Origin of the sequence: uncultured Roseobacter sp. (assembly GCF_947499265.1) — a bacterium.
GTDB lineage: Bacteria > Pseudomonadota > Alphaproteobacteria > Rhodobacterales > Rhodobacteraceae > Roseobacter.
The window spans coordinates 56,803-111,595 of record NZ_CANMNK010000002.1; the positions used below are offsets into that span (position 1 = coordinate 56,803).

Sequence of the window (54,793 nt, forward strand, 5' to 3'; positions counted from 1 at the left end):
CAGATCGATCACATCGATGGCGTGACGGTCGAAGAAGCCGAGCACATGATGGCCACGCGGCTGTGGCAGAACACCGCCAAGGTACATTTTGACACCACGGCCCGCCCGGACGGGTCGCGCCTGATCTATGGGGGTCATGTGATTTCAATGGCGCGCAGCCTGAGCTTTAACGGGTTGGCCAATGCCCAGATGGTGGTGGGTCTGAACGGCGGTGCCCATGCCAACCCCTGCCTTTCGGGCGACACGATCCGCGCGTGGTCCGAAGTGCTGGACAAGGCAGAGACATCAGCCCCCGGGGTAGGGGCGTTGCGGTTGCGATTGGTGGCCACCAAGGGGGGCGAACCCTTTACCTTGAAGGGGGCAGATGGCAAGTATTTGCCGCATGTGTTGCTTGATCTGGATTACTGGGCACTGGTCCCGTTGTAATCCCCGCGCTTGGAGGAGAGCACATGATAAGAGCATGGATGGCAGGTCTTTGTGCCGCTGCACTTTTGGCTGTTGGCCCCGGGGCTGCACAGACGCGCACGGATGATTTCGTCGCGGCCAATCTCCTGGCAATCACCTATCACGAGTTTGGTCATGCGTTGATCGACATCCTGCAACTGCCTGTTTTCGGGCAGGAAGAGGATGCGGCGGATGTGCTGAGCGTGCTGTTGATCGATGCCTTCTACGAAGAAGAAGCTGCAGCGAGCATCATCTATGACGCCGCCTTCGGGTTCCTGAACGATGCAGAGACCCACGATCAGGTTTTGTGGGACGTGCACGGCCCGGATTTGCAGCGCTACTATACGATGATCTGCCTGTTCTATGGTGCCAATCCGGACGCGCGTGTGGATCTGGCGCAGGAGCTTGAGCTGCCCGAGGAACGCGCCGAGAGCTGTGAAGAGGAATTCCTGCTGGCGGATGACAGCTGGGGGCCGGTGCTGGATGACATATCGCAGGACGCACCGGGCAAGAGCATCGTGTTCAAGGCCGGCACCAACCCGTTCATCGATGCGATAATGGCCGAGGAGGTCGCAGCGCTCAATGAGGATTTCGTCTTGCCTGAGACGCTGACCGTCAGCAGCGAAGATTGCGAGGAGGTGAACGCCTTCTACGATCTCGAGACGCGCGAGATCATCATTTGTACCGAACTGGACGGCTATTTGCGCGACGTCCCAGATTTTTGAAGCTGTGATCGCAGTTTCTGATGGGAATGTGCCGAAGGTTGCGTAGTCTTGGGCCATGATGCGGATGATTGCGATATGTCTGACCGTGATGTTGGGCGCGCGGGCGGGCTATGCCTGCCAATTGGCGCTTGTTCTGGCCGTGGATGTCTCGGGGTCCGTTGACGAACGCGAATACCAGATCCAGATGCAGGGGCTCGCCACCGCATTGCGCGACGGCACCGTGATTGATGCGCTGATCGAACAGGAGGCACAGGTCACGTTGATCCAATGGACCGGGTCTTCCCGACAACGCCAGACCATTCCCTGGCGCGCCATCGGCTCGGCGGCGGATGTGACGGGTCTGGCCGATGAGATCGCTGCGAACCGCCGCGTCTGGCGCAACTATTCCACGGCGATTGGCGAGGCGTTGCTTGCGGCAGAACATGCTCTTGTCGCGGTAACCCATTGCAAAAGAAAGGTTATTGACGTCTCGGGGGATGGTATTTCCAACGAAGGCGTGCTGCCACGCGAGCGTCATGCGTCACTGGCGGAGATGGATGTGACCGTCAACGCGCTGGCCATCGAAACGGATGACGACGATCTGACGGGCTGGTTTTACGAGAACCTGATCCGGGGAGAGGGGGCGTTTGTCATCACCGCAAACGGGTTCGAGGATTACCCCGCTCAGATCCGGCGCAAACTGCAACGCGAGACGACCCGGCAATTGAGCCATCTGCCATAACGTGATCACACCTCGGATTACTGTGATCACAAAATCGGTGAAATTGGCTATTTTGCTCAAATCGCGCCAATTTACCGCGCCGAATGCGGGCCGAGGTGCGTGACAAGGCCGTAATAAGCAGTAAAAAGAACAGCAGGGAACAAAAGGAATCTTTTATGGCTGATGTAAATCGGGGCAACCGCCCTTTGTCGCCACACTTGTCGATTTATCGCCCCCAATTGACGTCGATGACATCGATCCTGACGCGGATCACCGGCAATGCGCTGCTGATTTCGTCCTTGCTGGTGGTGTGGTGGTTTTTGTCCGCGGCAACATCGCCTGAATATTTCGCCTATGCCGACGGCGTCCTGACCAGCTGGTTCGGCGATCTGGTCATGACCTTGTCGCTCTGGGGGCTGTGGTATCATACCCTGGCAGGGCTGCGGCATCTGATCTGGGATCAGGGCATCGGGCTTGATCTGGATACCGCCTACAAGCTGGGCTACGCGGTCATCGTCGGCTCCGTCGTTCTGACGCTGCTGACCATTGCAATCGTTTAGGAGGCGGGTATGAGCTATCTGACAGACCGCAAGCGCGCCATTGGCATGGGATCGGCCAAAACCGGCACCGAACACCACTGGTCCATGACCGTCAGTTCCGGCGCGCTGCTGATCCTGATCCCGCTGTTCGTCTTTACCTTCGGCCCGATGCTGGGCGCGTCCTATGAGGAGGTCACTGCCACCTTTAACCGCCCGTTCCCGGCGGTGATTGCAGGGCTGACCATCATCGTGACGTTCAAACATTTCGCGGGCGGTGTTCAAGCGCTGATCGAAGACTATGTGCATGGGTTGGCCCAGAAAATCGCCATCGTGGCGATGACCTGTGTATCTTACGCGGCCATGGCCGTGGGCCTCTATGCAATCGTGCGCCTTGCGCTCTAAACCCAATGACGTGCGGGCCCGGGCCTGCGCAGACCCAGGAGAATGACCCATGGCTGCTTATGAATATGAAACACATGAATATGACGTGGTGGTCGTGGGGGCCGGTGGTGCTGGCCTGCGCGCGACCCTCGGTATGGCGGAGCAGGGGCTGCGCACGGCCTGTGTGACCAAGGTTTTCCCGACCCGTTCCCACACCGTGGCGGCTCAGGGGGGCATCGCCGCCTCGCTGTCCAACATGGGGCCCGACAACTGGCAGTGGCACATGTATGACACGGTCAAGGGGTCGGACTGGCTGGGGGACACGGATGCGATGGAATACCTCGCCCGCGAAGCTCCGAAGGCGGTTTACGAGCTGGAGCATTACGGGGTGCCGTTTTCGCGCACGGAAGAGGGCAAGATCTATCAGCGCCCCTTTGGCGGGCATACCACCGAGTTTGGCGAAGGCCCTGCGGTGCAGCGGACCTGTGCCGCCGCCGACCGCACCGGCCACGCGATCCTGCACACGCTTTATGGTCAGAGCCTCAAGAACAATGCAGAATTCTACATCGAATACTTCGCCATCGACCTGATCATGTCCGAGGATGGTGTCTGCCAGGGCGTGCTCTGCTGGAAACTGGATGACGGCACGCTGCACCTCTTTAGCTCCAAGATGGTGGTTCTGGCGACCGGCGGCTATGGCCGGGCGTATTTCTCGGCAACCTCGGCGCATACCTGCACCGGTGACGGCGGCGGCATGACGGCCCGTGCGGGCCTGCCGCTGCAGGATATGGAATTCGTGCAGTTTCACCCCACTGGCATCTACGGTGCGGGCTGCCTGATCACCGAAGGCGCGCGTGGCGAAGGCGGATATCTCACCAACGCTGAAGGCGAGCGCTTCATGGAACGTTACGCGCCGCAGTACAAAGACCTCGCACCGCGCGACTATGTCAGCCGCTGCATGACCATGGAAATTCGCGAAGGCCGGGGGGTCGGCAAGAACGGTGATCATATCCACCTCAACCTCAACCACCTGCCACCCGAGACGCTGAAACTGCGCCTGCCGGGCATCTCGGAAAGCGCGCGTATCTTCGCGGGTGTGAACCTGAACAAGGAGCCGATCCCGGTGCTGCCGACCGTACATTATAATATGGGCGGTATCCCGACCAACTATTGGGGGGAGGTGCTGGCACCGACATCTGATGACCCTGACCGCGTGTCGCCGGGCTTGATGGCCGTGGGCGAGGCGGGCTGTGCCTCCGTGCACGGGGCCAACCGTCTAGGCTCCAATTCGCTGATCGATCTGGTGGTCTTCGGTCGTGCGGCTGCGATCCGGGCTGGCAAAATTGTTGATCCGGAAACGGCTGTACCTACACCCAATGCCGCTTCGGTGCAGGCCGCGCTCGACCGTTTCGACAACACCCGCTACGCGAAGGGGCACACGCCGACGGCGGAACTGCGGCTGGAAATGCAGCAATGCATGCAGAAAGACGCCGCTGTCTTCCGCGCCAATGATACGCTGGCCGAGGGCAAGAAGGCCATGGACGAGGTCGCGGGCAAATGGGCCGATGTGGGTGTGACCGACCGCAGCCTTGTCTGGAATTCCGATCTCATGGAAACACTGGAACTGGCCAACCTCATTCCGAATGCGGTGGCCACGATCACCGGGGCCGAAGCGCGCAAGGAAAGTCGCGGAGCGCATGCCCATGAGGATCACCCGGAGCGCGACGACAAGAACTGGCGCAAGCACTCACTCATCTGGTTCAAGGGCAACAAGGCGTCGCTGGGGTATCGGGGGGTGCATGAGCAGCCTCTGACTAGCCACAACGACGGCGGCATCGACCCCAAGAAGATCGCGCCGAAGAAAAGGACCTTTTGATGCGCATTTGTGGCGGACAGGCCCCTGCAGATGCGCCCGCGGCGTGGCTTTTGTCGACGGTACCGCGCGCCGTCGCCTCCCGCAAACCGGCCAGCCTGGGCTGAGCGGGACAGACACGGAATGCTCCAGGACCTGCGCCGCACGCTGAGATCTGAAGGGATGGTCGCCCATCCCATCAAAACGCGTGCGCCTTACCTGCGCAGCTACCAGTTTGCGCCTGATGTGGTGTTTGATGTGGGCGTCGATAAAGGCACCGCTTGGCTCTACCGCAGCTTTCCGGATGCGCAATTCGTGCTGGTCGACCCGCAAAAACAAAGTGCCGAAAAGGTGCGTGAACGGGATGTGCTGGACAGCTTCCATTTTCATGCCACGGCGCTGGGCGCGCATGAAGGCAGGGCGACGCTGATGGTGCCGCATTCCGATAAGGGCGAGGAAAAGGGCATGGCCAGCCTGCTGCGCCGCACCGATCCTGCCGCGGCGACATTCACCAAGACCGAAAAGCATTACGTGCCGGTCAAACGGCTCGATGACATCGCCCTGGCCTATTCGGGGCGTGTGGGGTTGAAAATCGACACAGAGGGGTCCGAGCTTGACGTGCTGAAAGGCGCGCAGGACACTCTGAAACGCTGCGATTTTGTGATACTGAAGCTGTCAAACACGCAACGCTTCGCCGGTGTCGGGCTGCCGTCACAATCGGTGGCGCTGCTTGCAGAGGCCGGGTTGGAGTGGCGCGATGTGCTGCACACCGGGTCCGGCCCCGGCAAGAAAGCGCATCCGCGCTTTATGAATGTCTTATTTACAAGGTGGACCACATGATCCGTTTCCTTCTTCCCGCCGCTTTGCTCCTGTCAGCTTGCGCTGATGTGCAACAGGCAACCGACACAGCCGGGCGTAACGCCGCCAAAACAGCGCTGCCCGAAGCGCTGGCAATCTACTTTCCGCAGGTGCCCAAGCAACTGTTCCAGCCCTTTACGAATTGCGTGGTCGACAATGCGGATGCCAGCGAAGTGCAATCTCTGGCCGCGGACGCGGTGACCGGCGCGGATGAAAACACCGCCGACACGATCAGATCGGTGCTTGCGCGCGTTGAAACTCAAAATTGCCTGCGCGCGGCCGCCCCTGCCGCCCTGGCGACCCTATAGTTCACACAGGAGACCCGACATGGTTCAACTGACACTGCCGAAGAATTCCCGGATGACCAAGGGCAAGACCTGGCCCAAACCGGAAGGCGCGAACAACCTCAAGAAGTTCACCATCTACCGCTGGAACCCGGATGACGGGGAGAACCCGCGCACCGACACCTATTTCGTCGATCTGGATGCTTGCGGCCCGATGATCCTGGACGCGCTGATCAAGATCAAGAACGAGATCGACCCGACTCTGACCTTCCGCCGCTCTTGCCGCGAGGGTATTTGTGGATCCTGTGCGATGAACATCGACGGGATCAACACGCTCGCCTGTATCTACGGCATGGATGAGGTGAAGGGTGACGTGAAAATCTACCCGCTGCCGCATATGCCCGTGGTTAAGGATCTGATCCCGGACCTCACGCATTTCTACGCCCAGCACGCCTCGATCATGCCGTGGCTGGAGACCAAGACAAACCGCCCGGCGAAAGAATGGAAGCAGTCCATCGAAGACCGCAAGAAGCTCGACGGGCTCTATGAATGCGTGATGTGTGCTTCCTGCTCCACCTCCTGCCCAAGCTACTGGTGGAACGGCGATCGCTATCTCGGCCCAGCGGCGCTATTGCACGCCTATCGTTGGATCATCGACAGCCGCGACGAGGCTACGGGCGAGCGTCTGGACGATCTGGAAGATCCGTTCAAGCTCTACCGCTGTCACACCATCATGAACTGCGCCAAGACCTGCCCCAAGGGTCTGAACCCCGCAGAGGCGATCGCGAACATCAAGAAAATGATGGTCGAACGCCGGGTCTGACCTTTGGAGATTGCGCCGCATTGGGCCGCCCTGGGGCTTGCAACGCTGGCAGGGCTGTCGATCCCGCTGGGCGCCAGCCTGGCGGTCGTGCGGTTCAACGTCTTCCCGGAGTGGCTCGGGAGTGAACTTCGCCACGGTGTTGTCGCCTTTGGCGCCGGTGCGCTGCTGGCCGCTGTTGCACTCGTTTTGCTGCCCGAAGGCAGCGCGCGCCTGTCTGCTTTGCCGGCCCTTGGCTGGTTCCTGGCGGGTGGCATTGGATTTGCGCTGATTGACCGTGCCGTCGCCGCCAGCGGTGGCAAGCTCGCGCAGTTCCTTGCGATGATGATGGACTATCTGCCCGAAGCCATGGCGCTCGGGGCGCTGATCACCGGCAACCTCGAGACGGCGCTGCTGGTCGCATTGTTGATCGCATTGCAGAACCTGCCCGAGGGGTTCAACGCGATGCGGGAAATGTCCGAGGCGTCGGGAAAACGCCCCCCCTTGTGGCTGTTTTTCCTGATGGTGCCCCTTGGTCCCTTGGCGGCCTGCATCGGTCTGTTGCTGCCTGCGACCTATGATCCGGTGATCGGTGCGGTCATGATGCTGGCGTCAGGCGGGATCATCTATCTTATGTTTCAGGACATCGCGCCGGAAGTCCCGCTAGAGAACACGATGCTGCCGCCGTTGGGCGCGATCTTGGGGTTTAGCGTTGGACTTGCCGGGCATCTGTTGATCTGAGGGCGTTATGCACATTGTCATTGGCCTGATCGTCGCTTTCATCGTCGTCGCGCTCTATGCACGACGCAACCGGGCCACGCGAAGATGCCGCTGGCGCGAAGACCGCACCGGCGACCGCGGGAACCTTCGCAAGTATAAATGCGCAGCCTGCGGGGCCGAAGCCTACACCGCGCAGAAAGGGCCGCCGCGCGATTGCAAATCCCATTTGCCACCTGTTTGATGGTGCAAATCTTGTGAAAAGGACGTGTCCGTTTTGACCGAACCTGCCGATGCCGAGGCGCGCCGCGCCGTCAAACCCGTTATCTGCTATCCGGTAGACACCCTGCCTGCACCTGACATGGCGCTGTATCACCGCGCGCGCCGCGCAGTACAAAAGCTGGATGAAGTGCGGGTCCCGCCGCGTAAGGCTCGCTGTTTTCAGGTGCCTGCGGGGCATTTCTTTCGCATCACCAGTGTCGAAGGGCCGCAGGTCGGCGACCTGAACCTTTTCAACGCGCGTGATGTGAACGAGCGGTTCTATTCCGGCAAAACCCGCGCGCTGCACGGCACCCATATCACCACCGGACACCGCATGTGGTCTGGCTTTCCGCATTTGCGTCCGATGGCAACCGTGACGCACGACACGCTTGGCTGGTATGGGACCGATCCCTTCGGCGGGTCCGTGCACGATGTGATCGGGACACGGTGTGATCCCTATACCCACAACCTGCTATCCGGCGGACAGTATCATCATTGCTGCCATTCCAACCTGACCCGCGCCCTGGCCGATCATCTGGATGTTTCAAAGGCAGAGGCCGAGCCGCATGTGCATGACGTTCTCAACGTTTTCATGTGCACCGGCTTTATCCGGGACACAGGGCAATATTTCATGAAGGCCTCACCGGTGCGTCCGGGGGATTATCTGGAGTTTTTCGCGGAGATTGACCTGCTTGGCAATCTGAGCGCCTGCCCGGGGGGCGATTGTTCCTCCGAGCATTCAAGCGATACCGCCGCCTGCCATCCGCTGTTGGTGGAGGTCTTTGCCCCCGCTGGGGGGGCATTGTCAGGGTGGCAACCACCCGCCATCAACGGTTACGATCAATCACACGGGGTGTGACCTCAGGCAAAGGCTGCGTCGAGCGCAATCTCCACCATGTCGCCGAAGGTCTTTTCGCGATCCGCCGCCGGGAGCGCCTCGCCCGTTTGCAGGTGATCGCTTACGGTTAGAACGGCAAGCGCTCGACGCCCGTGGCGTGCAGCCAATGTGTAAAGCTCGGCCGCTTCCATTTCGACGCCGAGGATACCGTGCCGCACCATCTGTTCGTCCAGATCGGGCCGTTCCGCGTAAAACACATCCGATGAATAGATGCCGCCGACATGGGTTGTGGTGTCCTTGGCCTTGGCTGCGGCAACGGCGGCGGACAGCAGATCAAAATTGGCCGTCGGCGCGAAATTCACTTCCTTGAAAATGCCTGACGATGGCGAGGTGATGGTCGTGGCGGACATGGCAATGATCACATCGCGCACAGCTACATGTGCCTGCATCCCGCCACAGGACCCGATGCGGATCAGGGTCTGGGCATTATATTCCGATATCAACTCATTCGCGTAGATCGAGAGCGACGGCATCCCCATGCCTGAGCCCTGAATGGTTACGCGGTTCCCCTTATAGGTGCCGGTGAAGCCCAGCATGCCCCGTACCTCATTGACCAGCTTGGCATGTTGCAAAAAGGTCTCCGCCGCCCATCGCGCGCGATAGGGATCGCCGGGCATCAGAACGGTCTCGGCGATATCGCCGGGGGCGGCGCCAATATGGATCGTCATCCGGTTAGATTTCCAGGGTTTTGGGGTCAATGCCCGCCGCGACCGCGTCTTTGTACCAAGCGGGTTGACGCCCCATCCCGCTCCATGTCTGAGCCGCGTCTGCCGGATTGGCATATTTCGGCTCACGCACCTTCTTTGGAGCGGTTTTTGCTTTCTTTTTTGGCGATGACGCAACGCCGTTTGTCAGGTCCGCAAGGCTAAAGCCGAACTTTGCTGCTGCCGCTTCAGCGGCTTTTTTCGCTTCGCGACGCTCCTTATTTTCCAGCGTTTTCAACGCTTTCTGAGCATCCTTGATCACTTTTTCCAGCTGTTTGCGGTTCATTTTAGTCAGGTTCGCCACGGCCTATTCCCCTTTATAGTCGGCGGTTGATACAACTATCTCCCGACAGGATACAAGGGCTTGGCGCTCAACGCATTTTTCAGGGCAGGTTATTCGGCGGCAACAGCCTGCGGATCGGCCAGCGTCACGACGTCCATCATGATGGTGTTCAGCTCGAAATCCTTGGGCGTGTAGACCCGGGCGACGCCCATCGCGCGCAGCCGGTCCGCATCATCGTCAGGGATGATGCCGCCGACAATCACCGGGACATGACCCAGCCCTGCCGCGCGCATTTGCGCCATCAGGTCTTCGACCAGTGGAATATGCGAGCCCGACAGGATCGACAGGCCCACCACATGGGCTTCGTCTTCCTGTGCCGCGGTCACGATTTCTGCGGGCGTCAGGCGGATGCCCTCATAGGCGATGTCCATGCCGCAATCGCGCGCGCGCACGGCGATTTGTTCGGCGCCGTTGGAATGGCCGTCGAGGCCCGGCTTGCCCACGAGGAATTTCAGCCGCCGCCCCAGTTTGTCGCTGACCACGTCCACCGCATCGCGCAGATCGTCGAGCCCTTCGGTCTTGTTGGAGCGGGCGCCGGAGACACCGGTCGGCCCGCGATATTCACCATGCACGGCACGCATTTGCGCCGCCCATTCGCCGGTCGTGACACCCGCCTTGGCTGCCGCAATCGATGGCGCCATCACGTTGCGCCCCTCCGTCGCTGCAGCGCGCAGATCGGCGAGCGCCGTCTTGACGGCTTCCGCGTCACGATCTGCGCGCCAGGCGTCCAGCCGCGCGATCTGTTCCGCCTCGACCGCCGGATCGACCACCATGATGCCGCCATCGCCGGTCATCAGAGGTGAAGGCTCACCCTGCTGCCATTTGTTCACCCCGACGACGATGGTTTGACCCGCCTCGATCCGGCCCAGACGATCAGCGTTGCTATCGACCAACCGCGCTTTCATATAGTCGATCGCTTCAATGGCGCCGCCCATGTCGTCGAGGGTCGCCAACTCATGGCGCGCGCCGTCTTTCAGCGCTTCGACCTTGGCGTCAACGGCGGGGTTGCCATCAAAGAGATCGTCGAATTCCAGCAGGTCCGTTTCATAGGCCATGATCTGTTGCATCCGCATCGACCATTGCTGATCCCAGGGGCGCGGTAGACCGAGCGCCTCGTTCCACGCGGGCAGCTGCACCGCGCGGGCGCGGGCTTTTTTGCTGAGCGTTACGGCCAGCATTTCGATCAGAATGCGGTAGACATTGTTCTCAGGTTGCTGTTCGGTCAGGCCCAGCGAGTTCACCTGCACGCCATAGCGGAAGCGGCGGAACTTCGGGTCCTCGACTCCGTAGCGCTCCAGACAAATCTCGTCCCAGAGGTCCACAAAGGCGCGCATCTTGCACATCTCGGTCACGAAACGGATGCCCGCGTTCACGAAAAACGAAATCCGACCGACCAGCGCCGGAAAATCCTCTGCAGGCACGCGGGGTTTCAGCGCATCCAACACCGCCGTGGCCGTGGCCAGTGCGAAGGCCAGTTCCTGCTCCGGCGTCGCACCGGCTTCTTGCAGGTGGTAGGAGCAGACATTCATTGGGTTCCATTTCGGCACGTTGGTATAGCAATACTCGGCCACATCCGCGATCATCTTGAGGCTGGGGGCGGGCGGACAGATATAGGTACCGCGGCTGAGGTATTCCTTGATCAGATCGTTCTGCACCGTGCCTTGCAGCTTGGAGACATCGGCGCCCTGTTCTTCGGCCACCGCAATATAAAGCGCTAGCAGCCAGGGGGCCGTGGCGTTGATCGTCATCGAGGTGTTCATCTGCTCCAGCGGGATCTGGTCGAAGAGGGTGCGCATGTCGCCCAGATGGCCGACGGGGACGCCGACCTTTCCCACTTCACCTCTGCTAAGCACATTATCGCTGTCATATCCGGTCTGCGTTGGCAGATCGAAGGCGACGGAAAGGCCGGTTTGCCCCTTGGCAAGATTGGAGCGATAGAGCGCGTTGGAAGCTTGCGCGGTTGAATGCCCCGCGTAGGTGCGGATCAACCAGGGACGGTCTTTGCGGGCGTCTGACATGCGGACCTCGTGAATCAACTTGGTAATTTTATTTCGTCACAAGACTGATACTTGGAATATTATGCCCATGTCAATTCGCTGCGTTGCGGCGAAGGCGGTTATTCTCAGGTATCGCGCCAAAGCATCTGTGTGGCAGCATCAAACCGAAACAAATACCGAAACGGACCCGTCGTTTCGGTCTTCTGCGGCTCGAACCCCCGTCTGATGTAGAGCGCACGCGCGCGCGGGTTGCTGTCAATGACATCCAGCCTCACGCCGGATTTCCCCAAGGCGCAGGCTTCCGTCTTGATCGCCTCCAACAAGGCTGTGCCCAGACCGAGACCACGGGTGTTTTCTGCAACGCAGATGCCGTCCATCAAAAGGATACCCGGATCAAGGTCACGTTCGAGGATCGACAGGACCGTCCCACGCCACAATCCACCCCACGCACCATAAATTGCCCTCATGTCTTCGTAGGTGCCGCCGACCAAGGCCCCTTGCCGCGTCTTGAACCCGGCAACGCCCAGAATGCTACCCGCCTCATCGCGGGCGACAAGGGCGAAGTCGGGGTCGAGAACGCGGCACAGGAACCGTTTTGCCCTGACATCCGGTCCCAGGACACGTCCAAGCTTGAACCCGAAAGCCTGCCAGTAAAGTGTTGCAACGGTGCTGCGTTCATGCGGCGCAAAGCCCCGAGAGATCGCGTATTCCATCCTTTTAATATTGTCCTTGCCCTCCGGTCCTGCAAGGGTCGGCCCATGACGCAGGTCGTTGAACTTCCCCTTTGGCTCTTTGTGCTGATTGTGCTCTTTGCGGCCGTCACCTTTGCATCCCACTTTCTGTTTCCGTCTGTGCGGTGGTTTTTCCGGCGTCGCCTGGAGCGCGCGGTGGCACGGTTGAACGAACGTCTGACCCGCCCGATCGAGCCGTTCAAGCTGGCCCGGCGCTACGACATGATCCAGCGCCTGATCTATGACCCTGAGGTGACCCGCGAGATTGTCAATCACGCCAAGGCCAATAACGTGCCGGAAAACGTGGCCTTTGAGCGGGCGCGGGTCTACGCGCGCGAGATCGTGCCGAGCTTCAGCGCCTTTACCTATTTTGGATTTGGCACGCGTCTGGCGCGCCTGCTGGTCCGGTCGATCTATGCCGTCTGGACCGGGCCAAAAAACGACGAGGTGATCCAGTCCATCCCCAAGGACGCGACCGTTGTCTTCATCATGAACCATCGCTCCAATATGGATTACGTGCTGGTGACCTATCTGGCGGCGCAAACCTCCGCCTTGTCCTATGCAGTCGGTGAATGGGCGCGGGTCTGGCCGCTGAGCCGCCTGATCAAGATGATGGGCGCCTATTTCATCCGGCGCAAGTCGCGGGGCGGGCTCTATCGCAAGGTGCTGGCCCGATACGTCCAGATGGCAACCGCAGGCGGTGTGGCGCAGGCAATTTTTCCCGAAGGTGGGTTGAGCCTGAACGGGCGATTGATGCCGGCGCGGATGGGCCTGCTGACCTATGTACTGGAAGGGCATGATCCCGAGGGGCGTGATGTTGTCTTTGTCCCGGTGGCCATCAATTATGATCGCGTGCTCGAAGACCGGGTTCTGATCGCCGCCGCCGCGCGCGGGGACCGCCGCTTTGGCGCGCGTATTTCGGTGGTGGTAAAGTTCATCCTTGGCAAGTTCTGGCAGGGGCTGCGCGGGCGGATCACGCGTTTCGGGACGGCTGCCGTGGTTTTTGGCGAGCCGCTGTCGCTGCGCAGTTTTGGTGCGGATGAACCCGTTGAGACCCTGGCCACGCGCCTGATGCAGCGGATAGAGGATGCGATGCCGGTTCTTGCGGTGCCATTGGTTGCCCATGTGCTGTCACAGCAGACGGGGCCGATTTCCCAGGAGGATCTGACAGCGCAGGTGCAGGAGGCAGCGACATCTGTCGGCGATCAAATGCCAAACGACACATCGCAAAACCTGCCGCAGGCTGTCGCGCAGGCGTTGATGCAGATGAAGAAACACCAGGTGATCGAGGAAACTGCCAGCGGCTGGCAGGTGATCCCGGATCAGATGAGTGTCTTATCGTTCTACGCGAATTCGATCACGCACCGCTTTCGGGATGATGCGACCGCAGCATAAATTCTGCGACTGCTCGGTCATAAAATTACAAAAATGACGCTCAAGATGTTGCAATGTTGCGCAACAGTGCCTATTCAAACCAAGTAGCGCCGCGATTCTGCATTGCGGCATGTTTGAATGGGTACGACGATCTACGCTGGAGATTGACATGGCACTGGACACGAGCATTGCGCATTATGAGGCGCCGGAAAAGGACCTCTATGAAATGGGGGAAATGCCCCCAATGGGCCATGTGCCCAAACAGATGTACGCGTGGGCAATCCGTCGCGAACGCCACGGTGACCCCGACAAGGCAATGCTGCAGGAAGTTGTGGACGTGCCGGAACTGGACAGCCAGGACGTGCTCGTTCTGGTGATGGCCGCAGGGGTCAATTACAATGGTGTCTGGGCAGCACTTGGCGTACCGATCAGCCCGTTTGACGGTCACAAGCAGCCTTATCACATTGCCGGTTCCGATGCCTCAGGCATTGTCTGGGCGGTGGGTGACCGCGTGACACGCTGGAAGGTCGGCGACGAGGTGGTCATCCACTGCAATCAGGACGATGGCGATGACGAGGAGTGCAACGGCGGCGACCCGATGTATTCCCCGAGCCAGCGCATCTGGGGATATGAAACCCCTGACGGATCCTTTTCGCAGTTCACCCGGGTACAGAGCCAGCAGCTGATGCCACGGCCCAAGCATCTGACCTGGGAAGAAGCGGCCTGCTATACGTTGACGCTCGCAACCGCCTATCGGATGCTGTTTGGTCACGAGCCGCACGATCTGAAGCCGGGCCAGAACGTTCTGGTTTGGGGCGCATCGGGCGGATTGGGGTCTTACGCGATCCAGTTGATCAATACCGCGGGTGCCAATGCCATCGGGGTAATCTCGGACGAAAGCAAGCGGGAATTCGTGATGGAACTGGGCGCCAAAGGCGTCCTGAACCGAAAGGATTTCAACTGCTGGGGTCAATTGCCCACGGTCAACACGTCTGAATATGCTGAGTGGTTCAAAGAGGCGCGCAAGTTCGGCAAGGCGATCTGGGACATCACGGGCAAGGGCGTGAATGTGGACATGGTGTTTGAACACCCTGGAGAATCCACCTTTCCGGTGTCGACCTTTGTGGTGAAAAAGGGCGGCATGGTCGTGATCTGCGCGGGGACCACCGGCTTCAATCTGACGTTCGACGTGCGCTATATGTGGATGCATCAGAAGCGTTTGCAAGGCAGCCACTTTGCCCATCTCAAGCAGGCTTCGGCAGCGAACAAGCTGATGCTGGAGCGGCGCCTTGACCCTTGTATGTCTGAAGTCTTCACCTGGGCTGACCTGCCGCAGGCGCATATGAAAATGATGCGCAACGAGCATAAACCGGGGAATATGTCGGTTTTGGTGCAGGCGCCAACGACAGGTTTGCGCACGTTTGAAGACGCTCTTGAGGCGCGTCGTTAACATCTTTACGAGTCGCTTTTACACAGACTAACGCCCGCGAATCAGGTAATGGTTCAGCGGGCGTTTCCCGTTATGCGTGTGTCGCTCTTTAGTATCAATGGGTTACAAATCCGACACTCACTATTTCTGGGGAGTAAATAACTGCGAATTTTCAGCGCCTGTTAGTACATGTTATGGTTGTGTTAATCATTCATTAACCTTTAAGAGGCGAGTCTGCTATGCGAAGTGATTGGATTTTGGACGTTCTGACGGACTTGAAAACGTTTGCGACTGCAAACGACTTGCCGGTACTTGCCGAGCAGTTGGATGACACCGCAATTGTTGCTCTTGCCGAGATCGCCGCTCTTCACGATAGGACGCAAGGCACGGTAAATGGCAACGAACGCGACGGTGGAGGAGGTTTTGGCGGAGCTGGAGCAGGCGGACACGCTTGAGGCCATCCAGGGAGCTATACTTGAGCTTCAGAAATACTTTCAGGTCGACAACATGGTGTACCATTGGGTCGACAGCGCCGGCGAACAATATGGCTACGGCACCTACCCTCTGGAATGGGCCGCGCACTATCAGGAACAGAATTATATCCGCATCGATCCGGTCATTGCCGGATGTTACAAACGGTTCCATCCGGTCGATTGGAAAAAACTGGATTGGTCGGGCAAGGCCGTTCGCGCTTTTCAGGCAGAGGCAATCGCGCATGGTATCGGCAATCAGGGGTACTCAATTCCGATCAGGGGCCCTAATGGGCAGTTCGCCCTCTTTACCGTGAATCACACCTGCGAGGATGCAGAATGGGAGGAATTCACTGAAACGAACCGGCGCGAACTGATCCTGATCGCGCATTATTTTAACCAAAAGGCGCTCGAGTTCGAACCGAATCGAACGCCCGAACAATCGCAGCCGCTGTCACCGCGCGAGATCGACGCCATGACGTTGCTGGCGATAGGCTATAGTAGAGCGCAAGTTGCTGAAACGCTTTCGATTTCTGAGCACACGCTGCGCGTCTATATTGAAAGCGCACGCTTCAAATTGGGGGCGTCAAACACCACGCACGCAGTCGCCAGAGCGCTCAGCCGCGGGCTTATTGTCGTCTAAATTAGCGCAATTCGCGGAGCCAATCGTTACCAACACGCACGTGCGGGTTGGCTGACGTTAAACATCCTCAAGGTAATCCTTTGTTCACGCCTCGACCTGACCAAAGGAATTTCAAATGCTCCGTTACATCTACGCAGATCAGCTCAATCAATATCCGAAACTTGCAAAGACGATGTTTAAAGATCGCGCGGATCAATTCAAAACCAGATTGGGGTGGGATGTGTCCGTCGATGGCGCGGGTTTTGAGCGCGATGAATACGATGCGATGAATCCGCTCTATGTCATCTGGGAAATGCCTGACGGCACACATGGCGGCTCCATGCGCTTCTTGCCGACAACCGAACAGACGATGGTCAACGACCACTTCACGCATTTGATGGGCGGTGGCACGATCACCAGCCCGGCGATCTGGGAATGCACCCGTTTTTGCCTGAACCGTGACGCTCCAAGCCGTGTTGCCGCGGCACTGATGCTCGGCGGGGGAGAGATCATGAATGGTTTCGGGGTTCGGCACTTCGTTGGCGTCTTCGACGCCCGGATGGTCCGCATTTACCGCATGATCGGCTCTTCTCCTGAAGTGCTGGGCAGCGAAGGAAAAGGCCGCGATGCGATCAGCATTGGCTTGTGGGAATTCGCTCCGGAGGCGCAGGCCAAGGTTGCGACCCGCGCAGGGGTCTCTCTGGAACTGTCGCGCCTGTGGTTTGAGCGTGCTTTTGGCCAGGCATCTCAGCGCACTCTGGCCTGCGCGGGCTAATTCCGCGCCCATCACATCTGGTCCCTGACGCGCGGCCCCTGTAGGGTCGCGCCATGAACATCCCCGCGCTGACATTTTCGGACGATCAGGCTTCCGCCTTTGACAGCGTGACGGATGTTTTGCGCAGTGCGGGCATCGATCTGGATGACCAGCTGCTGACGCCCCCGAAAAGCGCTGCCACCTCGGTCATGGCGATCACGGGCAAGGCCGGATCCGGCAAAACGCTGTTGTTGGCGGAGCTCTACAAGGCGCTGGAGGGCGCAGGGGTCGAGGTTGTCTCCGGCGACTACGAATCCCGGAAGCGACGGGACAAACGCACGCTGGCCATCCTGGCACCGACAAACAAGGCCGCCAGTGTCCTGCGGCTGCGGGGGGTTCCCGCCACCACCATCCACCGCATCCTCTATACACCGGTTTATGATCCGGAATACGAGCGTTTGGCCGAATGGCTGACAACAGGAAGTGACGAAAGGCCCGAGATTGAAGGGCTGACAGACATCGCGCTTGATCGTGCGGTGGCCTTTTACGCGACCAATAAATCGATCCCCGGCGCGCTGGCCGCCGCAGGTTTGCGAGGCTCCGATTTCATCACCGGGTGGAAACGTCGCGAAGAGCCGTTGGATATTGGATTCGTTGACGAATCCTCGATGCTTGATGACAAGCAATTTGAAGATTTGAAAGAGATTTTTCCGACCCTTTTGCTGTTCGGGGACCCGGCGCAGCTGGCACCGGTCAATCAATCCGGGACGATGGTTTTCGAAAAGCTGCCCGAGACTCGCGTGCTGAGCTTGAGCCGCATTCACCGACAGGAAGCGGACAACCCGATCCTCGATTTGGCCCATGCGCTGGGGGATCCCGATCTTGGGTTTGAGCAATTTGAGCGGATGGTGGAACAGGCGGCGGCCGGCGATGAAAGGGTTGTCTGGGGCCAGCGGGTCGAGGTGGACCTGATGGCGCGCAGCCCGGTGCTGGTCTGGCGCAATGCCACCCGCATCCGGCTGATCAATGCGTTCCGGCAGGTGCATGGCGCGCCGGAAGACGCACTGCTCGAAGGCGAGCCGTTGATCTGTGACGGGTTGGAATTGCCTCTGAAGCATCGAAAGAAACGGCTGGATCTGGAGGCGCGTGGCCTGATCAAGGGCGCACAGGTGATCTATCTGGGCGAGGGGCGCAGACCCGGCTTCAGCCGGTTGCATGTGATGGGCGCGGAGGATCCGCAGGTCTCAGCCGCATCAATTGTGAAGATCGAAAAACCCGACGAAGAAGAACCCTTTATTCCCTTTGCTGCGCGCATGGGCGCGACCTTCCTGCATGGCGCCGCGGTCACGATACACAAGGCACAGGGCAGCCAGTGGGATACCGTTCAGGTTTTTGCGCCCGACCTTTATGCCGCGGCACGTATGGGTCGCTCAGAGGCCGGGCAGCCGTTGTGGAAGCGCCTGGCCTATGTCGCCATCACCCGCGCGCAGGAACGGCTCATCTGGGTCGTGCGCAACCGTCTGTCGATGCCAACGGGACCATTGCAGGTGGACGACCTGCGCGCGCTGCCCGCTGCGCCTCTGACGCTGGCGGAACCCCAATCGGAGGATCACACATGAAATCGATTATCATCACCGGGGCAAGCTCCGGCATTGGTCATGCCACGGCCGAGATGTTTCTGGACGCAGGCTGGCGGGTAGGCCTCGTCGCGCGTCGCGCGGACCGGTTGGAAGCGCTGGCGGATCAGTATGACACTGCCGTGCCGCTGCCTGCCGACGTGACAGATGCAGCCGGGATGCAGGCCGCTTTTGAGGCCTTTGGCCATCTGGACGTGCTGTTCAACAATGCCGGGCTCTTCGGGCCCGCGGCCACGATTGACGAGATCGACCTGGATGCCTGGGCGCAGGTGATGCAGGTCAATATCGGCGGAATGTTTATCGCCGCGCGCCTGGCCTTTACAAGGATGCGGGGGCAGGAGCCGCAAGGGGGTCGGATCATCAACAACGGATCGCTCTCGGCCTATGTACCGCGCCCGAATTCCATCTGCTATACAACCACCAAACACGCGGTGACCGGGCTGACCAAGACCTTGTCACTAGATGGGCGTCCCTTCGGTATCGCTTGCGGGCAGATTGACATCGGAAATGCGGAAACTGAGCTTTTGGCACAATTGAAGAAATCGCAACCTGGCACCGATACCATGCATGTGGAGAATGCGGCGCGGTCGGTGCTGCACATGGCGCAGATGCCACCGGAGGCCAATGTCCAATTCATGACGGTGATGGCAACGAATATGCCCTACATCGGGCGCGGGTGATCAAGGGTGGGCTTTCAGGCCACCCCGTCCTCAGGCCCGGAAGATGCGGAAGACAGCAGAGGCGGCCCAGCCCGCGGCGATGGCAATCCCAATCGACATGATCCCGTAGAGCAGAGCATTTTCGCGTGACATTTTGAAGAGCCAACGCTCCAGCCCGACTTTGCGCACATAGATGCTGGTCTGGTACTTCGAGACGACCTTGCCGCCGCGCGTGAGGAAGATGCGGGTTTCGTAGTCGCCCTCGGTCAGGGCCGCGGGCAATTCGATTGCGGTCCGGAAGAGGGTCTGCTCATCAACGCTGACCGTCCCTTCATTGAGCTGGTATTGATTGGAGCGCGACTTGATCCGGATCAGAGCATCGGTGAAACGAGTGGCGTCCGCGATCGTATCTGGCGCACCGACCGACCGGATGGCGCGGGGGATCGACACCCGGTGGCGCAGGTCCTCTGTATTGCTCAGCGAAAGACCCAGTGCCGTGCTGGTCGACACGGCGTAAAAGCTGGGGGCGCGGTCGATCTCTACCGCATCCGTGTTCACCCAGATGCCCAGGACTTTTTCCTTACGCCGTACGGTAACGGTCTCGTCGGGACCAGCCACCGTCACGATGACCTGCAGCCGCGGGTCATCCGGGATGGGGGCCTCGCGTTTGACAGCCCCGAAGACCAGGATTTCCGATCCGTCAAAGCTGGTGTTGATGGAGACGGTATCCTTACTCAGCCCCAGCACGATGTCCTCGGCGGCGGCGGGTAGCGCGACGATCAGTGCGAAAACAAGGACCAGCGCGCGCATCAGTGACCGTCCGACGCGCCGACAGAGTAGAGCTCTGACGGCATCAAAAGCAGATCCAGTGCCAGCTTGCCGCAGACGGCGAGCACCATGATCGCCAGCAGAATGCGCAGCTGTTCCGCCTTCATCTTCACACCGATGCGCGTGCCAACCTGCGCCCCGATCACGCCGCCAACGAGGAGCAGAACCGCAAGCACGATATCGACGGTGAAGTTGGTTGTGGCGTGCAGCAACGTGGTGAAGGCGGTCACAAAGATGATCTGGAAAAGCGAGGTACCGACGACCACCTTGGTGGGCATACCCAGCAGGTAGATCATCGCGGGCACCATGATAAAGCCGCCGCCGACGCCCATGATGGCCGCCAGAATGCCAACCGATACCCCGACCAGGAGGGGCGGGATGACGGAGATATAGAGGCCCGATACGCGGAACCGCATCTTGAAGGGCAGGCCGTGGATCCAGTTGTGTTTCTTGCGCGCAGGTGGTTTGCCGGATTTGGTTTTGCGGATCGCGTTCAGGCTTTCGATGAACATCAGCCCGCCGATCACGCCCAGAAACACCACATAGCAAAGCTTGACCAGCAGATCGACCTGACCCTGCGCCTTGAGGTAGTTGAAGACGACCACACCGAGGGCTGCCCCGACCAACCCGCCGATGAGCAGCACCGTGCCCATCCTGAGGTCCACCGTCTTTCGTTTCAGGTGGGCCAGCACGCCGGAGAAAGAGGAGGCCACGATCTGGTTTGCCTCGGTGGCCACCGCAACCGCAGGCGGGATGCCGATGAAGAACAGCAGCGGCGTCATCAGGAAGCCACCACCAACACCGAACATACCGGACAGAATGCCCACAATGCCGCCAAGGCCCAGCAACAAAAAGGCGTTGACCGAAACTTCGGCGATAGGGAGGTAGACTTGCATGACCCCTGTTAGAGCACAGGCGTACCTAAAATCAATGCCCCTTGCTGCCCTGCAGCAATCAGGACCGACACAATGCGCAAATCTGGCCTTATGCGCTTAACGTTCTTTCACGTATGGTTCACCGCCCGCGCGCGGCGGGATCGCTTTGCCGACGAACCCTGCCAGAATGATGACGGTCATCACATAGGGCAGCGCGCCGAGCAGAGCCCCCTGCACCTTGATGCCGAAAATCGCCTGGATCACGTCAGGGCGGGTTTCCAGCGCGCCGAAGAGACCAAAGAGAAGCGTCGCATAAAGCGCGTACCAGGGACGCCATTTTGCAAAGATCAAGGCGGCCAGCGCGATGAAACCGCGGCCCGCTGACATGTCTTTGACAAAACCCGCCTGAAGCGCGGTGGAGAGATAGGCCCCGGCGATCCCGCAGAGCAGGCCGCAGATCATCACAGCCGCATACCGCAGGCCGACGACGGAGACGCCGGCGGTATCCACGGCTGCCGGATTTTCACCCACGGCCCGCAGGCGCAGCCCGAAACGGGTGCGGAAGAGGATCCACCAGGTCAGCGGCACCATGGCAAAGGCGATGTAGACAAGGATCGAATGGCCGGAGATCAGCTCCCGGTAAATTGGTCCGATCAATGGCACGGAACCAAAAGCTTCGGCAAAGGGCAGGGTGATCGGCTCAAACCGCGCGCCGCCCATGAGCGAGGGCGTACGCCCGCCCTGGCTGAACCAGTCCTGCGCGATCAGCACCGTCAACCCGGCGGCGAGGAAGTTGATGGCCACGCCCGAGATCAGCTGATTGCCGCGGAAGGTGATCGACGCCAGCCCGTGCAACAGGCTGAAGGCCATCGAGGCGGCGATGCCTGCCATCAGGCCGATCCACACCGACCCGGTGAGGGCCGCAATGGCGGCAGAGAAAAACGCCGCCGCCAGCATCTTGCCTTCCAGCCCGATGTCAAAAATCCCGGCCCGTTCAGAGAACAACCCGGCAAGGCAGGCCAACAACAGCGGTGTGGCCAGACGGACGGTGCTGTCGAGCAATTGGATGAGGGTGAGAAAATCCATCAGGCATCTCCCCGGCGCAGCATCAGGAACAGCCGTTCCAGCGGCATGCGCACCATGTTATCGAGCGCTCCGGTGAACAGGATCACCAGCGCCTGAATGACAACGATCAGCTCGCGCGGGATCGACGTCCACAACGCAAGCTCGGCACCGCCCTGATAGAGAAACCCAAAGAGAATGGCGGCCAGAAAGACGCCGAAAGGATGGCTGCGTCCCATCAGCGCCACAGCAATCCCGATAAACCCGGCTCCTTCGACCGCGTTCAGGACCAAGCGTTCGGCTTCGCCCATGACGTTGTTGATGGCCATCATGCCCGCCAGCGCCCCGGAAATGATCATCGCGATCATGGTGATGGCCACAGGCGAAATGCCACCGTATTTGGCGGCGGGCTCCGATTTGCCATAGCTGCGGATTTCATACCCGAGCCATGTGCGCCAGAGCAGGAACCAGACCAGCACGCAGGCCAGGAGCGCAATCACAAACGTCACATTGGCCGGGGCCGCTTTGGAGAAATTGATGCCAATCGGTGCGAGCATCTCGTGCAGCGTGGGCAGGTGGACCGTTTCAGGAAAGCGCGCGGTGGCCGGGTCCATGCTGCCCGGCGGGCGCATCACGTTCACAAGGACGTAGTTCAACACGGCCGCCCCGATGAAGTTGAACATGATGGTGGTGATCACAATGTGGCTGCCGCGTTTTGCCTGCAAAAAGGCCGGGATCGCCGCCCATGCCGCACCAAAGAGGGCTGCGGCCACCGTCGCGCCCAAAAGCGCCAGCGTCCAATGCGGCCAGGGGATCAGCAGGCAGGCCAGTGCGACACCCAGACCCCCCAGCATCGCCTGACCTTCGCCGCCAATGTTGAAGAGCCCGGCGTGAAAGGCGACGGAAACCGCCAGCCCGGTAAAGAGGAAATTGGTCGCGTAATAGAGCGTGTAGCCCCAGCCATAGGTGCTGCCCAAAGCGCCGGTGACCATCAGGTTGACCGCCTCGACCGGGTCCTCGCCAATCGCAAGGATCACCAGCGCGGAGAGGATGGCGGCCAGCACCAGCGAGATCAGGGGTACAAGGATGACCTCGGCCCATTTTGGCATCACTTCCATCGCTCAGGTCTCCATACCGGCCATCAACAGGCCGAGTTCTTTCTCATCGGTCTCTGCAGGCAACCGCTCACCCATGATATGGCCGTCGAACATCACCGCGACGCGGTCGGCGAGGCCCAGGATCTCCTCCAGCTCCACCGACACCAGCAAGATGGCCTTGCCCTTGTCGCGCAGGGCGACAATCTGCTGGTGAATGAATTCAATGGCCCCGATGTCCACGCCACGCGTGGGTTGCCCCACCAGCAACAGGTCCGGGTTGCGTTCGATTTCCCGCGCCAGCACGATCTTTTGCTGATTGCCGCCAGAGAAGTTCTTCGCCGCCAGTGCCGGGTTCGGCGGGCGCACATCAAACCGTTCCATCTTGGCCTCGGTATCGGCGCGAATGGCCGTGTTGTTCAGCAGCATACCGGACTGATAGCTGGGATCACGGTGATAGCCGAAGGCGGTGTTCTCCCAGGCGGAGAAATCCATGATCAACCCTTCGCGCTGGCGGTCTTCGGGCACATGCGCGATGCCCCGTGCCCGTCGGGTGCGCCCGTCTGACTTCGCGCCGCTCAGATCAAGCGGCTGGCCGCTGACCTGGATGCTGCCGGTGCCATCGGCGTAGCCGCCCAGCACTTCGAGCAATTCGGATTGTCCGTTGCCCGCGACCCCGGCGATACCGACGATTTCCCCGGCGCGCACCTGCAGATCGATGCCTTTGACGCGCTCGACGCCCTTTTCGTCAACGACGCGCAAGCCTTTGATATCAAGCACAACCTCGCCCGGTGCCGCCGGGGTCTTGTCGACGCGGAGCAGGACCTTGCGGCCCACCATCAATTCCGCCAGCTCTGCCGGGGAGGTGTCGGAGGTCTTGACCGTTGCCGTCATCTCGCCGCGCCGCATGACGCTGACCGTATCGGTGGCCTCCATAATCTCGCGCAGTTTATGCGTGATCAGGATGATGGTTTTGCCCTCTTCGCGCAGCCGGTCGAGAATGCGAAAGAGCTTGTCGGCCTCGGCGGGGGTCAGAACGCCAGTGGGCTCGTCCAGAATGAGAATATCCGCCTGCCGGTAGAGCGCCTTTAGGATTTCGACACGCTGCTGCATGCCCACGCCCAGATCTTCGATCACCGCGTCCGGATCGACGTTGAGCCCATATTCATGCTCCAGCTCCAGCAGCGTTTTGCGCGCCTTGGCCAGTGAGGGTTTCAGTAAACCACCATCTTCTGCCCCAAGGATAATGTTTTCGAGCACCGTGAAATTTTCCACCAGTTTGAAGTGCTGGAACACCATGCCGATGCCGGCCGCAATCGCCGCTTGACTGTCGGGGATCTCGGTCTTCTTGCCGCTGATGAAAATCTCGCCCTTATCGGCTTTGTAAAAGCCGTAGAGGATCGACATCAGGGTCGATTTACCCGCGCCGTTCTCGCCAATAATCCCGTGGATCGTGCCGGGCATGACCCGGATCGAGATATCCTTGTTGGCCTGTACGGGTCCGAAGGCCTTTGAAATGCCTTTGAGTTCAATCGCCGGTGCCTGCTCGTTCATGCACCACCCCCTTCGTCTTGCATAAGCCACGCCCACGAAGGGCGCGGCTTATGTTTTTCAATGCTTAGAATTGCAGCGCGGGGCAGCTGTCATTCGCGTAGTAGGAGACAACCTCCAATTCACCGTCGATGATTTTCTGGCGCGCGTCGTCCACGGCGGCCTTCATTTCGTCGGAGACGAGCGGTGCGTTGTTGTCGTCCAGCGCATAGCCCACGCCTTCTTCGGCGAGGCCCAGGGTGAAGACGCCGGTTTCAAGGTCGGCCCCGGCTTTCAGCGCGTCATAAACGGCGACGTCCACGCGCTTGAGCATGGAGGTAAGCACTTTGCCCGGGTGCAGGTGGTTCTGGTTGCTGTCCACACCGATGGAGAGGACGCCTTCGTCCGCAGCCGTCTGCAAAACGCCCACGCCCGTGCCGCCCGCCGCGGCATAGACCACATCAGCGCCCTGGCTGATTTGTGCCTTGGTCAGTTCGGACCCCTTTACCGGGTCATTCCACGCCGCAGGGGTCGTGCCGGTCATATTGGCGATCACTGTGGCGTCAGGTTTCACGGCCTTCACACCCTGTGCATAGCCGCAGCCGAAGTGCCGGATCAGCGGAATGTCCATGCCACCGATGAAACCGACGGTGTCGCTTTCCGACGCCATGCCGGCCATCATACCGACGAGGTAGGAGCCTTCGTGCTCGGCAAAGCCGATCTGGCGGACGTTCGGCGTGTCGAGCCAGGTCACGTCGATCGCCACGAACTTCGTGTCTGGATAGTCAGGTGCGACGGTGGCCAGCGGGTCGGCCATGGCAAAGCCCATGGTGATGACCGGGTTGGCGCCAGCGTCGGCAAAGCGGCGCAGCGCCTGCTCACGTTGGGCCTCGGATTGCAATTCAATCTCGCGGTAGGTGCCGCCGGTTTCCTCTGCCCAGCGGGAGGCACCGTTGTGCGCGGCCTCGTTGAAGGACTTATCGAACTTGCCACCAAGATCGAAGATTAGCGCAGGCTCGGCCAGTGCCGCGCCCGCCGACAAGGCCAATGCCGCAGTTGCGCCAAGAAGTTTATGCATAAGGGTCATTCAGGTGTCTCCCAGGTTGTGATTTTGGAGCGCTTGCGGAGCTTTTCACAGCCCTTCGCCGCCCAAGTGAGCAGATATTTTCTGTTCCTGCGCAATTTAGGGCCTAGCTGACGGGCAGGGTCAACCGGTTTTTCAAGGATATGGTGCGGATTCAGGGGCCTAACGGCGGGTCAATGCTTTCGTCATCAGCACGGCATCGACTGCGGGGCCATTCGGGCGCTTGTAGTATCGCTTCCGGCGGCCGGTTTCTGCGAATCCATGTTTCGTGTAGAGTTGACGGGCGGCGGTGTTGTCGGCGGCAACTTCGAGGAATGCCGTCTCGCCCATGGTCGCATCCATCCAATCCCGCATCAATTGATCTGCGACCCCTGCGCGCCGATGCGCCGGGCCCACCGCAAGCGTCAGAAGTTCGATTTCACCCGCCACGGATCGGATCAGGGCAAACCCGCCAGGCTTGGCGAAAAGCATGACATGCGGGTTGGAGAGCAGATCCTCGAATTCCTGCGCCGACCAGGGTCTTTCCAAGACAAAGGCCGCATGGTGCAGAGCGGCAAGCTGCTGGGGCGTCACGGCAGGATCACCGGCGGCGCATCGCGTGCCGGGGCTGCATCTGCTGGGCGCAGGTATAATGGCGCAGGCCGCTGCGGGGCGTCTCGGTATCTCTGCGCCGTCAGGCGCGCGATGGCTTCCGCAATGGGGTGGGCCGGCGGGTGCTCCTGCAGGCCGATCAGCGGCCCGTGAAAGGGGGGCAGGTCATCCGCAGCGGATAGAACCGGGTCATGCGCAACCTCTCCGTCGAAAACCTGCAGGTAGACCTGCGCGCGTCGCGCATCGATGGCGCTGGCGCAGGGGCCATCAATGCCAAACCGCAGGGCCTCCAGCACCGAGATCCCAACGGCCGGGATCCCCAATCCCAAGGCAAGACCACGCGCGGCAGAGACAGAGATGCGAATGCCGGTGAAATTTCCCGGACCGGTACCGACGCCGATGGCCGAGAGTTCATTATAGGCAACACCCGCCTGCGCCAGCAGCTCCTCGCAGAGGACCAGCAAGCGTTCCGCCTGTTCCTTTGCCATGGGTTCTTCGGCTTGCGCGACCACCACGTCCCCCACCAGCACGGCGGCGGCACAATGTGCAAAGGAGGTGTCAAAAGCCAGAATCGCGGGGGAGCTGTCGTTTCGGGGTTCTATGATATGGCTGCCCATCTTTACGGCTTCTTGGCCTGCAGCGATGCCCGCGCGCTGCCGGACAATTGCGCTAGATCATCGCTGATATGCAGCCAGGGTAGCTGCGATTGGGCATGGCTGTGCAGGGTCGGCGGCAGCTCTGCCGCTTGATCGATCAGACCGAGCGGGACATAGGTTTGCCCTGGCAAATAGTCGAATTGTGCGGCCAGCGGCGATCCGCACTCCTTGCAGAACCACCGTGTCACACCGGGGTGATGAGACACCGGCGGGCCGGGCGCGGGCGTGAACTGCAGGGTTTCATGATCAAAGGCGGCGAAAGCGGCCACCGGAGCCCCGGTCACCCGACGACAATCCGAGCAATGGCAATAGCTGACGATGGACGGCAGTGTTTGAGCTTCGAACCGCATCTTGCCGCAATAGCACCTGCCAGTGATTGCGGGGTGGGCCTGCGCTGTCATGGATGCCTGCCGGTCAGGTTGCGACGGGGCGGACCTCTGTCACTTCAGGGATATAGTGCCGCAACAGGTTCTCGATCCCCATTTTCAACGTCAGCGTTGACGAAGGGCAGCCCGCGCAAGCGCCCTGCATGTGCAGATAGACAACGCCGCGATCAAACCCGTGGAAGGTGATGTCACCACCATCCTGCGCCACGGCAGGCCGCACGCGACTGTCGAGCAACTCTTTGATCTGATTGACGATTGCGCCATCTTCACCACTGTGCTCGGCGTGGCCGGAGGCGGGTTCGTGATCCCCTGCCATGACCGGCTGGCCGGATTGGAAATGCTCCATGATCGCGCCCAGCAATGCAGGCTTGATATGATCCCAATCCACCGCATCCGCCTTGGTCACGGTCACAAAATCAGTGCCGAAAAACACGCCCGTCACGCCCTCGACAGCAAAGACCCGTGTCGCCAGCGGCGATTTATCCGCCGTGTCTGCCGTCGGAAAATCAGCTGTTCCCATTTCCAGCACGGTCTGCCCGGGCAGGAACTTCAGGGTCGCAGGGTTCGGTGTCGATTCTGTCTGGATGAACATGAGGTATCTCCTGAGGATGGCTCAGATATGCGGACCCGCCGACATTAAGTCAAGGTTTGGAATCATTCTAATCTACAGATCAGGCGGATTCCACGACAAAATTGATCAGGTAATCGCTTCGAGCTTTTCCTTGCTCAGGTCACCCGGCACGATGGTAATGGGTATCGGTAGGTTGCCAGCACTTTTGGTGAGCTGCGTCACCAGCGGGCCGGGCCCTTTTTTGTCGGTGCCCGCGCCCAGCACCAGGACACCGATCTCAGGGTCTTCGTGGATTTGGGCCAGGATTTCCTCGACCGGTGGGCCTTCGCGGATCACCAGTTCGGGGTCGATCCCCTGCCGGTCCCGCATCCATTTGGCAAAGACTTCGTAGTGCACTTCGATCCGCTCGCGGGCCTCTTCACGCATCACGGCGCCGACGCCGATCCAGTGATTGAATTCATCCGGCGGAATGACCGACAAGATTTCGACGCCACCGCCCGTGTGGGCAGCGCGCATGGCCGCAAACCTCATGGCATTCAGGCACTCGCGGCTGTCGTCCAAGACGACTAGAAACTTACGCATCTTTCGATGTCCCCCTTTTTGAGCAGATCATGACCGCAGATGAGAGAGGGTGCAATCTCAATCTACGCGAGCACCCTACTGGACAGAAGGGGGCGAAAGCGCGATGCTATTGAGCAAGGGGGGCAAACCAAATGCCCATGCTGCAGCTTATCTATGCGTCGCGACCTTTTGGCTACGACTTGAACATGTTGGCAAGCATTCTGGCAACATCGCGGTCCCGCAACGCCCGCGATGACATCACCGGTGCCCTGATCTGCCGCGCGGATATCTTTTTGCAATTGCTGGAAGGGCCTGCGGGGTTTGTGCTCTCCACCTTTGAGCGGATCTGTCTGGATGACCGGCATGTGGATGTCACCAAACTGGTGGAGGAACCGGTCAACGACAGGCTGTTTCCAACCTGGGCCATGAAACATGATCCGGCCGAAAGCTGGATGTGGTCGCCGCTGGAAATCCACCTGGGCGCGCTAAAGTCCGCAACGATCCGGGACGTTCGGTCTATCTTTATCAGATCGGCGGAAGCCGAAGGGTCATAACGGCTCGGACGCGGCCCAGTCCCAATACATTTCGCGCAGGCGGCGGGCCATCGGGCCAACCTGATATTGGGTGTCTTCAAAGGCCTTTACCGGCGTGATCTTGGACATGTTCCCGGTCATGAAAACCTCGTCCGCGCCGTGAAAATCGTCAAAGGTGAGCACCTTTTCGTGCACCTTGATGCCATCGGCCTTCATGTTCGAGATATGGCGCGCGCGGGTGATCCCGGCCAGAAACGTACCATTTGCAATTGGCGTAAAGGCCTCGCCATCCTTGACCATGAAGATATTGGCGGTGGCCGTTTCGGCGACGTTGCCCATGGCGTCTGCAACCAGCGCGTTGCTGAACCCACGGCTGCGTACTTCGGTCAGCATGCGGGCGTTGTTGGGGTAAAGGCACCCCGCTTTCGCGTTCACCACGCTGCTTTCCAGCACCGGGCGGCGGAACCGTGTGAGGCCAAGCGTTGCTGCCGCATCTGCAGGGGCCATCGGGACCTGCTCCAGGCTGATCGCGAAACCTGTCTCCTCCGCATCCGGCACAATTGCCGTGGCGTCCCCGTGGATCGCCCAATACATCGGGCGGATGTAGACGGCATCCTCGGGCCCGTAATGCTTGAGGCCCTCGCGGACAATCTCCACCATATCCTCAGTGCTGACCGTGGGGCGGATCATCAGCGCTTCGGCGGAGCGGTTAACCCTTGCGCAATGTGGCGCCAGATCCGGCGTGCGCCCGGCAAAAAACCGCGCGCCGTCAAAGACCGTGGTGCCAAGCCAGCTGCCATGATCCGCCGCACGCATGATCGGCACGTCGCCCCGGTGCCAGCGCCCGTCAAAATAGGTGGAGATGTTTGTGCCAATGCTCATGGATAGGGGCTCCGGGAAAGGTGGCCCATCTGCGCCACCACCATAAAGATGGCCTAGGGTGCGCGGTAGACACCTTCGGGCAGGTTTAATGCGGCTGTCAGATCACGCCACTGCTCGGGCGAGAGCGTGATGGAGACGGTGCGATCGGTTCGGGGATCGTATTGGTTTAGCAGAATGGCGCTTTCGGTCGCGTGGACGGTGACATCCTCCTGCAGCGGCGCCTTGCCATCATCCACCAGGGTCACAACGGTGGCGTCAAATTCGTGCTCGATCGTAAACATGCGGCCAGACTACGGGAAGCCACGTGTGATGCAAGGGCACAAAGCTGCGTGATCGGGGTGGTCGCTGCCGCGGAAGGTGCTAAGATGTCGTCCGTTGTGAAAGTGCGATAGAGGAATGCGCCGAATGCGATGGAAATCACTTGCAATGGTCATTGCCATGCTAGGGCTTGCAGGTTGCGAAGTGACGACCGCCTCTGGTCCGATATCCACATCCGCTCCGGCTCAGGGGGCTCAGCGTGGCGCACAATCCTTTGCGCAGGTTGTCAGAACGCTTGAACCGGTGGCGGAGCGGGAGTGCCGCGCACGCACGGCGCGGGTCAATTGTGATTTCAAGATTGTGGTGGACAGCCGTCCCAATCAGCCGCCTAATGCTTTTCAGACGCTGGATAAGTCAGGCCGTCCAATCATCGCCTTTACGCAGGCACTGATCGATGACGCCCGAAATGCGGACGAACTGGCCTTTGTCCTTGGGCATGAGGCAGCCCACCATATTTCCGGTCATATCGCGCGCCAGCAGCAAAATGCGGCGGCAGGTGCCGTGATTGCAGGCCTCGGGGTTGTGCTTTTGGGGGGCTCGGCGGAGGCCGTGGAAGCCGCGCAAAGGACGGGCGCTCAAGTTGGTGCACGCACCTATTCCAAGGATTTTGAGCTGGAAGCGGATGCTTTGGGCACGGTCATCACGGCACGCGCCGGGTACGATCCACTGCGCGGCGCGCAGTTTTTCGCGCGCATTCCAGATCCCGGAGACAAGTTCCTCGGGACGCATCCGCCTAACAATCAGCGCCTTGAGACAGTGCGCAGGACAGCGGCTGGCCTTTGATCGACCCACGCATGTCTTAGGACCGGGTGGCGTTTATCACTCCGCTGGAGCCGCAGCTTTCGTGATCCGTTTTTGGTGTCGACGGTATAGGGCTGGTGCCAGCACCCCGTCGTAAACCCAGGTGGCACATCGATAGATCCCTGGCAGGCTCACGAGTTTTGCCAGCCAGCGATATCTGGGTAGGGCTTGCCATAAGACGATGAAGGCCGGCACGCCGCTGTAAATCTGGCCATCTTTCCGCACGTGCAGGCGTTTGGCTGCGTCCTCTGCGGATACGCCCCAATACCGCAACGTCTCGGGATCGTTCAGATCATCATATTGCAGCGGCAACGCTTGGTCGGCGCTGATCCGCGCGTAGTGGTCGATCTCACGGCTGCAAACGCTGCACGCGGCGTTGTAAAGGACATCTGTTTTACTCATGATCAGTAGTTAGCGCGACGTAATTATGACCCCATGGGCCGGATTGTCGCAGATCACCGCGGTTTGTTCCCGTCGATCCATTTCGACATCATCACCTTGTCCTGAAAACACTCGCGTGGAATCTCGCGATGCTTTATCCGCGCAATCCGCTCGGCAAAGGCGACCTGTTTGGAGGAGGGGTAGTTTGCAAACCTGCCACCCGGCACCTTGGGTTTATGCGCGTCAATCCACGCAGAGAGTGCCGCGCGATTGCTTGAGGCGCTCTGAGGAATTGTGGCACCAGTTTTGAGCGCAATCGACTGCGCATAACGCACCTGCTTCTCAGTTGCGGGCTGCGGGTCCTGGATCGGCAAGGCGCCTTGTTCAGGCGTGAAGAGACCGGGAAACTTGGGTTCAAAGGACATTGCGTGTGCCTCCATCTGTTCCAATCAATATAGAACATAAAGGGAACATATTCAAGATGTCGGCGAGGGCGGCTCAGAGCTTGGAGTGCGTTCCGTCGCAAAGCGGCGCATTCGCCGTGGCCTTGCAGCCGCAGAAAAACAGCGTTTTGTCCGCTTCCGCCTCGTATTTCATCGGCGCAAATCCGGTTTCCTTGTGGGACCCATCGCAAAAGGGTTGTTTGGAAGAACGGCCGCAGGTGCACCAGAAATAGGATTTTCCCGCGGTCACTTCGACCGGGTAGGGAGATTTCTGGGCGATTTTGGGGGCGTCGGTCATTGTCTGGCTTTCCTTCAAAAGGTGGCTGGGGACATAGGTTCATTGTTCGGTCGCAACCGCCAACGGATTAAAACATAGGTCGCGGCGGGGCGCGGACCACCGCGATTGCCCCAAGGCGCGGGCCTGTTTGGCGCGTTATCCGAGCAGACGGCCCCACAGATCGTATTCACCCGCCTCATCCACCTCGACCGCAACAATCTCGCCGACGGACAGGTTTTCAAAGCCCTCGTCGATGAAGAGGTTGCCGTCAATCTCCGGGGCGTCAGCCTTGGTGCGGCAGGTCGCGGCCTCATCGTCGATCTCGTCGATGATGACCTCCATGCGCTGGCCCACCTTCGCGGCTAGCTTTGCCTCCGAAATGGCCTGCGCCTTGGCCATGAAACGTTCCCAGCGGTCCTGCTTGACTGCATCGGGGACATGATCGGGCAGGGCGTTTGATCGGGCGCCGTCGACGTTTTCGTATTGAAAGCAGCCCACGCGGTCCAATTGGGCCGCGTCCATCCAGTCCAGCAGGGTCTGGAATTCCTCCTCGGTTTCGCCCGGGTAGCCGACGATAAACGTCGACCTGATCGTCAGATCGGGACAAATGGCGCGCCAGGCAGCAATCTCATCCAGTGTCTTGGTTGCCGCCGCGGGCCGGGCCATCCGGCGTAGGACATCCGGATGCGCGTGTTGGAAGGGGATGTCCAGATAGGGCAGCACCAACCCCTCGGCCATCAGCGGGATCAGCTGACGCACATGTGGATAGGGGTAGACATAGTGCAGTCGCACCCAGGCCCCGAGGCTGCCCAGATCGCGCGCAAGATCGGTGATATGTGCCCTGTGCCCGCGATCGGTCGCGTGTTTGATGTCGACACCATAGGCGGAGGTGTCCTGGCTGATGACCAGCAGCTCCTTAACGCCGCTTTCCACCAGCTTTTCGGCCTCGCGCAACACGGCATGGGCAGGGCGGGATTGCAGCCGTCCCCGCATATCGGGGATAATGCAGAACTTGCACTTGTGGTTGCAACCCTCTGAAATCTTGAGATAACTGAAATGCCGCGGGGTGAGGCTGACGCCCGAGGCAGGCAGCAGGTCCACAAAAGGATCGGGGCTGGGCGGCACAGCGTCATGCACGGCGTCCAGCACCTGTTCGTATTGATGTGGCCCGGTCACCGCCAGAACGCTCGGGTGGGCGCCGGTGATGTAGTCGGGCTCGGCGCCCAGACAGCCGGTCACGATCACCCGCCCATTTTCCTGCAAGGCTTCGCCGATGGCGGAAAGGCTTTCGGCCTTGGCGCTGTCCAGAAATCCGCAGGTGTTCACGATCACGGCATTGGCCCCTGCATAATCGGGCGAAATACCGTAGCCTTCTGCGCGCAGGCGAGTGAGAATGCGTTCACTGTCGACCAGCGCCTTGGGACAGCCTAGGCTGACCATGCCGATGGTGGGCTGACCGGGGCGGGCCGTATCGCGCATCTTGGATTGCGCGGCGAGGCCGTCCAGCCGCGCCTTTGGCGCGAGATCGGGGCGCAGATTGGGTGGGTTTGTGCTCATGACTTGCGCTATAGTGGAAGTGAGGAGGCCCGGAAAGGGCTAGTGGGCAAAGGTATGGGTGCATCATGAAATGGATTTTGCGTCTCGTTGGGCTTGTTGTTGTGCTTTTGGTGGTTGCGGTGGTCTCGATCCTGTTTCTGCCAGCAGACCGGATTGCGCGGATCGCTGCCGAGCAATTGCGGACTGCCACCGGGCGCGATGTGTCAATCACCGGGGATGTGGCGCTGACCTTCTGGCCGGTTCTGGGCGCGCGCGTCGGTGGGCTTGAGCTGGGCAATGCGGAGTGGGCGGAGCAAGGACCGATGCTGCAGGCCGCCAACACCGCGATTGGCGTTGATGCGATGGCCCTTCTGAAGGGCGACATCAGGATCACCAATATCGAGGCTGAAAGCCCCACCGTCAGGTTGGAGCAACGCGCCGATGGTCGGGCGAGCTGGCAATTCTCTGACGCCAGTGGCGAGGTTCAGGTTCAGACCGAAACTGCGCCAGCACCCGCCGCTCCGGCGCGCACGATCAGTATTGAAAAGGTCAAGATCACCGATGCGACACTGATCTATGACGCCGAGGGCAGCGATCTGATCTCCTACGAAGGGGTCGACCTTGCCTTGGATTGGCCGGATGTTTTGGGCCCGGCCGAGATTGCCGCCTCCCTGCAACCGGCGGGATCCGAGGTGGCCGTGGAGGCGGTCATCGATGGGTTTGCGGGTTTCATCGCAGGGCAGACCCAAACATTGCGCGCAGGCGTGAGCACGGATGCAGGCGCTTTGTCTTTTGACGGCAAGGCCAGTACCGCGGGCGCGGTTGCAGGTGCATTGTCGCTCAAAACAAGCAGCACGGATGGTTTCCTGCGGGCCCTGGGCTTGAGCGGTGCTGATCTGCCCGAAAATCTCGGGCGCAGCATCGATATGACCACCGCGCTGACGCTGACGCCTGATCGCAAACTGGCGTTGCGCGACCTGTTTGTTGACCTCGGTGGCAATAAAATCAGCGGGGCGGCGGATATTGCGCTGAACGGCGTGCCGCAGATCAACGCGCAATTGAACGTGGGCGACTTTGTTCTGAGTTCTGAGAGCCCGGCAGCCAGCGGCGGTTCCGGGTCCGGCGGTGGCGGCGGCAGCGCGGGGACACCCAGCAGCGGTTGGCCGAAAACGCAGATCGATGCCAGCGGGCTGGCCGCTTTCAACGGCGAAATTGCGCTGTCGGCCAGCAGCATCGATCTTGGGCAATTCAAATTGGGCGCCACCCAGGCGCTGTTGCGCAATGATCGCTCCCGCATGGTGTTTGAGCTGCGCGATGTGCAGGCCTACGGTGGCAATGTGGCCGGTGAGTTCGTGATCAACAACCGCTCCGGCCTTTCCGTCGGCGGCGGCCTCACTGCGGCAGGCATCCAGATGCAACCGTTGCTGACCGATGCAGCCGATCTGGATCGTTTGACCGGGCAGGGCGATGCCAGGCTGACATTCCTTGGGTCCGGCACATCAGTTGACGCGATCATGCGTTCGCTTTCCGGGGACGGGTCGCTTAACATTGGCCGTGGCACGATCCTTGGCATTGACCTGGACCGGCTGATGCGCTCGGGCGATACGGGCGGCGGTACAACTGTTTTCGACAGCCTTAAAGGTACCTGGACCATCGCGTCGGGTGTTTTGTCGAACAACGACCTGCTGTTGCAGTTGAAAAACTATCAGGCCTCAGGTGCGGGCGTGGTGGGGCTGGGCACGCAAACCGTGGACTACACCGCAACCCCGGTCGCGCTGCGGGCCAACAGCGGGCAGGGGGTATCCATTCCGGTGCGCTTCACCGGGCCCTGGTCCAATATATCGATCCGCCCGGACTTCGAAGCGGTGATCGACGCGGAGGTCGATGCCAAGGTGGATGAGTTGGAAAACAAGGCCAAGGAAAAGCTGAACGAGAAACTGGGCGTGCGCAAACAGGAAGGTCAATCCACCGAAGATGCGGTCAAGGATGAGTTGAAAGACAAGCTCTTGCGCAAGCTTTTCGACTAGCGCAGCACGTCTTGCCCGTGGGTCAGAATTCAAGCGGCGTGGATTTGGCGAGCTTGTCGAAAGACATGAGCGTTTCGAGAAGCGCGGGCATCTTGTCGAGGTAGATCATGTTCGGACCATCACAGGGTGCATTGTCCGGATCCTGATGGGTTTCCATGAAGACGGCCCCCACGCCCACAGAAACGGCGGCGCGGGCCATGACCGGCGCAAATTCGCGCTGCCCTCCCGAAGAGCCGCCACGCCCGCCGGGTTGTTGCACCGAATGGGTGGCGTCCATGACAACGGGATATCCCGTCTGCGCCATTTGCGGCAGCGACCGCATATCCACCACCAATGTGTTGTAGCCGAAGGTCGTGCCACGCTCGGTCAGCAATATCCGTTTGTTCCCGGTCGACTCGATCTTGGTGACGATGTTGGCCATCTCCCAGGGCGCCAGAAACTGACCCTTCTTCACGTTGATTGCCGCTCCGGAGTTTCCTGCTGCAAGCAGCATATCGGTCTGACGACAGAGGAAGGCGGGAATCTGGATGATGTCGACAGCCTCTGCGGCAAGGGCGCATTGCGCCTCGCTATGGACGTCGGTGATGACCGGAACGCCATTGGCTTTTCCCACCGACTGCAAGACTTTCAAGCCGTCGTCGATGCCCATGCCGCGCGCGCCGTCCAGCGAGGTGCGGTTGGCTTTGTCATAAGAGGCCTTGAATACATATTGCGCCCCGACGGCATCGCAGGCTTCTTTCATCCGGCCCGCGATCATCTGCGCGTGATCTGCGCTTTCGAGCTGACAGGGGCCCGCGATGATGGTCAGGGGCAGGTCGTTACCGATCGTCAGATCGCCGACAGAGACATGCGTCATATTAGGAAGTTACCTGTTCACGAAGGATGGAGGCCGTCAAAGAGATCATCAGATAGATACCCGAAAAGATCAAGAATGCCACGATGGTATTCTCGAATTTGCGGGGATAGCTCGCTTCTTCGGAGGGTACAGGTTTCACGCTGATGGTCAGATAGCGCACCTGGCGATTGGCCTCCATGCGGGTCTGTTCCATCTGTTGCAACGCGGACTGCAGCAGCATGTCGCGGGTGGCCAGATCGGCCTGGGCCATCTGGATGCGGACGCTCAATTGCGCCAGGGAATTCTCACCCTGGCTGGCATCGGTCATGCGCGCGTTCAGTTCGGTCAGTTGCTCGTTCAGGCGGCGTACATCCCCACGTGCACCATCGACGCGCGACTGGTTGGGACGGGCATTGTCCAAAAGCGCGGCCAGTTGCAGCTCTTTTTCAAGCAGTTGCAGTTCCACCTGATTGATCTGCGCCCGTAAGCCCGCAATCACCGCTTCCGGGTCGAGGGTCGCGCCCTGAAGCTGCAAATTGACCAAGGCCTCCTGTGCCGCGCGGCGCTCTTTCTCCGCGACTTCAAAGCCCGCGCGCGCTTCGGCCATCTGGTCATCGCGTTTTTCCGCGCTCAAACCGTTGACGCTTTGCTCAGCATAGCTGACCAGCGCCCGGCTGAACTCCGCACTGACATTCGGATCCGCCGCGATGACTTCCATCCGGATCAAACCTTCAGTGGGATCATAGCCAACCTTCACGTTCTTTTTGTAGGTCTTATAGGCCTGTTCGTTCGACGCATCCGCAGGAAGACGCTGGATCGGGTCGATGCTGGGCTGGGCGTAATGCGATTTGAACCCGATCTCTTCGTCCAACCGCAGCATGGCCGGTTTGGACAACAGGAAGGCCTGCACCGCAATGCTGTCAGAAGAGGTCGCAAACTGGGTGCCTGAGAGCAGGCCGCCAATGCCGCCCCCCTGATTGTCGGCCTGCAGGATCAGGAACTCGGATTTCGTGGAATACATCGGCGTTGCCACGGCATAGAAATACCACCCGGCAATCAGCGTCGGCAACAGCACGAAAAAAGACAGCCGCGCCAACAGCATCCCAAGCTTCCGGCGGCGACGCCTGCTGATGTCCCGCTGGATTTCCGAGATCTGCCGGTTGCGCATCTCTGCGGGGCTAAGCTCTGTTGACGGCAACGTCTCGCGGTTGACCGGCATAGTCTGCGGCAGTTGTACGCGCCCTTTCTTTTTGGCCGCGTCGCTGCCTTCCTTGCCCGGGTCTGCGATCTCATCATCTGTGGGCGTTTTGGGAACGACAAGTTCGAGCATGTTGGAGCGCTGGAAGGGATCAATGCCCTTGTTGCGCAACAACCGGACAGCATCGAAATCGGAGGTGGGGGCCAGCTCGTGTTTGTGCGCGACGCGGCGCGCCATGCGCAATTGACGCCCGGTGAGGCCTTCGCGACGGATCGCATCAAGCTCGACAGCAACATTGCCTTTCTCTGCGGCCCCTTCTTTGGGGGCTTTCCGCGGCGGCTCCGCAGCTTTTCCCGTCTCTTGACCCGTCTGGGGCGCAAGCGGGCGCTCCGCAGGATTGGCCTTATCCGCACTCAGCCCGGGGGATGTCCGCTTGATGCGGAATTTTCTAGCTGTCGGTTTGGTAGTCATAAAGCTGTTTCGCTTCTTCCAGAGTGTCGAACATGTGCAGTTGCCCGCCAAGCAGTACGGCGGCGGATCTGGCAAATTTTTCAAGCGTCTTGGCCTGATGTGACACGATGATGATTGTTGTTGTGCGGAGCCGTTCCTGCAGAATTTCACCCGCTTTGCGGTTAAAGTCCACATCTGTTGTCCCGGGCATACCTTCGTCGATCAGGTACATGTCGAAATCGAGCGCCAGCATCAGCGCGAAAGAAAACCGGGATCGCATGCCCGCGGAATAGGTCCCCAGCGGCTGGTCAAAATACTCGCCCAAACCGCAAAGCCAGCGGCAAAAGCTTTCCACGTAATCGGGGTCGAGCCCGTAGAGGCGGGCAATATAACGGGAATTCTCCATCGCCGAGACCTTGGTCACCACGCCACCCATGAAGCCCAGCGGAAAGGAGATGTTGCATTCGCGCCGAATTTCTCCGTCGTCAGGTTTTTCAAGGCCTGCCATCATGTTGATCAGCGTCGTCTTGCCGGTGCCATTTGGCGCGAGGATGCCTAAAGAGTTGCCCAGTTCGACCTTGAACGAGACCTTGTCCAGGATCACCTTGTGTTGGGATCCCGTCCAAAAGGACTTCGATACATTCTCGAACGCCAGCATACCTGCTCCGGTTACGCGTTGACCCGGAAACGGGCCTGCCTGTCCTCGTTTAACAGAGGTTATTTACGGATTATCTACCGTGTTTGGCGATATTATGTCTTATTTTTAAACAAAAGTACAACGGCTACTCGGGTGTCGTGCCGTCAAATCGGGCGGAATTTGCGTTTTGTACAACCTTGGGTTTTGCGCTCTCCGCGGATAGGTTGTGTTTGCCTTCGGCCTGCAAATCTCGCGATGATGCAGAGGCGTCGCGCGTCAGGCATGATCCGGTCGATGTTGGTGGGGCGCCAACATCGGCGGATGCCATCGCCAAGGCACGGGTTCAGGCGATGGCTTGCCAGAGGCTACCGGCAATCACGGCGCCCACCAGGGCGAAGGACAGATAGGCCACGAACACGCGCGGCTTCACCAAAGCCCAGACCGCGATGGCGGCAGGGATGCAGCTCACACCACCGGCAATCACAAAGGACATTGCGGCCCCCGGCGCCATGCCCTGGGCCAGTAGCGCATCCACGAGCGGGACAGCGGCGTAGCCATTGAGATAGGCCGGCGCGCCGACGAAAGCGCCCATTAGAATTGGCCAGATACCGGTGCCGCCCAGCAGGCCCGCGATCATCTCGGCAGGGACATAGGCCAGCATCATCGCTTCGATCACATAGGCCAGCGTCAGCCACTTGATCAAGAAAAGCGCGTTTTCGAGCGCGGTGTCGCGAAAGGTGCCGCGCCGATCCGTCTCCTGCCAGAAGCGCCAGACCGGCGCACCGCTGAAGGGTTTTTTCACGCCGCAGCACCCGCCCACCGCCGGACGCTCGCGCAGCGGGTTGGTAAAGACCGGCGTGTGGGCAAAGAGCATGGTGCCAAACCCGCCCAGCATGCCCAAACCGATGGCGGCAAATGCCTTGGCGGTTGCGAATTCCCAGCCAAGCGTGCCGGACGTGATGGCAAACATCGCCGGGTCCATCAGCGGTGAGGCCAGCCAGAAGGCCATGACCGCGCCCAGGGGGGCACCAACCGCCAGGAGCGCCGCGATGAAGGGGATAACCTCGCAGCTGCAAAACGGTGACAGCCCCCCCAGAAGGGCGGCCATGATGATCATGCGCGCCTGATTGCCGGAAAATGCCTTGGCAATCAGCGTCTCAGCGCCCGACGCCTTGAGATAGGCGACCGCAAAGACGGCGAAGAGGATAAATGGCGCAGTATGCGCAAGCGCTTTTGCCGCAAAGATGACGGTCGGTGTGAACTGCGCCCAATCAAAAACCGCGATGAGCAAAAGCAATGCGGCCGTCGCGGCCCAGGCTCCGGGCTTTGGAAAGCGGCGCGGTGCGGGTTGCGACTGCGTTGTGTCAGCCATGGTGATGGTCCTCGCCCTTGGTCGCACTGTCCGCGCAACATTCGTTTAATAAAAACTCCGATAACGCTTGCACGTCGTCATAGGCCACGGCAGCACAGATGATGCTGCGCCCCTGTTTGGCCTGTGTCACCAGCCCGGCAGAGGCCAGTATTTTCATATGATGGGTCAGGGTCGAGCCGGTCACGCCAGTGCGCGCACCCAACTCCCCGATGCTCAGCCCTTCGGGGCCGGCTCTGACCAGAGTCCGCAGCACACTCAGCCTTTGTTCCGACCCAAGCGCCGCGAACTGGGCGGCGGCAACGGTCAGGTCCAGATTTTCCACAGAATTTATTTTCATGATTCTAGAAATATCGAATCTATGGCGCTGGCGCAAGAAATGTTTCGATGATTATCGAAATTAATTTTCAGATCAGTTTTATTACTTTCTAAGCAAACACTTAGGCATCCCCAAGGCGATGATGTGCCCGCCTTGATCGGCTGCTGCCACGGTTCACACCAGAGCAGTTCGTTGGTCAAAATCCGCTCAACGGGCCGCAATCCACCGACAACCTTTGCGAGAATCTGTGCTCGGTGTAGATTTTCAGCATTGTTTCAAAAAATGGTATTCCAATGGTCGCGCCAATTGAGCTTTTTCGATATTTTGTAGGGAGAGCGCCCAGACCGCGGCGGCAGGTCTTGCGATTTGTTCTCGCGGAACTCAATACCGATTTCACCCGTGAGGTTTTGGCGGCAGTGACCCTGCCGGATGCGAGGGTATCCGTTCGGACGCTGGCGCGCGCGCATCTGTCAGACAATGCCGCGACGGAGCGCTTGGACGACATCGAGCACAATTTCCCATTGCAGCGCTTCCTCGAAGCCTGGGAAAGCGAAACGCCGGCGACCCTGCAAGCGGCACTGGCCCTTGTGCAAACGATCTTTGACCGGCCTGTGACGGCGATCATCTCGGATCCTGAGTTCAATGCCGCGCGCGACACGCTGCGTGATCTTCTGATCGCGCTGAAGCTTGCGGTTCTGAAAGAAGCCCTGCCGATCCGGCGCACCTCTGACATGCTGAGGGCGGCTGAATTGCTGCTGAGACTGGTCGAGGATCCCGATAGTCTCGACCTTGATGAAACATCGGCGATCTTGAAGGCTGTCATTGCGCTGCCGCGCGAGCTGTTTCCGCCCGCAGATCCGGTGGAGTTGGACCCCGACACCGACCCGCCGGACGACGATCCAACGGATGACGACATGGCCGAACGTGCCAAACGCCTCGAATTCGCAGCGGTGGAGATTGTGAGCCTGTCGGGGTCCGGTATTGAGCGGATGCGCCGCAGCACCGGGTCATCGGATCCGCGCGCGCCCGGCGGTCCCGACGATTTGAGCGCACCGGGACGCACGGCCACGTCGGAGCCTGAAAGCACCACGATCACCGCGGCTCGTGCGGACGACGACGCAGATGATTTGCCTGATGAGGTTTCCTTTATTGGTATTTCAGAGACGGCGGTGGCACGCCTTTCATCGGACACGCGGGAGTTGCTGGATGACTTGGATCTGGACGTCACCGGCTTGCCCTATGACGAGGTTCTGGACCGGATTGAGGTAGAACACCAAATTGCAACGCTGAGGCTTGTGGGGACGGAGGCGGCGGAAACAGCCCAGCCGCGGTTGCGGACAGGAACGGCCGTCATGCCTGCTGCCGGGACGGCCAGCCCGCTTGTCCCGGGCATGGGCACAATTCTTGATCCGTCAAGCCTGCCGCCGACCACGGTTGGCCCGATCAAACCCATTGGTGTGGGCGATCTGCTGGTCACCCGGCAACAGATCAAGCGCTATGAGGCGGGCGAAATCTCGCATGTTGAAAATGTCCTGCAATCGGAATCCCGAAACCGCGAAACGCGACGGCTGCGCCGAACCGAGGAAACATTCGTTTTCGAGGAGGAGGAAGAGAAAGAGGAAGAACGCGACCTGCAGACCACCGAACGCCTGGAGATGCAGAGCGAGGTCCAGAACACGCTGCGCGAGGACAAGCAATTCAACATCGGGGGCTCGGTTTCAGCGGGATATGGCCCTTTTGTGCAGGTCGAGGTCTCCTCAGCCTATGAAACGGGCACCTCGCAGGAGCAGATCAACAAGCTGGCGACAAGCTATGCCAAGGAAGTGACCGAAAGGACCGCCTCCAAGGTTGCCCTCAGGACCCGCCGGGAACAGACGCGCAAGACCATCGAGGAATTCGAGGAAAAGAACCAGCACGGGTTTGATAACACCGACGGTACCGAGCATCTGTCGGGCATCTATCAGTGGCTGGACCGGGTCTATGAACTCCAGGTTTATAACTACGGGCTGCGGGTGCTCTTTGAATTCGTGGTCCCGGAACCCTCGGCCCTGCTGCTGCGCGCCATCGAACATCAGATCGGCAAGCCGGAAGGGCTGACCCCACCAACCAAACCCTCCTTCGGGCCCGGGCATCTGACCCGCACGAATTATGGCCAGTATGTCAGGCTCTATGAGGCCGAAGGGATCCAGCCGCCGCCGAAGTTTGCGACCCGGATCGGCAAGAGCTTCACCTTCACCTCGCAAAGCGGGGAGCCCGAAGACAACACGTCAGAGGCGCTGTTGAACGTTCCGGAGGGGTTCAAGGCGACCTCCTGCAGCGCTTCAATACTGCTTTATGGCAATACCAATCAGACGCGGCGGGCCTATGTCTCGGTGGGCTCGAATTCATTGTTCCAAAAGAAGCGCGCCGATGGGTCGGCGCTGCCGGATACAAGCGATTACCACGATACGCTGCCGGAAATCGCGGGGGAGGTGCCGGTCGCGTTTTATGCGGTCAACGTGCTCAATTGCACCGCCACGGTGACCATCCATTGTGTCCATACCCAGACCGCATTTGAGAAGTGGCAGGTCGAGACCTATGATGCCTTGCTGCGCGGCTATGAGGCACAACGCGCGCGCTATGAGGAAAAGCTGGCGATCCTGAAGGCGGAACGCGCAAGTGCGGGGCCTGAGGGTCGGAACCCCGGCCAAAATCGCTTGATCGAGCGGCGCGAAATCAAACGTCTTGCGATTGCGATGATGACCGGGCAGCATTTTGCAAAGACCGGGGTGCACCTGTCACCGCAGGCCGCGGAGTTCAATTTTGACGCTGCCGAACGTGCGGGCGTTTACGCCGGGTTCTGGGAGAAGGCCATTCAGTGGAACGAGCTGCAATGGGAGCTGCTGCCCTATTTCTGGACCTCCCGGGACACCTGGGCGCGTATGCTCTACGAAGACAGCGATCCGCTGCATGCCGAGTTCATAAGCGCGGGCGCGGCCATGGTGCGCTTTGCCGTTTCTCCCGGATATGAGGCCGCCGTGCTACATTTCCTGGAAACGGGTGGTGTGTGGGAGGGGGGCGATGAGCCCAGCGTCACATCGGAGGAATACGCGGCCATGCTCGATGAGGTTGAGGCCGCGCGAAACAGGGAAACCAGTGAATCGCCCTTGGAAACGCCGGAAGGTGCTGGAGAGATTGCCGTTGGCGACCCCTGGGAAATCCGCGTGCCCACGACCTTGGTCAAGCTGCGCCAGGACAATGCCCTGCCGGAGTGGGCCAAGGATGAGGATGGCCGCTGGCATCCGGTCGACCCCCTTGACCCGTAACCGGCACCAAGCGGACCGGAACGCCGGGCAATGTGAAAAGGACGGAAGGTGTCGGATGCATCGCCTGGGGTGTTGAGATGCGATTGCCGCTGATCCTTGCCGGTCCGATTGTCCGGCGTGCCACGCCTGAAAAGGTCTGGGTGTGGCTGGCAACCCGCGAATTGCTTGATCCACCGCATCTGATGCTCTTTACCAATGGGAATTCGCCGTCCTCTCCGGGGCCGGTAAAGGCCAGCATCGAATACTACCCGGTCGCCGTGGCCGATAATCTGTGGATCTACATGTTATGCGCGATCCCGGAGACACCGCTGGACCGGGGCAGAACCTATTTTTACGATGTTCGCCTCAATGGTACGCGGCCGCTGTTCAAATCCGACGACTATCGGCAGTTTCTGCTGAAAGGCAATCGGCTGCCGACCTTCATGCTGGGCGCCAGAGGCAACAACAACCTGCATGCGCTTTATGGGTCCTGCCGAAAGCTTCACGGGCCAAATCCCGACATGATGAAAGCCGCCGAGGAGATTCTGCAAAACGCCTCAGACGACAATCGGCCGCAGTATTTCTTTATGGGGGGGGATCAGGTCTATGCCGACGATGTCGACAACCAGCTGTTGACCCTGACCCGCCCGCTGCGCGATGCCTTATATGGGGGCAAGCGCGAAACAATTCCGGGGCTCAGCCCGGCCGTGCTCGGCGACACGATCGACCGCTCGGAATTTCTCGAATCCTTTTTCACCTCAACCCATATGCCGCATCATCTGCTGACCTTCGCGGAATATGCCGCAACCTACATCATGGCGTGGAATGGGGATCTTTGGGACCCGCTTCTCAAGGCGGGTCGGTTTTCAGATCTGGGCAGCGCGGATTTCTCGAACCGGATCATCGGCCAGAGAGTCCTTGATGGGGCGCAGGGTGCAAAAAGTGCCCGGCGGGTGCTGGCAAACACGATCTGCTATATGATCTTTGACGATCACGAGGTGACGGACGACTGGTTTCTCAACCCGGAATGGCAGCTGAACGCGACGAAATTCGACTCCGGGCTGCGCATCCTCACCAATGGCATGGCCGCCTATTGGGCCTTCCAGGGGTGGGGCAATGAACCGGCGGCCTTTGACGAGACCTACCGCGCGACAATAGGGGGATTTGCGGAATCGCGTGGCAAGGGCACCCAAAACGCGTGGTCGGCCCTTATCAAGACCGATTGGTCCTTCGTGGCACCAACGTCACCGCCTGCTGTGTTTCTGGATACGCGGACCAAACGCGAGGCATCCCCGACGGTCTCGGATATTGACCGGGTCGGCACCCGTGTGATTGAGGGGATATCGTTGTCGACCCGTCGCAACAAAGAGGCGCCCCGCCTTCTGGACGGGGACGAACGCGCCCGGCTCAGCGGATTGATTGCAAAGCACGCCACCTCGGGTGATCCGCTCATCATCGTCGCTGCGGCCCCGATTTTTGGCTTCCCGCCGATGGAATGGGTTCAGCGTAAGATCGGCGGCGTGTCGGCAACCACAGCAGATCTGGAAGGCTGGTCCAGTAATCCGCGCAATTTCATCGATGCTTTCGATCTCTTTCTGGACGCGGGGTCCAGCCCGCTGATCGTTTTGTCAGGGGATGTGCATTACGGTTTCGAGGTGGTCGGACGCATTTCCACAACCAGCCACTCCGTGCCATTTCTGCAGCTTTGTTCCAGCGCAATGAAGAATGAGGTCATCGGCGTGGACAAGTTCTTTTTCAGGATCATCAGCCTTTTCGGGGAGTCCGTCGCCGCTTTCGGTTTCTGGGACCTCAAGGAAAACGGCAAGACCGACGGTCCGATTGCCTATACAGCCACGAACGACAACGCGAACGACTTTTTCAACCGAAGATATAAGTCCTCGCCCTACTATCTGATGCAAACCCAGTTCATCAAACGGTCGGGGCGGCGCTCGGTGAAACAGCTGATCGAGCGGCAGAATAATTTGGGCGAGCTGGTGGTCCGGGGTCAGCAGGTATCGCATCGACACTGGTACCCGGCGTCATCAAGCGGGTTCTCTGCGCGGTCGTTCAAGAACTGGAACACCGGCAGTTGGCCCATTGCTGACATGGTCGGCGCGATCAAATCAATCTTTGGAAGATGACATCGAGGATAGATTTTCTGGATCTCCTTGGCTCTGTGCCTCACTTTGTTGAACGGAGGTCACGTGCGGTCCTTTCGTGATTGTCTTGCCCGCCGTCTCCATCAAAAAAGATCTCGGTCGACCAATGCGAAACAGCAGGTGGCAGCGTTTTGGCCGCAAGAAGATGCCCGTACCCTGAAATTCGTGTAGGATGCAAAAGCATATCGCGGTTCGCAGCCCGTAAGACAGCAAGTTGATTTGTATGATTTGGGACAAATGTGTTTGTATTTCGGACAATCTGATTTCGGTGAGTTGAGTCCTGCCCATCGACAAAGCACTTTGTTTGACAAGGTTTGACGTCGCATCTTTTTCTGAGTGTCGCAATCTTCGGCGCCTAAGTGATCGGTCAAAAAAATATTGGGAGGTGCCACTTATGGTCGTCGCTTCTGAACCCGTCAGGGCGCCGCTGAAGCCAAGGGCTGATCACAAGCACCCCGCGTCGCGGTCACGTGGCGAAGAGCCTTCGGAGCTTGTCTCTCGACCAACTTCGCGGCTCGCGGGCTATCAGGATGCCGCAGACACGACCACCGAGGTGCAAGAGCTGGCCGCATTGCAACGCCGCGCAACCAGTGCTGCGCTTGCGCCAGCGACGGCAGATTTTCAGCGCCACGCTCCTGATCGAGAGCAGGAGGAAGGCGACCTTCTGCAATCGGAGCCCAGCCCAAGCAGCGTTAAGTCGCACGCCTCGGGTGGGATGGAAACGGGCCTTGCTGGCGAAGCGACCAGCCCATGGCGCAGCCCGGGCGAAACGGTTCATCAACTGCGCCGCGCGGCCTTCTCTGCTGCGCTTTGGCCCGCGGTGCAGCCCTTTAACGCCGCGAACCGCCCCGATCACCTAACGGCTTTGCGCGGGTCGTCGATCCTGACACAGCGCAAATCCGTGGATGTGCTGCAGCGGGACGAGGATGGCGACGGCGTTAGCTGGGGGGCTCTGGGCAAATTCCTCGGGGATGTCCGCAAATACGGAGCCCTTGCCGCGGGTAGCAAATTGGTGGGCATGACCTTTGCAAGCCTGACGGCGCTGGCCCTGGCGATTGAAACAGCGATCTGGGGCATAAATAACTACTTCGGCGAGGGGCCTGCCGGAGAGAACACGATCATACCGGCGATCATAGGATTTGCGGCCCAGCTGTCCTATTTCATGAAAAACGCCCGGGTGGCGTATAGATCGAAGGGCATGGTAACCCGGAAAAAGGCACGGCTCCGGCAACTGGCCCAAAGCTACAATACCGCGCTTTTGAACCATCTCCATAATCGCGCCGATCTGGCCATCGCATCCGATATCCGCGATGAGGGTCAGAGGGTCTATGCAGAGCTTGTCGAAGTAATGAAAACGGAGAAAGCCGGGATAGCTTCTATCATTTCAAGCGGGGCGGGCCTGCTGCTTGCAAACGCAGCCGTTTTCGCTTTCCCACTTGAACATGATAGTTGGCGCACAAGTTTTGGCCCGGATTTTTCGACGCTGCTTGCGCTGCTGACGGTATTCGCGCCGCTTGTTCAAAAGGCTGTCGATGGTTGGGCTGGCAGATCATCGGCACTGCCGCCAAATCCCTTTGAGGCAAGCATCAGTTCGGCGCGCGCCGCCCTGAACCCGCCTGCGCCATTGCCGGACAGCGATGATAGCAGTTCCGGTGGGGCTTCGAGTAGTGACATGAATTACTATAGTTTTTCGAGCGACAACGGTGGCTCAGGCAGCGAAGGGGCCAGCGAAAATGGCTCCGAAAGCGATTTTGAGAGCGCGTCCAGCGCCAGCGGCAGTTATTATAGCGCTTCGGGCGTCGGTGGCGACGACCAAAGCGCTTCAGAAAGCGGTGCCAGTTTACGCAGTTCGTCAGGCAGTGAGGGTAGCTATGCAAGTGCTATGGGCAGCGAGAGCAGCAGCGATGCGTCGTCAGAGCCGAAAAGCTGGTCGTGGCAGGTTGTTGGAGGGGCTCTTTCGTATGTTTCAAGCTACTTCACCAGCCCAGCAAGCGAACCGGTAGAAGACAGTCCGGTTTGACCGCCCCCGATTTGTGGGGGACTGATTTTTCCAGCGCTACCTGAAAGTTTCCCCCGTTTTTTTCCCGTGAGGTAGTTTCGGCGGGTTACCAAAGCCGTTTGGTTTTGGGCCCCTAACGACGACCTCTAAAATTGGGCACCTTTGAGTAAGTGACCAAATTCAGGGGAACTGCATGGGCATATTCGAGTGCATCATCGTCCGAGGACAACTTGTTGCCTGAACTCAACCAAATGCGAAAACAGAGGGGCGCGCTACCCCTCCAGCGCCTTAATCATCTCTACCCGCGTGGCATGCCGTCCCCCCTCGAAGCGGGCGGCCAGGAAGGCATCCACGATGTCCAGCGCCAGCCCTTCGCCCACCACGCGCGCGCCCAGTGAGAGCATGTTGGCATCATTGTGCTCGCGGATCATACGGGCCGAGAATGTATCGGTGCAGACACCGCAACGGATGCCGTTCACCTTGTTTGCCGCCATCATGATGCCCTGGCCGGTGCCGCACAGGATGATGCCAAGCTGGCAGTCGCCGGAGGCAACGCGCTGCGCCGCGGCCTCGCCATGCTTGGGATAATGCGTGCTCTCCGCCGTTGTCGGCCCGATATCGACCACTTCCCAACCCTTCGCCGCAATATGAGCAGCAACGGCCTGCCTGTGCCGAATGGCGGCGTGATCGCTGGAAAGTACAATGCGTTTGCTGGCTGTCATGGAGAAGTCGCCCCGGCTCTGCTGCTTATTTGTGGTTCACGCACCGAGCTATAACACCTCCCTGGTGACAACCAAGCCCCGTATTGATGGTCTCCCTCCAAAGCCAACGTCCACTTGGGCTGACCGACTGCAACCCACTAAAGCCGCGAGAGAGCGGCAAAGGACCAACAAGTATGGCCTGCTGAAGGCGTGTCTGCTTTGCAGGTCCAAGACGAAGGGTCACCAAAACCTGCAGGTCTTTTCTTTCAGTATCAAACCTTTAAGATCTGTGATCGGCAGGGGATCACGAAGGAGGCGGGTGCGACACAGATGTACGATCCAAAGGGAAACGGCAAAGAGCGCACGATCGACACGGTGCAATTTCTTGAGGTTGAACCGCCCCTGCATCTCCGGAGCGTCGTGCATCGGTTCCTCGACCTGAAGACCCAAGCGCCTTTGGAGGAAGACTATCGGTTTCATGCCCTGCCGGATGCCTGCACCTATGTGATCTTGGATCAGCTCAATCCGAAAGTTGCCGGGGTCACGCGGCTCCGTGCCTCTTCAAAGGAACTCAATCTGGGTAGGAGTTTTCACTTCATCAATATTCGGTTTCTCCCGGGCGTTTGGCAGGGAGACCGCGCGCAGGTGTCTCATGGCTTGGTGGAAGAGGCCTATTCCGGCGATCTGCCCCTGATCGCGCTCAACCAATCCCTTTTGGGGCAGGATTTCGAGGCGCTCCAATCCACGCTCATTCATTTTGTGGAGGATCTGCTCGCACGCGAAATCGTGATCGCCAACCCGGTTACGGAGAAAATATTCAGGCAGATGGATGAAATTCATTCGGTTGCCGATATGGCCGCTGCGGTGGGTTTGTCACCGCGCCAATTGCAACGGGTGCTGAAAAACACGACGGGTTTTGCGCCGCATGATTTTCTCAAGGTCCTTCGCTTGCAGCAATCTTTGCTTGGCGAGCCCTCCCTGTCTTACGCGGATCAGTCCCATTTCATCCACTCTTTCCGGAAGGCGACGGGATACACCCCGGCAAGATACTCCAAGAAGTTCGATGTCTGATATCTACAATACGGGCCCGGATCGGCTTGGTAGATCATCGGCATTGGCGACAAAAACAGGAGTTGGAAAAATGTCGAAGATGAACGCGGTTGGATGGTTTGACATCTATGTGGACGAATTGGACCGGGCGGTTACGTTTTATGAAACTGTGCTGGGATGCAAATGTGAACCCATTGGCGATCCCACTGGCGAAAACCAGATGATGAGCTTTCCTGCGGATATGAGCGCCTATGGCGCTGGCGGCGCCCTGTCCAAATCGGCGCATGCTTCGCCCGGGGTTGGCGGCACCGTGGTGTATTTTTCTGCCGAAGATTGCGCCGTTGAAGAGGCGCGCGTTGAAGCGGCGGGCGGCAAAGTCGCAAGGCCGAAGTTTTCGATTGGCGAGTTTGGGTGGGTCTCCCTGTGTCTGGACACGGAAGGAAACATGTTTGGCATCAGCTCAATGAAATGAGGTTTTTCATTGGCTTGCAGCGGATAAACAGCTTCGGATGCATCCATTAAACGCATGGGCGGCCTCGTGGCGTGCCCATGCGCTTTGATTTGGTACTCCAATCTACCGCAAGCGACCAAAACGCGTGATCACCTTTCAGAAAACAACAGAAGTGATCCGAAGCAGCTTGCCGAGCGCGCCCAAAATTGAAACTAAAGACTGGATGTAACACAAGGGGCGTCTTGAGAGTCGGGTGTGATGGAAGATTTGGAAACACTGAAATCTGGAATGCTTGCCTGCACCCTTTGCCAGGACCTGCCGCTTGGCCCCAATCCGATTTTTCAGCTGGACCAGGATGCCAGGATCTTGATCGTCGGACAGGCGCCCGGCCGCATTACGCACCATAAAGGACGCCCGTTTGACGATCCTTCGGGAGACCGCCTGCGCGATTGGTTGGGGATCGATCGGACGACGTTTTATTCGGATCCCAGAGTTGGCATCTTCCCGATGGGGTTGTGTTTTCCAGGCGGCGGAGCTGGCGGGGATAATCCACCGCCCAAAGTCTGCGCAACCACATGGCGCCAACCCGTTATGGACAGGCTTGAAAAGGTTGAACTGACTTTGGTTCTGGGCGCCTATGCAATCGCCTGGCACCTACCCGATCTCAAAGGTAAATCGGTTGTCGAGGCGGTCAGGCGCGCTGCGGAGGGAAAAGACAGCGTTTTTGTGCTGCCGCATCCCAGCCCTCGAAACAACCGGTGGCTCAAGCAGAACCCCTGGTTTGAGCAGGACGTGCTGCCACGGCTGAGCGCCCGGGTGGCAGAGGTATTGAGATGACAGAAATCACGCCGCTCGATCAGGCCCATGCCGGGATGGAGGTCGCGCCAGAGGATGATGCAGCCCGGCTGCGGTTTTTCGAGAGGCTGGCGGAAAGTGAGCTGTTTCTGATGTTGGCAGAAGACGCCTCAGACGACGATCAGATCACGCCCGAAGTCTTTGATCTGGGCGACGCGCGTTACGTGCTGGTCTTTGACCGCGAAGAACGGCTGTCGCGTTTTGTGGGCCAACCGACGCCCTATGTTGCCCTTTCGGGGCGTGTCATCGCCGGCATGCTTGCGGGGCAAGGCATTGGGCTTGGGGTGAACCTCGACGTGGCACCGTCCGCGATCCTGCTGCCCGACACGGCCGTTGCCTGGCTGAAAGACACGCTGGATCACACGCCCGATGAAGTGGCCGCGCATATTGCAGAAGTCTTTCCGCCCGTAGGCCTGCCGGAAAGCCTGATCTCGGCCCTCGATGGCAAGCTGGCGACTGCCATGGGGTTGGCGCATTGCGCGTATCTGGTTGGCATCGCATATGACAGCGGTTCGCGCGGTCACCTGCTGGCCTTCGTCGGCGCCGTCCCGGAAGCGCAGGAGGCCCTGGCGAAAGCGGCGGCAGAAGCGCTGACGTTTTCAGGTATTGAAGCCGGGGCCATGGATGTGGGCTTTTTCCGTGCCTCTGATCCGCTGACGGCCAGCATGGAGAGGGTCGGTCTGCGGTTCGATCTGCCACAAGCACAGGAGCCCGTGCTGCAGCCGGTTATCGCGCCGGGATCGGACCCGGACAAGCCGCCCCGTCTGCGATAACCCCACTGCCCGAAAATCACGGGTGATCACGCGGAGCCTGCCGATTTTCACAAGGCCGCGAGAGCATGCTTCAATGGGTGCACAGGGCGGCTGTTGCACCCTAAGTGTTGGGGGCAAGAGAAACCGCCACATAGCGTGCCTAAGAAAATTGGAGTTTTAAATGAACCGCTTCCCTCTGAAAATCGCCGGTGTTGCCATTGCCCTGACCATGGCGTCGCAAGCCTGGGCAGGTGACCAATACGTCGATCCCACCGGCTTTGCCGTATCCGGCTATGATGTGGTTGCTTATTTTGACCTGGAGCAGAACCCGGTCGGCTCTGCACAGCCTGCTGCGGTGCCAGGTGACAAGGACATCACCGCCACCTACAATGGCGCAACTTTTGCGTTCTCGACCGAAGCCAACAAGGCGGAATTTGAGGCCGACCCGGAGAAATATCTGCCACAATACGATGGTCACTGTGCCTACGGCGTGGCCAAGGGTGGTAAAGTCCCCGGTAACCCGAACTTGTGGCGGATCCTTGATGGCAAGCTTTACCTCAACATCACCGAAAATGTGGTGGGGTTCTGGGAGGAAGACATTCCGGGCAACATCCAGCTGTCTGAAGCCAATTGGGTCAACATCGAAGCGGACCCTGCTTCCGACCGCCCAATTCCGCAGTTCGAAAGCTCTGCCCCGGTTGAATGACAATGATTGAGAAGGAGATGCCTTCTCGCTCTGCAAAGGCTCCGGCGCGCTTGTCGCGGCGGGGCTTTTTGCTGCTGGGGGGCATCTGTGCCGTGACGGTTGGTGCCGGGGCGGCGCGCTGGTTCAACATCTGGGCGGAGACCGGAGAAGGTGCGCTCAGCGCGCCGGAGGCGCATGAGGCTGCGGTGTCAGGTGCAATCCTGCTGATCGACATCAGACGCCCTGACGAATGGGCGCTGACCGGCGTGGGGGAGGGAGCCGTCCCCATCGACATGCGCAACAAGGACTTCATCGCCGATGTCAGCGGACGGGTGGACGGTGACCACGCGCGCCCCATTGCGCTGATCTGCGCACGGGGCGTCCGGTCGCGGCGCCTCGGGGCCCGGTTAGCTGAGGCGGGCTTCACCGGTATCATCGATGTGCCCGAAGGGATGTTGGGCTCGGGCGCCGGTCCGGGCTGGATCAAGCGCGGTCTGCCGCTGCACAAGGAGAGCTGACGTGAACCGATTTTTGGCGTTTTTTGCCGCTGCGATGATCAACGCGGCGGGCGCTGCGCAGGCCGGGTGCGGCGAGAGCGCCGACGCCTGCGCGGTCGATTTGGGCACCTACCACGCGCGCGTGCCGGATGGTCCGGTCAAAGGGGCGATCCTCTATCTTCATGGGTTTGGTGGTACGGGCAATGGCGCGTTGCGCCCCAACGATTGGGTCGATACCGCGCTCGACCGCGGCTATGTGCTGATTGCACCGGATGGCCTGCCCTACGCCGAAGGCCGGGGGCGCGGGTGGTCTTTCATCCCGGGGCGCCCGAAACTGCGCGACGAGCCTGCGTTTCTGAGTGCGGTGCGCGACGATGCCGCCGCACGGTTTGGGTTCTCTGCGGATCAGGTGATCCTCAGTGGTTTTTCCATCGGCGGGTCGATGACCTCTTATCTGGCCTGTGGCAGGCCAGAAAGCTTCGCCGCCTATGCACCTGTTGCGGGCGGGTTCTGGCGACCACACCCGACCGATTGTGCGGGACCTGTGCGGTTGCTGCACACGCATGGATGGACGGACAGCACGGTGCCTTTGGAGGGCCGTGTGCTGCGGGGTGACGATGCGACCGATCCGCAGGCGCTGATGCAGGGCGACATCTTCTACACCCTTCGGATGTGGCGCGAGGTGAACGCGTGTCACCAGCTTCGCGCGGACCGTTATGTCACCAAAGGTGACTTCATGCGCCGGGCCTGGGATCGTTGCAGCGAAGGGTCGGCCCTGGAGTTCGCATTGTTTCCCGGCGGGCATGTGGTGCCGGAGGGTTGGGCGGATATGATGCTGGACTGGTATGAGGGGCTCTGACCAAGCGCCATCTTTGGCGCCGGAGGGTTATTCAGCCGGAAACCGGGATGCGTTCAACAAATCGCGCAGGCGTGACCGTTCCACGCGCGCGCGCGCGACGATGGCCGGTTCACGAATGGTATTGGGGCTTTGCATGCGCAGACCACCGGGCAGGGACCGCGACAGCGGCACAGCACTCAGCGCCGAAAGGGGTACCGCGAGGCACAGGCTGATAACAATCGGGATCAGCCAGTAAGACACCAGACCTGCCGCCAGCCCGCTCAGCAACAGCAGGCCAAGGGTCGTCTCAGCCCAATGAAACCGGACCAATGTGCCGAGCGGATAGGTCCGCGCATGCCGCGATTGCGCCACCCAGGCATCGGATCGTCCGAGCAGTGCCCGCAGCACTGCGCGTGTTTGTTGGATCATCAGGATGGGGGCGTAGGCGATCGACAGAATGATCTCGACCACAAATGCCATCAGGAAGGCGCCGCGCCCGCCATAGACCCGTGTTGCCTTGGGATGCAGCGCAATGATCCCTGCGCCCACCATCTTGGGGGTCAGCAACATCGCGTACATGATGATCAGGAACACGGCGGAATCGATATGGCTCATCTCGGGCGGCCAGTCCGGGAACAGCGGATTGGTCTCGTTGAAATAACGCACCACATTCGTTTCGGAATCCACGCCCAGCAGGGCCCAGACGACCAGCAGGAAGAACCACGCGGGCGACAGCAGGTAGCTGACGGCGCCGTGGAAGAGGTGGTAGCGCGAGACAGGATGCAGCCCGGCAGTGCGCAGGAGGCGCAGGTGCTGCAGGTTGCCCCGACACCAGCGTTGGTCGCGCAGGACATAATCGATCAGCGTGCCCGGGGTTTCCTCGAAACTGCCGGTGACGCGTGGCAGGAAGCGGACGCACCAGCCTGCGCGGCGCAAAAGCCCGGCCTCGACAAAGTCATGGCTCAGGATCAGTTCCGCCTTGCCCTTGCGGCCCTGCAGATAGGGCAGGCCAGCGGATGCGGCGAAGGCCTTTGTCCGGATGATCGCATTGTGACCCCAGTAGTTGCCCTCGCTGCGCGCCCAATTGGCCAGACCTTCGG

60 protein-coding genes (2 of these 60 running past the window's edge) are annotated in these 54,793 nt (G+C 59.8%); 32 read left to right on the forward strand and 28 right to left on the reverse strand.

Features of this window, described 5'->3' with window-relative positions; all coding sequences use genetic code 11:
* The 12 genes from Q1A63_RS04930 to Q1A63_RS04985 all read left to right on the forward strand — a co-directional run.
* A protein-coding gene (locus Q1A63_RS04930) for a MaoC family dehydratase (protein WP_298970350.1) crosses the window boundary here: on the forward strand, positions 1-426 show its end. 609 nt of this gene lie to the left of the window's left edge; only the last 426 of its 1,035 coding nucleotides appear in the window; the start codon falls outside the window, past its left edge; its stop codon occupies positions 424-426.
* Between the two features lie 23 nt (positions 427-449).
* A complete protein-coding gene (locus tag Q1A63_RS04935; protein WP_299630907.1) occupies positions 450-1,169 on the forward strand; it encodes a DUF4344 domain-containing metallopeptidase in 720 nt (239 codons plus the stop codon).
* Between the two features lie 58 nt (positions 1,170-1,227).
* A complete protein-coding gene (locus Q1A63_RS04940) occupies positions 1,228-1,890 on the forward strand; it encodes a DUF1194 domain-containing protein (RefSeq protein WP_299631176.1) in 663 nt (220 codons plus the stop codon).
* A gap of 155 nt (positions 1,891-2,045) precedes the next feature.
* Positions 2,046-2,429, forward strand: coding sequence for a succinate dehydrogenase, cytochrome b556 subunit (gene sdhC, locus Q1A63_RS04945; RefSeq protein WP_299630909.1), 384 nt, complete (start codon positions 2,046-2,048; stop codon positions 2,427-2,429).
* Positions 2,430-2,438: 9 nt separating this feature from the next.
* Positions 2,439-2,810: a succinate dehydrogenase, hydrophobic membrane anchor protein gene (gene sdhD / locus Q1A63_RS04950; RefSeq protein WP_298970347.1), complete on the forward strand. Its 372-nt coding sequence runs from the start codon at positions 2,439-2,441 to the stop codon at positions 2,808-2,810.
* Between the two features lie 49 nt (positions 2,811-2,859).
* Entirely contained in the window at positions 2,860-4,665 is a 1,806-nt protein-coding gene (sdhA, locus tag Q1A63_RS04955) for a succinate dehydrogenase flavoprotein subunit (RefSeq protein WP_298970345.1), read from the forward strand.
* A 120-nt stretch (positions 4,666-4,785) separates the two neighbouring features.
* A complete protein-coding gene (locus tag Q1A63_RS04960; protein WP_298970343.1) occupies positions 4,786-5,481 on the forward strand; it encodes an FkbM family methyltransferase in 696 nt (231 codons plus the stop codon).
* Positions 5,478-5,807 carry a hypothetical protein gene (locus tag Q1A63_RS04965; protein WP_298970341.1) on the forward strand — a complete coding sequence of 110 codons (330 nt, stop codon included), beginning with the start codon at positions 5,478-5,480 and terminating at the stop codon, positions 5,805-5,807. The genes Q1A63_RS04960 and Q1A63_RS04965 overlap by 4 nt, the downstream gene beginning before the upstream one ends.
* A gap of 19 nt (positions 5,808-5,826) precedes the next feature.
* Complete coding sequence (locus Q1A63_RS04970; RefSeq protein WP_298970339.1) at positions 5,827-6,606, forward strand: succinate dehydrogenase iron-sulfur subunit; 780 nt, start codon at positions 5,827-5,829, stop codon at positions 6,604-6,606.
* Positions 6,607-6,609: 3 nt separating this feature from the next.
* Complete coding sequence (locus Q1A63_RS04975; RefSeq protein WP_298970336.1) at positions 6,610-7,323, forward strand: hypothetical protein; 714 nt, start codon at positions 6,610-6,612, stop codon at positions 7,321-7,323.
* Between the two features lie 7 nt (positions 7,324-7,330).
* Entirely contained in the window at positions 7,331-7,543 is a 213-nt protein-coding gene (locus Q1A63_RS04980; protein ID WP_298970334.1) for a hypothetical protein, read from the forward strand.
* A gap of 33 nt (positions 7,544-7,576) precedes the next feature.
* Complete coding sequence (locus Q1A63_RS04985) at positions 7,577-8,419, forward strand: DUF1989 domain-containing protein (RefSeq protein WP_298970501.1); 843 nt, start codon at positions 7,577-7,579, stop codon at positions 8,417-8,419.
* 2 nt (positions 8,420-8,421) lie between these two features.
* Here the strand turns inward: Q1A63_RS04985 and deoD are convergent, their stop codons facing one another.
* The 4 genes from deoD to Q1A63_RS05005 all read right to left on the reverse strand — a co-directional run bounded on the left by deoD (position 8,422) and on the right by Q1A63_RS05005 (position 12,215).
* Complete coding sequence (gene deoD / locus Q1A63_RS04990; protein ID WP_298970332.1) at positions 8,422-9,126, reverse strand: purine-nucleoside phosphorylase; 705 nt, start codon at positions 9,124-9,126, stop codon at positions 8,422-8,424.
* A 4-nt stretch (positions 9,127-9,130) separates the two neighbouring features.
* Positions 9,131-9,448, reverse strand: coding sequence for an H-NS histone family protein (locus Q1A63_RS04995; protein ID WP_298970500.1), 318 nt, complete (start codon positions 9,446-9,448; stop codon positions 9,131-9,133).
* A 107-nt stretch (positions 9,449-9,555) separates the two neighbouring features.
* Positions 9,556-11,523, reverse strand: coding sequence for a protein meaA (locus tag Q1A63_RS05000; protein WP_298970330.1), 1,968 nt, complete (start codon positions 11,521-11,523; stop codon positions 9,556-9,558).
* Between the two features lie 104 nt (positions 11,524-11,627).
* On the reverse strand, positions 11,628-12,215 hold the full coding sequence (locus Q1A63_RS05005; protein WP_299630914.1) for a GNAT family N-acetyltransferase: 588 nt from the start codon (positions 12,213-12,215) through the stop codon (positions 11,628-11,630).
* A 45-nt stretch (positions 12,216-12,260) separates the two neighbouring features.
* Between Q1A63_RS05005 and Q1A63_RS05010 the strand changes: the two genes are divergently transcribed.
* From Q1A63_RS05010 to Q1A63_RS05040, 7 genes are all read left to right on the forward strand, one after another.
* Positions 12,261-13,628, forward strand: coding sequence for a 1-acyl-sn-glycerol-3-phosphate acyltransferase (locus Q1A63_RS05010; RefSeq protein ID WP_298970328.1), 1,368 nt, complete (start codon positions 12,261-12,263; stop codon positions 13,626-13,628).
* 148 nt (positions 13,629-13,776) lie between these two features.
* The gene (gene ccrA / locus Q1A63_RS05015) at positions 13,777-15,057 is read left to right on the forward strand and encodes a crotonyl-CoA carboxylase/reductase (RefSeq protein ID WP_298970327.1); all 1,281 of its coding nucleotides are present in this window, start codon (positions 13,777-13,779) and stop codon (positions 15,055-15,057) included.
* A 218-nt stretch (positions 15,058-15,275) separates the two neighbouring features.
* Positions 15,276-15,491 carry a hypothetical protein gene (locus Q1A63_RS05020; protein WP_299403497.1) on the forward strand — a complete coding sequence of 72 codons (216 nt, stop codon included), beginning with the start codon at positions 15,276-15,278 and terminating at the stop codon, positions 15,489-15,491.
* Positions 15,430-16,149, forward strand: coding sequence for a LuxR family transcriptional regulator (locus Q1A63_RS05025; protein WP_298970325.1), 720 nt, complete (start codon positions 15,430-15,432; stop codon positions 16,147-16,149). Before Q1A63_RS05020 ends, Q1A63_RS05025 begins: the two co-directional genes overlap by 62 nt.
* A 115-nt stretch (positions 16,150-16,264) precedes the next feature.
* Entirely contained in the window at positions 16,265-16,903 is a 639-nt protein-coding gene (locus Q1A63_RS05030; RefSeq protein WP_298970323.1) for an acyl-homoserine-lactone synthase, read from the forward strand.
* Positions 16,904-16,956: 53 nt separating this feature from the next.
* The gene (locus tag Q1A63_RS05035; RefSeq protein ID WP_299630918.1) at positions 16,957-18,501 is read left to right on the forward strand and encodes an AAA family ATPase; all 1,545 of its coding nucleotides are present in this window, start codon (positions 16,957-16,959) and stop codon (positions 18,499-18,501) included.
* The gene (locus Q1A63_RS05040; RefSeq protein WP_298970319.1) at positions 18,498-19,199 is read left to right on the forward strand and encodes an SDR family oxidoreductase; all 702 of its coding nucleotides are present in this window, start codon (positions 18,498-18,500) and stop codon (positions 19,197-19,199) included. Before Q1A63_RS05035 ends, Q1A63_RS05040 begins: the two co-directional genes overlap by 4 nt.
* A gap of 30 nt (positions 19,200-19,229) precedes the next feature.
* Here Q1A63_RS05040 and Q1A63_RS05045 read toward each other — a convergent pair whose 3' ends face one another.
* The 11 genes from Q1A63_RS05045 to Q1A63_RS05095 all read right to left on the reverse strand — a co-directional run bounded on the left by Q1A63_RS05045 (position 19,230) and on the right by Q1A63_RS05095 (position 28,437).
* Entirely contained in the window at positions 19,230-19,988 is a 759-nt protein-coding gene (locus Q1A63_RS05045; protein ID WP_298970317.1) for a TIGR02186 family protein, read from the reverse strand.
* Positions 19,988-20,902, reverse strand: coding sequence for a sulfite exporter TauE/SafE family protein (locus Q1A63_RS05050; protein ID WP_298970315.1), 915 nt, complete (start codon positions 20,900-20,902; stop codon positions 19,988-19,990). The genes Q1A63_RS05045 and Q1A63_RS05050 overlap by 1 nt, the downstream gene beginning before the upstream one ends.
* A gap of 96 nt (positions 20,903-20,998) precedes the next feature.
* Entirely contained in the window at positions 20,999-21,967 is a 969-nt protein-coding gene (locus Q1A63_RS05055) for an ABC transporter permease (RefSeq protein WP_298970313.1), read from the reverse strand.
* Positions 21,967-23,061 (reverse strand): ABC transporter permease, encoded by a 1,095-nt coding sequence (locus Q1A63_RS05060; protein WP_298970311.1) that lies wholly within the window; start codon positions 23,059-23,061, stop codon positions 21,967-21,969. The genes Q1A63_RS05055 and Q1A63_RS05060 overlap by 1 nt, the downstream gene beginning before the upstream one ends.
* Positions 23,062-23,064: 3 nt before the next feature.
* Positions 23,065-24,591, reverse strand: coding sequence for an ABC transporter ATP-binding protein (locus Q1A63_RS05065; RefSeq protein ID WP_298970309.1), 1,527 nt, complete (start codon positions 24,589-24,591; stop codon positions 23,065-23,067).
* A gap of 64 nt (positions 24,592-24,655) precedes the next feature.
* The gene (locus Q1A63_RS05070; RefSeq protein ID WP_298970307.1) at positions 24,656-25,654 is read right to left on the reverse strand and encodes a BMP family ABC transporter substrate-binding protein; all 999 of its coding nucleotides are present in this window, start codon (positions 25,652-25,654) and stop codon (positions 24,656-24,658) included.
* Positions 25,655-25,813: 159 nt separating this feature from the next.
* Positions 25,814-26,224, reverse strand: coding sequence for a GNAT family N-acetyltransferase (locus tag Q1A63_RS05075; RefSeq protein WP_298970306.1), 411 nt, complete (start codon positions 26,222-26,224; stop codon positions 25,814-25,816).
* Positions 26,221-26,859, reverse strand: a complete 639-nt coding sequence (tsaB, locus tag Q1A63_RS05080) for a tRNA (adenosine(37)-N6)-threonylcarbamoyltransferase complex dimerization subunit type 1 TsaB (RefSeq protein WP_298970305.1) — start codon at positions 26,857-26,859, stop codon at positions 26,221-26,223. The genes Q1A63_RS05075 and tsaB overlap by 4 nt, the downstream gene beginning before the upstream one ends.
* A gap of 2 nt (positions 26,860-26,861) precedes the next feature.
* Positions 26,862-27,299 (reverse strand): GFA family protein, encoded by a 438-nt coding sequence (locus Q1A63_RS05085; protein WP_298970303.1) that lies wholly within the window; start codon positions 27,297-27,299, stop codon positions 26,862-26,864.
* A 13-nt stretch (positions 27,300-27,312) separates the two neighbouring features.
* Positions 27,313-27,876, reverse strand: a complete 564-nt coding sequence (locus Q1A63_RS05090; protein WP_298970301.1) for a NifU family protein — start codon at positions 27,874-27,876, stop codon at positions 27,313-27,315.
* Between the two features lie 105 nt (positions 27,877-27,981).
* On the reverse strand, positions 27,982-28,437 hold the full coding sequence (locus Q1A63_RS05095; RefSeq protein WP_298970300.1) for a universal stress protein: 456 nt from the start codon (positions 28,435-28,437) through the stop codon (positions 27,982-27,984).
* A 137-nt stretch (positions 28,438-28,574) separates the two neighbouring features.
* Here Q1A63_RS05095 and Q1A63_RS05100 point away from each other — a divergent pair, with 137 nt between their 5' ends.
* Entirely contained in the window at positions 28,575-28,970 is a 396-nt protein-coding gene (locus Q1A63_RS05100; protein ID WP_298970298.1) for a BLUF domain-containing protein, read from the forward strand.
* Here the strand turns inward: Q1A63_RS05100 and Q1A63_RS05105 are convergent.
* A complete protein-coding gene (locus Q1A63_RS05105; protein WP_298970296.1) occupies positions 28,965-29,831 on the reverse strand; it encodes a branched-chain amino acid aminotransferase in 867 nt (288 codons plus the stop codon). The two genes, Q1A63_RS05100 and Q1A63_RS05105, sit on opposite strands and share 6 nt — an antisense overlap.
* Positions 29,832-29,884: 53 nt before the next feature.
* Complete coding sequence (locus tag Q1A63_RS05110) at positions 29,885-30,112, reverse strand: hypothetical protein (RefSeq protein WP_298970294.1); 228 nt, start codon at positions 30,110-30,112, stop codon at positions 29,885-29,887.
* A 157-nt stretch (positions 30,113-30,269) separates the two neighbouring features.
* Between Q1A63_RS05110 and Q1A63_RS05115 the strand changes: the two genes are divergently transcribed.
* Complete coding sequence (locus tag Q1A63_RS05115) at positions 30,270-30,932, forward strand: M48 family metallopeptidase (RefSeq protein WP_298970293.1); 663 nt, start codon at positions 30,270-30,272, stop codon at positions 30,930-30,932.
* 36 nt (positions 30,933-30,968) lie between these two features.
* Here the strand turns inward: Q1A63_RS05115 and Q1A63_RS05120 are convergent, their stop codons facing one another.
* The 4 genes from Q1A63_RS05120 to rimO all read right to left on the reverse strand — a co-directional run bounded on the left by Q1A63_RS05120 (position 30,969) and on the right by rimO (position 33,608).
* Positions 30,969-31,352 (reverse strand): thiol-disulfide oxidoreductase DCC family protein, encoded by a 384-nt coding sequence (locus tag Q1A63_RS05120; protein ID WP_298970291.1) that lies wholly within the window; start codon positions 31,350-31,352, stop codon positions 30,969-30,971.
* A gap of 53 nt (positions 31,353-31,405) precedes the next feature.
* Positions 31,406-31,756 (reverse strand): hypothetical protein, encoded by a 351-nt coding sequence (locus tag Q1A63_RS05125; RefSeq protein ID WP_298970289.1) that lies wholly within the window; start codon positions 31,754-31,756, stop codon positions 31,406-31,408.
* 73 nt (positions 31,757-31,829) lie between these two features.
* Complete coding sequence (locus tag Q1A63_RS05130) at positions 31,830-32,072, reverse strand: CDGSH iron-sulfur domain-containing protein (protein ID WP_298970287.1); 243 nt, start codon at positions 32,070-32,072, stop codon at positions 31,830-31,832.
* A gap of 135 nt (positions 32,073-32,207) precedes the next feature.
* Positions 32,208-33,608, reverse strand: a complete 1,401-nt coding sequence (gene rimO, locus Q1A63_RS05135) for a 30S ribosomal protein S12 methylthiotransferase RimO (protein ID WP_298970285.1) — start codon at positions 33,606-33,608, stop codon at positions 32,208-32,210.
* 65 nt (positions 33,609-33,673) lie between these two features.
* On the opposite strand from rimO, the gene Q1A63_RS05140 reads away from it, so the two are divergent.
* Entirely contained in the window at positions 33,674-35,614 is a 1,941-nt protein-coding gene (locus tag Q1A63_RS05140) for an AsmA family protein (protein WP_298970283.1), read from the forward strand.
* A 22-nt stretch (positions 35,615-35,636) separates the two neighbouring features.
* Here the strand turns inward: Q1A63_RS05140 and kdsA are convergent, their stop codons facing one another.
* The 5 genes from kdsA to Q1A63_RS05165 form a co-directional block, all read right to left on the reverse strand.
* Positions 35,637-36,470, reverse strand: a complete 834-nt coding sequence (gene kdsA / locus Q1A63_RS05145) for a 3-deoxy-8-phosphooctulonate synthase (RefSeq protein ID WP_298970281.1) — start codon at positions 36,468-36,470, stop codon at positions 35,637-35,639.
* 1 nt (position 36,471) lies between these two features.
* The gene (locus tag Q1A63_RS05150; protein WP_298970280.1) at positions 36,472-38,118 is read right to left on the reverse strand and encodes a capsule biosynthesis protein; all 1,647 of its coding nucleotides are present in this window, start codon (positions 38,116-38,118) and stop codon (positions 36,472-36,474) included.
* Positions 38,096-38,755, reverse strand: a complete 660-nt coding sequence (locus Q1A63_RS05155) for an ATP-binding cassette domain-containing protein (RefSeq protein ID WP_298970278.1) — start codon at positions 38,753-38,755, stop codon at positions 38,096-38,098. Before Q1A63_RS05155 ends, Q1A63_RS05150 begins: the two co-directional genes overlap by 23 nt.
* A gap of 322 nt (positions 38,756-39,077) precedes the next feature.
* Positions 39,078-40,106: a permease gene (locus tag Q1A63_RS05160; RefSeq protein ID WP_298970276.1), complete on the reverse strand. Its 1,029-nt coding sequence runs from the start codon at positions 40,104-40,106 to the stop codon at positions 39,078-39,080.
* On the reverse strand, positions 40,099-40,443 hold the full coding sequence (locus tag Q1A63_RS05165) for a metalloregulator ArsR/SmtB family transcription factor (RefSeq protein WP_298970274.1): 345 nt from the start codon (positions 40,441-40,443) through the stop codon (positions 40,099-40,101). The genes Q1A63_RS05160 and Q1A63_RS05165 overlap by 8 nt, the downstream gene beginning before the upstream one ends.
* A gap of 338 nt (positions 40,444-40,781) precedes the next feature.
* On the opposite strand from Q1A63_RS05165, the gene Q1A63_RS05170 reads away from it, so the two are divergent.
* From Q1A63_RS05170 to Q1A63_RS05180, 3 genes are all read left to right on the forward strand, one after another.
* Positions 40,782-43,727 carry a hypothetical protein gene (locus tag Q1A63_RS05170; RefSeq protein ID WP_298970272.1) on the forward strand — a complete coding sequence of 982 codons (2,946 nt, stop codon included), beginning with the start codon at positions 40,782-40,784 and terminating at the stop codon, positions 43,725-43,727.
* Between the two features lie 32 nt (positions 43,728-43,759).
* Complete coding sequence (locus Q1A63_RS05175; RefSeq protein ID WP_298970271.1) at positions 43,760-45,847, forward strand: hypothetical protein; 2,088 nt, start codon at positions 43,760-43,762, stop codon at positions 45,845-45,847.
* A gap of 412 nt (positions 45,848-46,259) precedes the next feature.
* Positions 46,260-47,885 (forward strand): hypothetical protein, encoded by a 1,626-nt coding sequence (locus tag Q1A63_RS05180; protein ID WP_298970269.1) that lies wholly within the window; start codon positions 46,260-46,262, stop codon positions 47,883-47,885.
* A gap of 251 nt (positions 47,886-48,136) precedes the next feature.
* Here the strand turns inward: Q1A63_RS05180 and rpiB are convergent, their stop codons facing one another.
* Positions 48,137-48,586 (reverse strand): ribose 5-phosphate isomerase B, encoded by a 450-nt coding sequence (rpiB, locus tag Q1A63_RS05185; RefSeq protein WP_298970267.1) that lies wholly within the window; start codon positions 48,584-48,586, stop codon positions 48,137-48,139.
* Positions 48,587-48,895: 309 nt separating this feature from the next.
* On the opposite strand from rpiB, the gene Q1A63_RS05190 reads away from it, so the two are divergent.
* The 7 genes from Q1A63_RS05190 to Q1A63_RS05220 all read left to right on the forward strand — a co-directional run bounded on the left by Q1A63_RS05190 (position 48,896) and on the right by Q1A63_RS05220 (position 53,714).
* On the forward strand, positions 48,896-49,636 hold the full coding sequence (locus Q1A63_RS05190) for an AraC family transcriptional regulator (protein ID WP_298970265.1): 741 nt from the start codon (positions 48,896-48,898) through the stop codon (positions 49,634-49,636).
* Between the two features lie 70 nt (positions 49,637-49,706).
* Entirely contained in the window at positions 49,707-50,087 is a 381-nt protein-coding gene (locus Q1A63_RS05195; RefSeq protein ID WP_298970264.1) for a VOC family protein, read from the forward strand.
* A 237-nt stretch (positions 50,088-50,324) separates the two neighbouring features.
* Positions 50,325-50,903, forward strand: coding sequence for a uracil-DNA glycosylase family protein (locus Q1A63_RS05200; RefSeq protein ID WP_298970263.1), 579 nt, complete (start codon positions 50,325-50,327; stop codon positions 50,901-50,903).
* A complete protein-coding gene (locus tag Q1A63_RS05205; protein ID WP_298970261.1) occupies positions 50,900-51,694 on the forward strand; it encodes an SseB family protein in 795 nt (264 codons plus the stop codon). The genes Q1A63_RS05200 and Q1A63_RS05205 overlap by 4 nt, the downstream gene beginning before the upstream one ends.
* A 160-nt stretch (positions 51,695-51,854) precedes the next feature.
* Positions 51,855-52,379: a YHS domain-containing (seleno)protein gene (locus Q1A63_RS05210; RefSeq protein ID WP_298970260.1), complete on the forward strand. Its 525-nt coding sequence runs from the start codon at positions 51,855-51,857 to the stop codon at positions 52,377-52,379.
* A 17-nt stretch (positions 52,380-52,396) separates the two neighbouring features.
* On the forward strand, positions 52,397-52,876 hold the full coding sequence (locus Q1A63_RS05215) for a rhodanese-like domain-containing protein (RefSeq protein WP_299630948.1): 480 nt from the start codon (positions 52,397-52,399) through the stop codon (positions 52,874-52,876).
* A 1-nt stretch (position 52,877) separates the two neighbouring features.
* Positions 52,878-53,714 (forward strand): polyhydroxybutyrate depolymerase, encoded by an 837-nt coding sequence (locus tag Q1A63_RS05220; protein ID WP_298970255.1) that lies wholly within the window; start codon positions 52,878-52,880, stop codon positions 53,712-53,714.
* Positions 53,715-53,741: 27 nt separating this feature from the next.
* On the opposite strand, the gene mdoH is transcribed toward Q1A63_RS05220, so the two are convergent.
* On the reverse strand, positions 53,742-54,793 hold the 3' portion of the coding sequence (gene mdoH / locus Q1A63_RS05225; protein WP_299630950.1) for a glucans biosynthesis glucosyltransferase MdoH. Its footprint extends 844 nt past the window's final position; the window shows 1,052 of its 1,896 coding nt (coding positions 845-1,896); the start codon falls outside the window, past its right edge; the stop codon is at positions 53,742-53,744.

Excerpts from the sequence above, each read along its gene's own strand:
- Q1A63_RS04980 (WP_298970334.1), top strand. The coding sequence starts at position 7,331 with ATGCACATTGTCATTGGCCTGATCGTCGCTTTCATCGTCGTCGCGCTC.
- Q1A63_RS05020 (WP_299403497.1), top strand. The coding sequence starts at position 15,276 with ATGCGAAGTGATTGGATTTTGGACGTTCTGACGGACTTGAAAACGTTT.
- Q1A63_RS05005 (WP_299630914.1), bottom strand. The coding sequence starts at position 12,215 with ATGGAATACGCGATCTCTCGGGGCTTTGCGCCGCATGAACGCAGCACC.
- Q1A63_RS04970 (WP_298970339.1), top strand. The coding sequence starts at position 5,827 with ATGGTTCAACTGACACTGCCGAAGAATTCCCGGATGACCAAGGGCAAG.
- Q1A63_RS04940 (WP_299631176.1), top strand. The coding sequence starts at position 1,228 with ATGCGGATGATTGCGATATGTCTGACCGTGATGTTGGGCGCGCGGGCG.
- Q1A63_RS05085 (WP_298970303.1), bottom strand. The coding sequence starts at position 27,299 with ATGACAGCGCAGGCCCACCCCGCAATCACTGGCAGGTGCTATTGCGGC.
- Q1A63_RS05115 (WP_298970293.1), top strand. The coding sequence starts at position 30,270 with ATGCTAGGGCTTGCAGGTTGCGAAGTGACGACCGCCTCTGGTCCGATA.
- Q1A63_RS05100 (WP_298970298.1), top strand. The coding sequence starts at position 28,575 with ATGCTGCAGCTTATCTATGCGTCGCGACCTTTTGGCTACGACTTGAAC.
- Q1A63_RS05140 (WP_298970283.1), top strand. The coding sequence starts at position 33,674 with ATGAAATGGATTTTGCGTCTCGTTGGGCTTGTTGTTGTGCTTTTGGTG.
- Q1A63_RS05125 (WP_298970289.1), bottom strand. The coding sequence starts at position 31,756 with ATGTCCTTTGAACCCAAGTTTCCCGGTCTCTTCACGCCTGAACAAGGC.
- Q1A63_RS05210 (WP_298970260.1), top strand. The coding sequence starts at position 51,855 with ATGAACCGCTTCCCTCTGAAAATCGCCGGTGTTGCCATTGCCCTGACC.
- Q1A63_RS05150 (WP_298970280.1), bottom strand. The coding sequence starts at position 38,118 with ATGACTACCAAACCGACAGCTAGAAAATTCCGCATCAAGCGGACATCC.
- Q1A63_RS05045 (WP_298970317.1), bottom strand. The coding sequence starts at position 19,988 with ATGCGCGCGCTGGTCCTTGTTTTCGCACTGATCGTCGCGCTACCCGCC.
- rimO (WP_298970285.1), bottom strand. The coding sequence starts at position 33,608 with ATGAGCACAAACCCACCCAATCTGCGCCCCGATCTCGCGCCAAAGGCG.
- kdsA (WP_298970281.1), bottom strand. The coding sequence starts at position 36,470 with ATGACGCATGTCTCTGTCGGCGATCTGACGATCGGTAACGACCTGCCC.
- Q1A63_RS05180 (WP_298970269.1), top strand. The coding sequence starts at position 46,260 with ATGGTCGTCGCTTCTGAACCCGTCAGGGCGCCGCTGAAGCCAAGGGCT.
- Q1A63_RS05070 (WP_298970307.1), bottom strand. The coding sequence starts at position 25,654 with ATGACCCTTATGCATAAACTTCTTGGCGCAACTGCGGCATTGGCCTTG.
- Q1A63_RS05190 (WP_298970265.1), top strand. The coding sequence starts at position 48,896 with ATGTACGATCCAAAGGGAAACGGCAAAGAGCGCACGATCGACACGGTG.
- Q1A63_RS05025 (WP_298970325.1), top strand. The coding sequence starts at position 15,430 with ATGGCAACGAACGCGACGGTGGAGGAGGTTTTGGCGGAGCTGGAGCAG.
- Q1A63_RS05035 (WP_299630918.1), top strand. The coding sequence starts at position 16,957 with ATGAACATCCCCGCGCTGACATTTTCGGACGATCAGGCTTCCGCCTTT.
- Q1A63_RS04995 (WP_298970500.1), bottom strand. The coding sequence starts at position 9,448 with ATGAACCGCAAACAGCTGGAAAAAGTGATCAAGGATGCTCAGAAAGCG.
- deoD (WP_298970332.1), bottom strand. The coding sequence starts at position 9,126 with ATGACGATCCATATTGGCGCCGCCCCCGGCGATATCGCCGAGACCGTT.
- Q1A63_RS05000 (WP_298970330.1), bottom strand. The coding sequence starts at position 11,523 with ATGTCAGACGCCCGCAAAGACCGTCCCTGGTTGATCCGCACCTACGCG.
- Q1A63_RS05130 (WP_298970287.1), bottom strand. The coding sequence starts at position 32,072 with ATGACCGACGCCCCCAAAATCGCCCAGAAATCTCCCTACCCGGTCGAA.
- Q1A63_RS05105 (WP_298970296.1), bottom strand. The coding sequence starts at position 29,831 with ATGAGCATTGGCACAAACATCTCCACCTATTTTGACGGGCGCTGGCAC.
- Q1A63_RS05110 (WP_298970294.1), bottom strand. The coding sequence starts at position 30,112 with ATGTTTACGATCGAGCACGAATTTGACGCCACCGTTGTGACCCTGGTG.
- Q1A63_RS05165 (WP_298970274.1), bottom strand. The coding sequence starts at position 40,443 with ATGAAAATAAATTCTGTGGAAAATCTGGACCTGACCGTTGCCGCCGCC.
- Q1A63_RS04965 (WP_298970341.1), top strand. The coding sequence starts at position 5,478 with ATGATCCGTTTCCTTCTTCCCGCCGCTTTGCTCCTGTCAGCTTGCGCT.
- Q1A63_RS04935 (WP_299630907.1), top strand. The coding sequence starts at position 450 with ATGATAAGAGCATGGATGGCAGGTCTTTGTGCCGCTGCACTTTTGGCT.
- Q1A63_RS05055 (WP_298970313.1), bottom strand. The coding sequence starts at position 21,967 with ATGGATTTTCTCACCCTCATCCAATTGCTCGACAGCACCGTCCGTCTG.
- sdhC (WP_299630909.1), top strand. The coding sequence starts at position 2,046 with ATGGCTGATGTAAATCGGGGCAACCGCCCTTTGTCGCCACACTTGTCG.
- Q1A63_RS05160 (WP_298970276.1), bottom strand. The coding sequence starts at position 40,106 with ATGGCTGACACAACGCAGTCGCAACCCGCACCGCGCCGCTTTCCAAAG.
- sdhD (WP_298970347.1), top strand. The coding sequence starts at position 2,439 with ATGAGCTATCTGACAGACCGCAAGCGCGCCATTGGCATGGGATCGGCC.
- Q1A63_RS05050 (WP_298970315.1), bottom strand. The coding sequence starts at position 20,902 with ATGCAAGTCTACCTCCCTATCGCCGAAGTTTCGGTCAACGCCTTTTTG.
- ccrA (WP_298970327.1), top strand. The coding sequence starts at position 13,777 with ATGGCACTGGACACGAGCATTGCGCATTATGAGGCGCCGGAAAAGGAC.
- Q1A63_RS05010 (WP_298970328.1), top strand. The coding sequence starts at position 12,261 with ATGACGCAGGTCGTTGAACTTCCCCTTTGGCTCTTTGTGCTGATTGTG.
- Q1A63_RS05040 (WP_298970319.1), top strand. The coding sequence starts at position 18,498 with ATGAAATCGATTATCATCACCGGGGCAAGCTCCGGCATTGGTCATGCC.
- Q1A63_RS05200 (WP_298970263.1), top strand. The coding sequence starts at position 50,325 with ATGGAAGATTTGGAAACACTGAAATCTGGAATGCTTGCCTGCACCCTT.
- tsaB (WP_298970305.1), bottom strand. The coding sequence starts at position 26,859 with ATGGGCAGCCATATCATAGAACCCCGAAACGACAGCTCCCCCGCGATT.
- Q1A63_RS05060 (WP_298970311.1), bottom strand. The coding sequence starts at position 23,061 with ATGGAAGTGATGCCAAAATGGGCCGAGGTCATCCTTGTACCCCTGATC.
- Q1A63_RS05120 (WP_298970291.1), bottom strand. The coding sequence starts at position 31,352 with ATGAGTAAAACAGATGTCCTTTACAACGCCGCGTGCAGCGTTTGCAGC.
- rpiB (WP_298970267.1), bottom strand. The coding sequence starts at position 48,586 with ATGACAGCCAGCAAACGCATTGTACTTTCCAGCGATCACGCCGCCATT.
- Q1A63_RS05090 (WP_298970301.1), bottom strand. The coding sequence starts at position 27,876 with ATGTTCATCCAGACAGAATCGACACCGAACCCTGCGACCCTGAAGTTC.
- Q1A63_RS05030 (WP_298970323.1), top strand. The coding sequence starts at position 16,265 with ATGCTCCGTTACATCTACGCAGATCAGCTCAATCAATATCCGAAACTT.
- sdhA (WP_298970345.1), top strand. The coding sequence starts at position 2,860 with ATGGCTGCTTATGAATATGAAACACATGAATATGACGTGGTGGTCGTG.
- Q1A63_RS04960 (WP_298970343.1), top strand. The coding sequence starts at position 4,786 with ATGCTCCAGGACCTGCGCCGCACGCTGAGATCTGAAGGGATGGTCGCC.
- Q1A63_RS05205 (WP_298970261.1), top strand. The coding sequence starts at position 50,900 with ATGACAGAAATCACGCCGCTCGATCAGGCCCATGCCGGGATGGAGGTC.
- Q1A63_RS05195 (WP_298970264.1), top strand. The coding sequence starts at position 49,707 with ATGTCGAAGATGAACGCGGTTGGATGGTTTGACATCTATGTGGACGAA.
- Q1A63_RS05155 (WP_298970278.1), bottom strand. The coding sequence starts at position 38,755 with ATGCTGGCGTTCGAGAATGTATCGAAGTCCTTTTGGACGGGATCCCAA.
- Q1A63_RS05095 (WP_298970300.1), bottom strand. The coding sequence starts at position 28,437 with ATGCGTAAGTTTCTAGTCGTCTTGGACGACAGCCGCGAGTGCCTGAAT.
- Q1A63_RS05215 (WP_299630948.1), top strand. The coding sequence starts at position 52,397 with ATGCCTTCTCGCTCTGCAAAGGCTCCGGCGCGCTTGTCGCGGCGGGGC.
- Q1A63_RS05065 (WP_298970309.1), bottom strand. The coding sequence starts at position 24,591 with ATGAACGAGCAGGCACCGGCGATTGAACTCAAAGGCATTTCAAAGGCC.